The 56,585-nt window shown below is 64.8% G+C and carries 55 protein-coding genes and 1 pseudogene (1 of these 56 running past the window's edge); 12 read left to right on the top strand and 44 right to left on the bottom strand.

Going from position 1 to position 56,585, the window contains the following annotated elements; all coding sequences use genetic code 11:
• The 20 genes and pseudogenes from K309_RS37210 to K309_RS0123665 all read right to left on the bottom strand — a co-directional run.
• Positions 1–591: pseudogene (locus K309_RS37210) on the bottom strand (RBBP9/YdeN family alpha/beta hydrolase); it reaches 94 nt to the left of the window's first position.
• On the bottom strand, positions 588–1,451 hold the full coding sequence (locus K309_RS0123755) for an EAL domain-containing protein (RefSeq protein WP_029048734.1): 864 nt from the start codon (positions 1,449–1,451) through the stop codon (positions 588–590). The pseudogene K309_RS37210 and the gene K309_RS0123755 overlap by 4 nt, the downstream one beginning before the upstream one ends.
• A 105-nt stretch (positions 1,452–1,556) precedes the next feature.
• Entirely contained in the window at positions 1,557–2,498 is a 942-nt protein-coding gene (locus K309_RS37205) for an ATP-binding cassette domain-containing protein (RefSeq protein ID WP_084402512.1), read from the bottom strand.
• A gap of 36 nt (positions 2,499–2,534) precedes the next feature.
• Positions 2,535–3,338, bottom strand: coding sequence for an aliphatic sulfonate ABC transporter permease SsuC (ssuC, locus tag K309_RS0123745; RefSeq protein ID WP_029048733.1), 804 nt, complete (start codon positions 3,336–3,338; stop codon positions 2,535–2,537).
• 11 nt (positions 3,339–3,349) lie between these two features.
• Positions 3,350–4,516: an FMNH2-dependent alkanesulfonate monooxygenase gene (gene ssuD, locus K309_RS0123740; protein ID WP_029048732.1), complete on the bottom strand. Its 1,167-nt coding sequence runs from the start codon at positions 4,514–4,516 to the stop codon at positions 3,350–3,352.
• Between the two features lie 27 nt (positions 4,517–4,543).
• Positions 4,544–5,581, bottom strand: coding sequence for a sulfonate ABC transporter substrate-binding protein (locus K309_RS0123735; protein WP_029048731.1), 1,038 nt, complete (start codon positions 5,579–5,581; stop codon positions 4,544–4,546).
• Positions 5,582–5,748: 167 nt separating this feature from the next.
• Complete coding sequence (gene ssuE / locus K309_RS0123730) at positions 5,749–6,384, bottom strand: NADPH-dependent FMN reductase (protein WP_029048730.1); 636 nt, start codon at positions 6,382–6,384, stop codon at positions 5,749–5,751.
• Between the two features lie 88 nt (positions 6,385–6,472).
• Positions 6,473–7,477: a sulfate ABC transporter substrate-binding protein gene (locus tag K309_RS0123725; protein WP_029048729.1), complete on the bottom strand. Its 1,005-nt coding sequence runs from the start codon at positions 7,475–7,477 to the stop codon at positions 6,473–6,475.
• Between the two features lie 437 nt (positions 7,478–7,914).
• Positions 7,915–8,454: a ferritin-like domain-containing protein gene (locus K309_RS0123720; RefSeq protein ID WP_029048728.1), complete on the bottom strand. Its 540-nt coding sequence runs from the start codon at positions 8,452–8,454 to the stop codon at positions 7,915–7,917.
• Between the two features lie 253 nt (positions 8,455–8,707).
• Complete coding sequence (gene clpB, locus K309_RS0123715) at positions 8,708–11,296, bottom strand: ATP-dependent chaperone ClpB (protein WP_029048727.1); 2,589 nt, start codon at positions 11,294–11,296, stop codon at positions 8,708–8,710.
• A gap of 196 nt (positions 11,297–11,492) precedes the next feature.
• Positions 11,493–12,371, bottom strand: a complete 879-nt coding sequence (locus K309_RS0123710) for a MaoC/PaaZ C-terminal domain-containing protein (RefSeq protein ID WP_029048726.1) — start codon at positions 12,369–12,371, stop codon at positions 11,493–11,495.
• Positions 12,371–14,521, bottom strand: coding sequence for a D-(-)-3-hydroxybutyrate oligomer hydrolase (locus K309_RS0123705; RefSeq protein WP_029048725.1), 2,151 nt, complete (start codon positions 14,519–14,521; stop codon positions 12,371–12,373). Before K309_RS0123705 ends, K309_RS0123710 begins: the two co-directional genes overlap by 1 nt.
• A gap of 138 nt (positions 14,522–14,659) precedes the next feature.
• Positions 14,660–16,204, bottom strand: coding sequence for an acyl-CoA synthetase (locus K309_RS0123700; RefSeq protein WP_029048724.1), 1,545 nt, complete (start codon positions 16,202–16,204; stop codon positions 14,660–14,662).
• Between the two features lie 15 nt (positions 16,205–16,219).
• Positions 16,220–17,296: a branched-chain amino acid ABC transporter permease gene (locus tag K309_RS0123695; protein ID WP_029048723.1), complete on the bottom strand. Its 1,077-nt coding sequence runs from the start codon at positions 17,294–17,296 to the stop codon at positions 16,220–16,222.
• Positions 17,297–17,312: 16 nt separating this feature from the next.
• Complete coding sequence (locus K309_RS0123690; protein ID WP_029048722.1) at positions 17,313–18,338, bottom strand: branched-chain amino acid ABC transporter permease; 1,026 nt, start codon at positions 18,336–18,338, stop codon at positions 17,313–17,315.
• A gap of 100 nt (positions 18,339–18,438) precedes the next feature.
• Positions 18,439–19,179, bottom strand: a complete 741-nt coding sequence (locus tag K309_RS0123685; protein ID WP_029048721.1) for a branched-chain amino acid ABC transporter ATP-binding protein — start codon at positions 19,177–19,179, stop codon at positions 18,439–18,441.
• A complete protein-coding gene (locus K309_RS0123680) occupies positions 19,172–19,936 on the bottom strand; it encodes an ABC transporter ATP-binding protein (protein WP_029048720.1) in 765 nt (254 codons plus the stop codon). The genes K309_RS0123685 and K309_RS0123680 overlap by 8 nt, the downstream gene beginning before the upstream one ends.
• A gap of 116 nt (positions 19,937–20,052) precedes the next feature.
• Positions 20,053–21,240 (bottom strand): substrate-binding domain-containing protein, encoded by a 1,188-nt coding sequence (locus tag K309_RS0123675; RefSeq protein WP_029048719.1) that lies wholly within the window; start codon positions 21,238–21,240, stop codon positions 20,053–20,055.
• A 77-nt stretch (positions 21,241–21,317) separates the two neighbouring features.
• A complete protein-coding gene (locus tag K309_RS0123670) occupies positions 21,318–22,100 on the bottom strand; it encodes an enoyl-CoA hydratase/isomerase family protein (RefSeq protein WP_029048718.1) in 783 nt (260 codons plus the stop codon).
• The gene (locus K309_RS0123665; RefSeq protein ID WP_029048717.1) at positions 22,097–22,759 is read right to left on the bottom strand and encodes a TetR/AcrR family transcriptional regulator; all 663 of its coding nucleotides are present in this window, start codon (positions 22,757–22,759) and stop codon (positions 22,097–22,099) included. Before K309_RS0123665 ends, K309_RS0123670 begins: the two co-directional genes overlap by 4 nt.
• A 225-nt stretch (positions 22,760–22,984) precedes the next feature.
• Here K309_RS0123665 and K309_RS37200 point away from each other — a divergent pair, with 225 nt between their 5' ends.
• Positions 22,985–23,851: an alpha/beta fold hydrolase gene (locus K309_RS37200; RefSeq protein WP_156914435.1), complete on the top strand. Its 867-nt coding sequence runs from the start codon at positions 22,985–22,987 to the stop codon at positions 23,849–23,851.
• Here the strand turns inward: K309_RS37200 and crcB are convergent.
• The 7 genes from crcB to K309_RS0123625 form a co-directional block, all read right to left on the bottom strand.
• Positions 23,833–24,213 carry a fluoride efflux transporter CrcB gene (gene crcB, locus K309_RS0123655; protein ID WP_029048716.1) on the bottom strand — a complete coding sequence of 127 codons (381 nt, stop codon included), beginning with the start codon at positions 24,211–24,213 and terminating at the stop codon, positions 23,833–23,835. The two genes, K309_RS37200 and crcB, sit on opposite strands and share 19 nt — an antisense overlap.
• Positions 24,213–24,698, bottom strand: a complete 486-nt coding sequence (gene moaE, locus K309_RS0123650) for a molybdopterin synthase catalytic subunit MoaE (RefSeq protein ID WP_029048715.1) — start codon at positions 24,696–24,698, stop codon at positions 24,213–24,215. The genes crcB and moaE overlap by 1 nt, the downstream gene beginning before the upstream one ends.
• 1 nt (position 24,699) lies before the next feature.
• Positions 24,700–24,957, bottom strand: a complete 258-nt coding sequence (moaD, locus tag K309_RS0123645; RefSeq protein ID WP_029048714.1) for a molybdopterin converting factor subunit 1 — start codon at positions 24,955–24,957, stop codon at positions 24,700–24,702.
• A 36-nt stretch (positions 24,958–24,993) separates the two neighbouring features.
• Positions 24,994–26,235 (bottom strand): molybdopterin molybdotransferase MoeA, encoded by a 1,242-nt coding sequence (locus tag K309_RS0123640; RefSeq protein WP_035878247.1) that lies wholly within the window; start codon positions 26,233–26,235, stop codon positions 24,994–24,996.
• Between the two features lie 183 nt (positions 26,236–26,418).
• Positions 26,419–27,867 carry a threonine synthase gene (thrC, locus tag K309_RS0123635; RefSeq protein ID WP_029048712.1) on the bottom strand — a complete coding sequence of 483 codons (1,449 nt, stop codon included), beginning with the start codon at positions 27,865–27,867 and terminating at the stop codon, positions 26,419–26,421.
• 22 nt (positions 27,868–27,889) lie between these two features.
• Positions 27,890–29,200, bottom strand: coding sequence for a homoserine dehydrogenase (locus K309_RS0123630; RefSeq protein ID WP_029048711.1), 1,311 nt, complete (start codon positions 29,198–29,200; stop codon positions 27,890–27,892).
• Positions 29,201–29,249: 49 nt separating this feature from the next.
• The gene (locus K309_RS0123625; protein ID WP_029048710.1) at positions 29,250–30,485 is read right to left on the bottom strand and encodes a pyridoxal phosphate-dependent aminotransferase; all 1,236 of its coding nucleotides are present in this window, start codon (positions 30,483–30,485) and stop codon (positions 29,250–29,252) included.
• A 354-nt stretch (positions 30,486–30,839) separates the two neighbouring features.
• Here K309_RS0123625 and K309_RS0123620 point away from each other — a divergent pair, with 354 nt between their 5' ends.
• The 5 genes from K309_RS0123620 (at position 30,840) to K309_RS0123600 (ending at position 35,173) form a co-directional block, all read left to right on the top strand.
• Positions 30,840–31,229 carry an Mth938-like domain-containing protein gene (locus K309_RS0123620; RefSeq protein WP_029048709.1) on the top strand — a complete coding sequence of 130 codons (390 nt, stop codon included), beginning with the start codon at positions 30,840–30,842 and terminating at the stop codon, positions 31,227–31,229.
• A gap of 142 nt (positions 31,230–31,371) precedes the next feature.
• A complete protein-coding gene (locus K309_RS0123615) occupies positions 31,372–31,836 on the top strand; it encodes a peroxiredoxin (protein WP_029048708.1) in 465 nt (154 codons plus the stop codon).
• Between the two features lie 375 nt (positions 31,837–32,211).
• On the top strand, positions 32,212–33,915 hold the full coding sequence (locus K309_RS0123610) for a PhoH family protein (protein ID WP_029048707.1): 1,704 nt from the start codon (positions 32,212–32,214) through the stop codon (positions 33,913–33,915).
• 131 nt (positions 33,916–34,046) lie between these two features.
• Complete coding sequence (locus K309_RS0123605; RefSeq protein WP_035878244.1) at positions 34,047–34,454, top strand: hypothetical protein; 408 nt, start codon at positions 34,047–34,049, stop codon at positions 34,452–34,454.
• Between the two features lie 47 nt (positions 34,455–34,501).
• A complete protein-coding gene (locus K309_RS0123600; protein ID WP_029048705.1) occupies positions 34,502–35,173 on the top strand; it encodes a C40 family peptidase in 672 nt (223 codons plus the stop codon).
• A gap of 70 nt (positions 35,174–35,243) precedes the next feature.
• On the opposite strand, the gene K309_RS0123595 is transcribed toward K309_RS0123600, so the two are convergent.
• The 8 genes from K309_RS0123595 to K309_RS0123560 all read right to left on the bottom strand — a co-directional run bounded on the left by K309_RS0123595 (position 35,244) and on the right by K309_RS0123560 (position 41,271).
• Positions 35,244–36,251: an inorganic phosphate transporter gene (locus K309_RS0123595; RefSeq protein ID WP_029048704.1), complete on the bottom strand. Its 1,008-nt coding sequence runs from the start codon at positions 36,249–36,251 to the stop codon at positions 35,244–35,246.
• Positions 36,252–36,264: 13 nt separating this feature from the next.
• Positions 36,265–36,891: a DUF47 domain-containing protein gene (locus K309_RS0123590; protein ID WP_029048703.1), complete on the bottom strand. Its 627-nt coding sequence runs from the start codon at positions 36,889–36,891 to the stop codon at positions 36,265–36,267.
• Between the two features lie 192 nt (positions 36,892–37,083).
• Positions 37,084–38,475 (bottom strand): replicative DNA helicase, encoded by a 1,392-nt coding sequence (locus K309_RS0123585; RefSeq protein WP_029048702.1) that lies wholly within the window; start codon positions 38,473–38,475, stop codon positions 37,084–37,086.
• Between the two features lie 173 nt (positions 38,476–38,648).
• Positions 38,649–39,101 carry a 50S ribosomal protein L9 gene (rplI, locus tag K309_RS0123580; protein WP_029048701.1) on the bottom strand — a complete coding sequence of 151 codons (453 nt, stop codon included), beginning with the start codon at positions 39,099–39,101 and terminating at the stop codon, positions 38,649–38,651.
• A 31-nt stretch (positions 39,102–39,132) separates the two neighbouring features.
• Positions 39,133–39,411, bottom strand: coding sequence for a 30S ribosomal protein S18 (rpsR, locus tag K309_RS0123575; RefSeq protein WP_011298166.1), 279 nt, complete (start codon positions 39,409–39,411; stop codon positions 39,133–39,135).
• A 3-nt stretch (positions 39,412–39,414) separates the two neighbouring features.
• Complete coding sequence (gene priB / locus K309_RS0123570) at positions 39,415–39,714, bottom strand: primosomal replication protein N (protein ID WP_029048700.1); 300 nt, start codon at positions 39,712–39,714, stop codon at positions 39,415–39,417.
• Between the two features lie 77 nt (positions 39,715–39,791).
• Positions 39,792–40,166: a 30S ribosomal protein S6 gene (rpsF, locus tag K309_RS0123565; protein WP_029048699.1), complete on the bottom strand. Its 375-nt coding sequence runs from the start codon at positions 40,164–40,166 to the stop codon at positions 39,792–39,794.
• A gap of 112 nt (positions 40,167–40,278) precedes the next feature.
• Positions 40,279–41,271, bottom strand: coding sequence for an asparaginase (locus K309_RS0123560; protein ID WP_029048698.1), 993 nt, complete (start codon positions 41,269–41,271; stop codon positions 40,279–40,281).
• Between the two features lie 288 nt (positions 41,272–41,559).
• Here K309_RS0123560 and lexA point away from each other — a divergent pair, with 288 nt between their 5' ends.
• Positions 41,560–42,216 carry a transcriptional repressor LexA gene (gene lexA / locus K309_RS0123555; protein ID WP_029048697.1) on the top strand — a complete coding sequence of 219 codons (657 nt, stop codon included), beginning with the start codon at positions 41,560–41,562 and terminating at the stop codon, positions 42,214–42,216.
• A gap of 113 nt (positions 42,217–42,329) precedes the next feature.
• Entirely contained in the window at positions 42,330–42,500 is a 171-nt protein-coding gene (locus K309_RS42525) for a hypothetical protein (protein WP_198030846.1), read from the top strand.
• Positions 42,501–42,542: 42 nt separating this feature from the next.
• Here K309_RS42525 and K309_RS0123545 read toward each other — a convergent pair whose 3' ends face one another.
• The 3 genes from K309_RS0123545 to K309_RS0123530 form a co-directional block, all read right to left on the bottom strand.
• Entirely contained in the window at positions 42,543–42,887 is a 345-nt protein-coding gene (locus K309_RS0123545; protein WP_232232466.1) for a hypothetical protein, read from the bottom strand.
• A 475-nt stretch (positions 42,888–43,362) separates the two neighbouring features.
• The gene (locus tag K309_RS0123535) at positions 43,363–43,608 is read right to left on the bottom strand and encodes a hypothetical protein (protein WP_029048695.1); all 246 of its coding nucleotides are present in this window, start codon (positions 43,606–43,608) and stop codon (positions 43,363–43,365) included.
• Positions 43,609–43,668: 60 nt separating this feature from the next.
• Positions 43,669–44,112: a pilin gene (locus K309_RS0123530; RefSeq protein ID WP_035878252.1), complete on the bottom strand. Its 444-nt coding sequence runs from the start codon at positions 44,110–44,112 to the stop codon at positions 43,669–43,671.
• Between the two features lie 728 nt (positions 44,113–44,840).
• Here K309_RS0123530 and K309_RS37195 point away from each other — a divergent pair.
• Genes K309_RS37195 through K309_RS37190 form a run of 3 tightly spaced genes read left to right on the top strand, consistent with a single transcriptional unit; the run spans position 44,841 to position 45,797 of the window.
• Positions 44,841–45,095 carry a hypothetical protein gene (locus tag K309_RS37195; protein WP_035878243.1) on the top strand — a complete coding sequence of 85 codons (255 nt, stop codon included), beginning with the start codon at positions 44,841–44,843 and terminating at the stop codon, positions 45,093–45,095.
• A 20-nt stretch (positions 45,096–45,115) separates the two neighbouring features.
• Entirely contained in the window at positions 45,116–45,403 is a 288-nt protein-coding gene (locus tag K309_RS0123515; protein WP_029048693.1) for a hypothetical protein, read from the top strand.
• Positions 45,404–45,437: 34 nt separating this feature from the next.
• Complete coding sequence (locus K309_RS37190) at positions 45,438–45,797, top strand: SOS response-associated peptidase family protein (protein ID WP_051320574.1); 360 nt, start codon at positions 45,438–45,440, stop codon at positions 45,795–45,797.
• Between the two features lie 92 nt (positions 45,798–45,889).
• Here K309_RS37190 and K309_RS40225 read toward each other — a convergent pair whose 3' ends face one another.
• From K309_RS40225 to K309_RS0123490, 5 genes are all read right to left on the bottom strand, one after another.
• Entirely contained in the window at positions 45,890–46,330 is a 441-nt protein-coding gene (locus K309_RS40225) for a hypothetical protein (protein ID WP_084402511.1), read from the bottom strand.
• Complete coding sequence (locus tag K309_RS42520; RefSeq protein WP_029048692.1) at positions 46,311–48,359, bottom strand: hypothetical protein; 2,049 nt, start codon at positions 48,357–48,359, stop codon at positions 46,311–46,313. The genes K309_RS40225 and K309_RS42520 overlap by 20 nt, the downstream gene beginning before the upstream one ends.
• Positions 48,356–50,077: a site-specific integrase gene (locus K309_RS0123500; protein WP_029048691.1), complete on the bottom strand. Its 1,722-nt coding sequence runs from the start codon at positions 50,075–50,077 to the stop codon at positions 48,356–48,358. Before K309_RS0123500 ends, K309_RS42520 begins: the two co-directional genes overlap by 4 nt.
• Positions 50,070–51,362 (bottom strand): site-specific integrase, encoded by a 1,293-nt coding sequence (locus tag K309_RS0123495; protein WP_029048690.1) that lies wholly within the window; start codon positions 51,360–51,362, stop codon positions 50,070–50,072. Before K309_RS0123495 ends, K309_RS0123500 begins: the two co-directional genes overlap by 8 nt.
• Positions 51,363–51,855: 493 nt before the next feature.
• Positions 51,856–53,634 (bottom strand): hypothetical protein, encoded by a 1,779-nt coding sequence (locus tag K309_RS0123490; protein WP_035878242.1) that lies wholly within the window; start codon positions 53,632–53,634, stop codon positions 51,856–51,858.
• A 139-nt stretch (positions 53,635–53,773) separates the two neighbouring features.
• On the opposite strand from K309_RS0123490, the gene recD2 reads away from it, so the two are divergent.
• Positions 53,774–55,963 (top strand): SF1B family DNA helicase RecD2, encoded by a 2,190-nt coding sequence (recD2, locus tag K309_RS0123480; RefSeq protein ID WP_029048688.1) that lies wholly within the window; start codon positions 53,774–53,776, stop codon positions 55,961–55,963.
• A 335-nt stretch (positions 55,964–56,298) separates the two neighbouring features.
• Here the strand turns inward: recD2 and K309_RS37185 are convergent.
• Positions 56,299–56,585 (bottom strand): transposase domain-containing protein (locus K309_RS37185; protein ID WP_035878241.1); only part of this gene is annotated, 287 nt, incomplete at its 5' end.

Raw genomic sequence — 56,585 nt, 5'->3', positions numbered from 1 at the left:
CGCTGCACCAGCGTGCCCACCAGCTCCAGGCCCTCGGCCCAGTCGCCCAGATCCGAATCGGCGTTGATATGCCCCAGGTTGCCGGCATCGACCAGTTCACTGCCCCACAGCGTGCCCCAGCTGAAGGCGGTGCGCTGCGGCATCCACGGATCGTTGCGGCTGGCCACCAGGATGGTCGGGAACGGCAGGCGGTAGGTCGGCAGCAGGCTGGCGACGGCGAACTTGTCGGGATCGGCCGGCGCCACCAGCATCGCGCCGGCAATGCCCGCCGGGTCCAGCGACGCCTGCCGCAGCGTCGCCAGGCAGCCGAAGCTATGCGCCACCAGCACCGCGCCGCGCGTGGCCACGCGTTGCGCCCGCATCACGCCTTCCGAGACGCGCTCGGCCCACAGCGGCAGGCTCGGGCGCCCAGTCATGCTGCTCCACGCGCTGCCAGTCCGGGAAGCGCTTCTCCCAGCGGCTCTGCCAGTGCCCCGGGCCGCTGCCATGCAGGCCCGGCACGGTCAGCACCTGCAGGTGTCGCGGAATTTCCAGGCGGGTACCATGCGCCGCCGATGATGGCCCTGCCGATGCTCCGATCGCTCGCGTCATACCGGCTCCTTGCTGAGTTCGTGTGCCGCTGGCGCGCCCGTGGCCGCCACTTGTGCCCGCAGGCCGGCCGTGCTGACCAGCGCGCCGGCGAAAGCGCCCTGCCCCAGGCCGATGCCTGCCGCCTGCAGCCGCTCCACGCTTTCGGCGTTCTGCAGCCGCCGCCCGATCAGCGTAACGCCGGCGCTGACGGCGCTGGCGCGCAGCCCCGCCAGCTGGCGATCGGTCCAGGTGCGGCGCATGTCGAGCTTGAGCCAGTCCGGCAACGCATGCGCCATCAGCGCGCCCGCCTCGGCCGGATCCGACGCCTGCAGGCTGACCGCGAAGCCGTTGCGGCGATAGTTGCCGACCACATGCAGCAGCAGCGGCAGGTCGTCGTTGGCGCTGGCCGGCACCTGGATCACGAAGCGCTCCAGCGGCAACCCCAGCGACTGCAGTGCGCGCCGGAACGCGGCGCCGTGATCGTCGGCGACCGCGGCAAGCAGCCGGTTGTGCACGTTCAGCACCAGCTTGTGCGCACCGTCGGCGGCAAAGTAGTTGATCGCGTGCAGCAGCCGCGACAGGCGGTCCAGCGACACCAGCGTGGTGTCGTCGGCGGCCATCGCGAAAAGCTTCCACGCCGCCAGGCCCACGCCATCGTCGGCATAAGTATGGATCGAGCCTTCATGCGCGACCACCGCGCGGTCGGCCAGGGTCACCAGCGGCTCGAAGGCGCTGGTCAGCGAGCAATTGAAGAATTGTCCCTGCACCTGCCCGCGCGCGTCGCGCCACAGTTGCCGGTCGGCCAGCGGCCGGCGCGGCAGCGATTCCAGATAGCGTTGCAGCGGAGTGGCTGCGCTGGCGGGTTCATGCACGCCTGGCATGGCGATTTCCTTCGGTTGACCGGACCACGTCGGGTCCCATGGCCGGATTGGTGATGGCAACGGCGCTGCTGTCGCCGCGCGCGCCTGCCTGCTCATGATAGGAGTTCAGCGGGCGGCGGCGAATGAAGATTCCGGCCTGTCGATGTGCGCGCCCTTGTCGATGCGCTGCGCACGGCGCTTCATTGCCGCATCGAGGGGCGAAGAAGCCGCCGGCGCTTGCCGCATCACCCGCTGCAGCACCGCGGCTTCCAGGCGCGCGAAGCCGGCGTCGCCGCGCTGGCGCGGCCGCGCCAGCGCCACGCGCTCGTCCATGGCGATATGGCCATCCTCGATCAGCACGATACGGTCAGCCAGTGCCACGGCCTCGGAGACGTCGTGCGTCACCAGCAGCGCCGTGAAGCCAAGCCGCCGCCACAGGCCTTCGATCAGCCCCTGCATTTCGATGCGCGTGAGCGCATCCAGCGCGCCCAGCGGCTCATCGAGCAGCAGCAACTGCGGGTGATGCACCAGCGCGCGCGCCAGCGCCACGCGCTGCCGCTGCCCGCCGGACAGCCTTGCGGGCCACGCCTGCGCGCGCTCGGCCAGGCCCACCTGCGCCAGCACCTCGCCCGCTTCGCCGCGCCGCGCGCGCGGCAGGCCCAGCGCCACGTTGTCCAGCACGCGCTTCCACGGCAGCAGCCGCGCGTCCTGGAACATCACGCGCACGTCGGCGCCGCGCCCGCGGCGGCTTCTCACGTGGTCATGCGTGTCACCGTCGATCGCAATGGTGCCGCCGTCAGTCCCTTCCAGCCCCGCCACCAGCCGCAGCAGCGTGCTCTTGCCGCAGCCGCTGCGCCCGACGATGGCGACGAACTCGCCCGGCGCCACGTCGAGCGCCACATCGTGCAGCACTTCGCGGCCGTCATAGCGCTTGACCACCTGGCGCAAGCGCAGCGCGACGCCTCCATGGCGGCGCGGTGCCGCTGCCTCGTGCCTGACTGCCTCGCGGTGCGCGAGGCCCGCTTCCAGTTCGACCAGCGCGGCCTGTTCCACCGGATACATCTGCATGTCGATCTCCCTGCCGCGCGTGCGGCGTTGCGTGTTTCAGGCGGCTGCGTAGCCGGGGTGCCAGCGCAGCCAGTAGCGCTCCAGCCCGCGTGACAGCAAGTCGGCCAGCTTGCCCAGCAGCGCATAGAGCAGGATGCCCACCAGCACCACATCGGTCTGCAGGAATTCGCGCGCGTTCATGGTCATGTAGCCGATGCCGGATTGCGCGGAGATGGTCTCCGCGACGATCAGGATCACCCACATCAACCCGAGCGAAAAACGCACGCCCACCAGGATCCCCGGCAACGCCCCGGGCAGGATCACTTCACGGCAGAGCTGCCAGCCGGACAGCCCGTAGCTGCGCGCCATCTCCACCAGCCCGGTATCGACCGAGCGGATGCCGTGGCAGGTGTTCAGGTACACCGGGAAGAACACCCCCAGCGCCACCAGGAACAGCTTGGCGCTCTCGTCGATGCCGAACCACAGGATCACCAGCGGGATCAGCGCCAGCGGCGGGATATTGCGCACCATCTGCAGCGTGCTGTCGAGCAGCGTGGCCGCGCCGCGAAAGGTGCCGGTCAGCAGCCCCAGCAGCAGGCCCAGCCCGCCGCCAATGGCAAACCCGGCCAGCGCGCGCCAGGTGCTGACGCCAACGTGTTTCCACAACTCGCCCGAACGGGCCAGGTCCCATGCGGCCTGCAACACGGCCAGCGGGGCCGGCAGCACGCGGTTCGACAGCCAGCCGTTCTGCGAGGCCGCCTGCCACACCACGACCAGCAGCACCGGCACGATCCATGGCGCCACGGCGCGCGCCAGCGCGGCTGGATGTCGGCGTGGCAACGGAAGATGAGGAGCGCTCATGCTGTCCTCCTTCAGCTTTGCGCGGCGCGCGGCACGATGCCGGTCGCCATGACTTCGCCGAACGGGCCCGACAGCACCTTGCCCGGCAACTTCTCGCGCACCGAGCGCGGCAGCAGCGGAAACACCAGTTCGGCAAAGCGGTAGGCCTCTTCCAGGTGCGGATAACCGGACAGCACGAAGGTGTCGATGCCGAGTTCGGCGTACTCGCGCATGCGCCCGGCAACGGTGTGCGGATCGCCCACCAGCGCAGTGCCCGCGCCGCCGCGCACCAGGCCGACGCCCGCCCACAGGTTGGGGCTGATTTCCAGCGCCTCGCGCGTGCGGCGCGCACTGCCGCCCGCATGCAGCGCGGCCATGCGGCGCTGCCCTTCCGAATCCATCTTTGCGAACACTGCCTGCGCGCGCGCCACGGTCTCATCGTCGAGGCGGCTGATCAGGTCTTCGGCGGCGGCCCACGCGGCGGCATCGGTCTCGCGCACGATCACGTGCAGCCGGATGCCGAAGCGGACCGTGCGGCCATGCGTGGCCGCATGCCGGCGCACATCTTCCAGCTTCTGCGCCACGTCCGCCGGTGGTTCGCCCCAGGTCAGGTAGGTATCGACCTGCTCGCCCGCCAGCGCGTGCGCCGGCGCCGACGAGCCGCCGAAGTACACCGGCGGATGCGGCCGCTGCGGCGGCGGATAGAGGACGCGCGCGCCCTTCACGCTCAGATGCTTGCCCTGGTAGTCGATCTGGCCGCTGTCATGGCTGGCCGCCAGCACGTCGCGCCAGATGCGCAGGAACTCGGCCGAGGCCTCGTAGCGCGCGCCGTGGTCGAGGAACAGGCCATCGCCTTCCAGCTCGGCGGTGTCGCCGCCGGTGACGAGGTTGATCAGCAGCCGGCCATTGGAGAGGCGGTCGAACGTGGCCGCCATGCGCGCGGCCAGCGTCGGCGCCATCAGGCCCGGGCGCACGGCCACCAGGAACTTGAGGCGCTGCGTCACGGCTGACAGGGCCGCCGCCGCCACCCACGGGTCTTCGCAAGAACGACCGGTAGGGATCAGCACCCCTTCATAGCCGAGCGTATCGGCGGCCACCGCGACCTGCTTCATATAGTCGAAACTGACTTCGCGCGCGCCTTCGGAGGTGCCGAGGTAGCGGCTGTCGCCGTGGGTGGGGATAAACCAGAATACGTTCATGTCGTGCTCCTTGTTGTTGTGCGGCGCTTAGCGCTGCGCCTGCTGCTGCGGCCTCTGTTGCGGCACCTCCCAGCGCGCATCCGCCACCTTGACCGGCTTGGGGATCAGCTTGAGCGCGTGGAAGGCATCTGCGATGCGCTGCTGCTCGGCCAGCACGTCGGCGCTGACCGGGCGCGCGCCGTAAGCGAAGCGCGAGACCGCCAGTTCCAGCACGTCGGCAGGCAGGCCGACTTCGCCGGTCAGCACGGCGGTCGCGTCTTTGGGGTTCTTTTCCGCCCACGTGCCCAGCGTGGCGAGTTCATCGAGGATCAGGCGCACGATCTCGGGCCTGGCCTGTGCGTAGGGACGCGACGCCAGGTAGAACTGGTGGTTGCTGACCACGTTCTTGCCGTCGGCGCCACGGCCATCGGCCAGCACGCGTGCGCCCAGCTGCTTCTCGGCGGCGGCGAAGAACGGATCCCAGATCACCCAGGCATCGACCGAGCCGCGCTCGAAGGCCGCGCGCGCATCGGCGGGCGGCAGGTAGACCGGCTGGATATCGCTGTACTGCAGGCCGGCCTTCTCCAACTGGCGCACCAGCAGGTAATGCACGTTCGAGCCCTTGTTGAGGGCCACGCGCTTGCCGCGCAGGTCGGCCACCGAGCGCAGCGCCGATCCCTTGGGCACGACAATGGCCTCGGCGGCCGGCGCCGGCGGTTCGTTGCCGACATAGACCAGCTGCGCGCCGGCGGCCTGCGCGAAGATCGGCGGCGCCTCGCCCACGGTGCCGAAGTCGACGGCGCCGACATTGAGGCCTTCCAGCAACTGCGGGCCGGCCGGGAATTCCGTCCACTTGACGGTGATGCCTTGCGGCGCCAGCCGCTTTTCCAGCGTGCCGCGCGCCTTCAGCAGCGTCAGCGTGCCGTACTTCTGGTAGCCGATGCGCAGCACCCTGGCGTCGATGCTCTTGGATTGCGCTTCGGCGCGGCCGGGCAGCAGGCCGTAGGCCAGGCCAGTGGCGGCGACCAGCGCCGCGATATACAAACGGCGGCGCAGCGAGCCGGCCGGCTTGATGGTGGTGGTCATGCGATTTCCTTCTTGGCCGGCCAGGGAGCCGGCGTATGTTCTGAAGTTGGATTGCGTGGAAACGCGGGCAACATCCCGCCCTGCCTACCCGGATTGCCGGTGGCATGGCTGGCGGCGTTGCTGCCGCGGCGACGGGCTGGCCGGCGCCAATACATCAGGAATTCAGGTCAGGCGGTACATCGCTCCGCCACCACGGCGGCAGCGGCGGCGCGCTGCACGAAGGCGCCGGGCACAACGTCGAGTGCGTCGAGCGGGACCTCGATGCGGGCATGGGCCAGTGCGTCGCGCACGCGCAGCAGGCCTTCGTCCAGGCGGGCCGACAGCGCGGCGTCGAAGCGCGCCTGGCGCACGCCGCCCAAGTCGGAGATTTCGATCTGCTGGTCCACGGCAAAGATGCCGGGCAGGATCTGGCGCGAACCCAGCGCGGACAGCACCGGGCGCAGCGCGTAGTCGATCGCCAGCGCATGGGCGAGGCTGCCGCCGGTGGCGATCGGCAGCACGATCTTGTCGCGCAGGCCGGTCTGCGGCAGCAGGTCCAGGAAGGCCTTGAGCAGGCCGCTGTAGGCGGCCTTGTAGACCGGCGTGGCCAGCACCACCACCTGGGCCTCGGCCACCGCGCGGGCGGCGCCGGCAATGGCGTGGTCGTCCACGCGCGCCGCCAGCAGCGGACCCGCCGGCAGGTCGCGCAGGTCCAGGTGGCGGGTGCGTTCGCCAGCGGCCTCCAGCGCGGAGCGCAGGTGCGCCAGCACAAGGCCGGAGCGGGACTGGACCGACGGGCTGCCGGAGAGCGTCAGGATGGACATCGGGGCTTCCTTCTTCTTGTAGGCCGGCTCGGTGCCGGACCGCCCCACGCGGCCCGGCCCGCCGGCCTGATCGGTGTTATTCCCGGGGCTATTTCTTGCCGGGTTGATAAATCTGATCGAACGAGCCGCCATCGGCGAAGTGGGTCTTCTGGGCCTTCTGCCAGCCGCCGAACGCTTCATCGATGGTGAACAGCTTCACCTTGGGGAAGTTGGCCGCGTACTTGGCCGCCACCTTCTGCGAGATCGGACGGTAGTAGTTCTTCGCGGCGATCTCCTGGCCTTCGTCGGTGTACAGGAACTGCAGGTAGGCCTCGGCGGCCTTGCGCGTGCCCTTCTTGTCGACCACCTTGTCGACCACGGCCACCGGCGGTTCGGCCAGGATCGAGATCGACGGAGCGACGATCTCGAACTTGTCGGGACCCAGTTCCTTGATGGCCAGGATGGCTTCGTTTTCCCAGGCCAGCAGCACGTCACCCAGGCCGCGCTCGACGAACGTGGTGGTGGCGCCGCGCGCGCCGGAATCCAGCACCGGCACGTGCTTGAGCAGTTCGCCGACGAACTCGCGCGCCTTGGCTTCATTGCCGCCCGGCTGGCGCAGCGCATAGCCCCATGCGGCCAGGTAGTTCCAGCGCGCGCCGCCCGAGGTCTTGGGGTTCGGCGTGATCACCTGCACGCCCGGCTTGACCAGGTCGCCCCAGTCCTTGATGCCCTTGGGGTTGCCCTTGCGCACCAGGAACACGATGGTCGAGGTGTACGGCGAAGCGTTATGCGGCAGGCGCTTTTGCCAGTCGGTCCTGATCAGGCCCCTCTCGGCGATGGCGTCGACGTCGTAGCCCAGCGCCAGCGTCACCACGTCAGCGTCCAGCCCGTCGATCACCGAACGGGCCTGCTTGCCGGATCCGCCATGGGACTGGCGCACGGTCACGGCATCGCCGCCCTGGGCCTTCCAGGCCTTGGCGAAGGCGGCATTGACGTCGACGTACAGTTCGCGCGTCGGGTCATAGGAAACATTGAGCAGGCTGGTCGCCGAAGCGGTCTGCGCCGCGCCCAGGGCGCCCAGGACTGCCAGGCCGATGGCCAGTTTGCGGATCATTTGTGTTGCTCCCGTCTGTCATGAATGGGCGCCAGGCGCCTCTGGTTGCCTTCGCCCACCGTCTGGGGCGGGCTTGTGTCAGGAGCAAGACTACCGACGGGGCTTTCTCGACGGAACGAATGGTTTCGCCGATCCTTTACTGTTTTTTGCATAAGATCGGACGGAAATATCGGCATGCCGTCATATGGGGACGACGGGGCTCCAGGTAGCGCGGCATGGCACGGTGTGGCACGGTGTGGCGCAACCGGCACGCACAAAAGAAAACGCCCGCACCGGCAAACCGGTGCGGGCGAAGTTTCCATTCCGGAAACGGGTAGACAAGTCATGAAGAGCGCCCCCGCATCTCCATGACAAGTGAATGGTATCGGGTCGCCGCGGGGTCTGATTTGATCGCGGTCAAGTCCGGGACAACCCGCAGCGAATCTCCGCGCGGAGCCTCAGCCGCCCTGGCGCGCCAACAGGTCCGCCATCTCGTCGGCGTGTTCTTCTTCCACCGCCAGGATCTCTTCCATCATGCGGCGCGAGGTCGGGTCACGCTCGCCCAGGAACCTGATGATCTCGCGATAGCTGTCGATGGCGATGCGCTCGGCCACCAGGTCTTCCTTGATCATCTCGGTCAGGTTGTTGCCCGGGACATACTCGGCATGCGAACGGCTGGTCAGGCCGTCCGGCGCGAAGTCGGGCTCGCCGCCAAGCTGGACGATGCGCTCGGCGATCTGGTCGGCATGGCCCTGCTCTTCATTGGAGTGGGCCAGGAATTCTTCGGCGACACTCTTCGAGTTCGGGCCCTGGGCCATGAAGTAGTGGCGGCGATAGCGCAGCACGCAGACGATCTCGGTGGCCAGCGCATCGTTGAGCAACTTCAGCACCGCCTCGCGGTCCGCCGTATAGCCCGCGGTCACGGCCCCCTCGTCGATGTGCTTGCGGGCGCGCTCGCGCAGGGTCTTGACGTCTGTGAGGAAGGACTTGTCGGTCATGGATTGGCTCCTGTAGGGATGGCTGCATGGCGTCGCAGCGCGTCAGAAGGAAACTCAACCCTTTTGCAACGCGAAAAGTGTGCCACTCGGTGTTCGGCCGCATCGCACGGGCGCCAGCAAGCCGCCGATCCCTCGCGTATGCAAAATTTTCACGCGCCCGATCCGCGTTACACGCGCCAGCCGCTGTACAGACGAAAAAAACCCCCTGCGCGCAACACGCAGGGGGTTGTCGGCATCCGGGCTGCCTCAGATGTTAGTGGACGGCCCGCCCGAACGTGAACTCGCCATCCACATAGTCCACCGGCACCACATCCTTCGCCGCGAACTTGCCTTCCAGGATGGCGCGCGCCACCGGGTTCTCGATCTGCTGCTGGATCGCCCGCTTGAGCGGCCGCGCCCCGAACACCGGGTCGTAGCCCGCGCTGGCGATCTTCTCCAGCGCGTGGTCGCTGACCTCCAGCGTCATGTCCATGCGGGCCAGGCGAACCTGCAGGCGCTGCAGCTGGATGCGCGCGATCGACTCGATGTTCTTCTGGTCGAGCGCGTGGAACACCACGACTTCATCGATCCGGTTCAGGAATTCCGGCCGGAAATGCGTGCGCACTTCCTGCCAGACCGCGCCCTTGATCGCTTCCTGCGGCTCGCCGGCCATCGACTGGATGATCTGCGAACCCAGGTTGGACGTCATCACGATCACCGTGTTCTTGAAGTCCACCGTGCGGCCCTGGCCATCGGTCAGGCGGCCGTCGTCCAGCACCTGCAGCAGCACGTTGAAGACGTCCGGGTGGGCCTTCTCGACTTCGTCGAGCAGCACCACGCTATACGGCTTGCGGCGCACGGCCTCGGTCAGGTAGCCGCCTTCCTCATAGCCCACGTATCCCGGCGGCGCGCCGATCAGTCGGCTGACGCTGTGCTTCTCCATGAATTCGCTCATGTCGATGCGGATCAGGTGCTCTTCGGAATCGAACATGAACTCGGCCAGCGCCTTGCACAGCTCGGTCTTGCCGACACCGGTCGGACCCAGGAACAGGAACGAGCCATAGGGCTTGTTCTCGTCCGCCAGCCCGGCACGCGAACGGCGGATGGCGTCGGACACCAGCCGCACGGCCTCGTCCTGGCCCACCACGCGCGCATGCAGGCGCTCTTCCATCTTCAGCAGCTTCTCGCGCTCGCCCTGCATCATCTTCGACACCGGGATGCCGGTCGCGCGGCTCACCACTTCCGCGATTTCCTCGGCACCCACTTGCGTGCGCAGCAGCTTGTTGGGCTGCTTCTGCTCGCTGGCCTCGGCGTCGGTCGCGGCCTTGAGCTTGCCTTCCAGGCCCGGCAGCTTGCCGTACTGCAGTTCGGCCACCTTGTCGAGCTTGCCTTCGCGCTGCAGCTTCGCGATCTCCAGCTTGACCTTCTCGATCTCTTCCTTCAGCGCGGCCGTGCCCTGCGCGGCGCCCTTCTCGGCCTTCCAGATCTCGTCCAGGTCGGCGTACTCTTTCTCCAGGCGCGCGATTTCCTGCTCGATCAGGTCGAGGCGCTTGAGCGAGGCTTCGTCGGTCTCCTTCTTGACCGCTTCGCGCTCGATCTTGAGCTGGATGGTGCGGCGCTCGAGCTTGTCCATCGCCTCCGGCTTGGAGTCGATTTCCATCTTGATGCGCGCGGCCGCCTCGTCGATCAGGTCGATGGCCTTGTCGGGCAGGAAGCGGTCAGTGATATAGCGGTGCGACAGCTCCGCCGCGGCGACGATGGCCGGGTCGGTGATCTCGACGCCGTGGTGCAGCTCATACTTCTCCTGCAGGCCGCGCAGGATGGCGATGGTGGCTTCCACCGTGGGCTCGTCGACCAGCACCTTCTGGAAGCGGCGCTCGAGCGCGGCGTCCTTCTCGATGTACTTGCGGTATTCGTCCAGCGTGGTCGCGCCGATGCAGTGCAGCTCGCCGCGCGCCAGCGCCGGCTTGAGCATGTTGCCCGCGTCGATCGCGCCCTCGGCCTTGCCCGCGCCGACCATGGTGTGGATCTCGTCGATGAAGACGATGGTCTGGCCCTCGTCCTTGGCGACGTCGTTCAGCACGGCCTTCAGGCGTTCCTCGAACTCGCCGCGGTACTTGGCGCCGGCCAGCAGGCCGGCCATGTCGAGCACCAGCACGCGCTTGTTCTTCAGGCTTTCCGGCACTTCGCCGTTGACGATGCGCTGCGCCAGCCCTTCCACGATCGCGGTCTTGCCCACGCCGGGTTCGCCGATCAGCACCGGGTTGTTCTTGGTGCGGCGCTGCAGGATCTGGATCGCGCGGCGGATCTCGTCGTCGCGGCCGATGACGGGATCGAGCTTGCCGATGCGGGCACGCTCGGTCAGGTCGATGGTGTATTTCTTCAGCGCCTCGCGCTGGCCCTCGGCTTCGGCGCTGTTGACCGATTCGCCGCCGCGCACGGCCTGGATGGCCGATTCCAGCGACTTGCGGTTCAGGCCGTTCTCGCGCGCGATGCGCCCGGCGTCACCTTTGTCGTCGGACACGGCAAGCAGGAACAGCTCGCTGGCGATGAACTGGTCGCCGCGCTTGAGCGCTTCTTTCTCGGTGGCATTGAGCAGGTTGACCAGGTCGCGGCCGATCTGGACCTCGTTGGTGCCCTGCACCTGCGGCAGGCGCTTGATGGCGGCGTCCAGCGCCGTCTGCAGGCCCTGCACGTTGACGCCGGCGCGTGCGAGCAGCGCGCGGGCAGCGCCGTCGTCCTGCGACAGCAGCGCGCGCAGCACATGCTGCGGGTCGATATATTGGTTGTCGTTGGCCAGGGCCAGGCTTTGCGCTTCAGCCAGCGCTTCCTGGAACCGGGTGGTCAGCTTGTCAAGACGCATAGGATTCCCTCTCTCGGATAGGTCGTGTCCTGATGCGGGGGGCGCTGGCTCCGGGCTTCACCCGCCGGGTTGCCTGGATGCCCTGCCGGACACTGGATATCCGAAAGATAAGGCTTTGTCGCGACATTTCAAGGACCGCCGCCGCACGTTATCGAGTGAAGCAAACGATACGCGGCGGACCTTGTGACGCGCCTCGCTATGCCGCCCGGCTCTCGCTTCCCTTGTCCGCCAGGTTACGCACCAGCACCAGCGACTCGCCCTGCACGACCACGCGGCCATCCTCGCCGGTGACCACGCTCGCCAGGTTGACCAGGTCCTTGCCGGCGCGCAGCCGGACGATGCGCACCTGCGCCGTCAGCGCCTCATCCAGCCGCGCCGCCGAGGCCAGACGCAGCGATTGCTTCATCCAGCCGGTGCCGCGCCCCGGCAAGCGGGTGCCGAGCAGGTCCGAGAACATGCCGGCCAGCAGCGGCAACGGCACCACCGCCTCGCCGAACCCGCGCGCGCGGGCGAAGGCGGCGTCGGCGTGGTACGGGTTGGAATCGCCGGTCAGGGCGACGTACTCGCCGATATCGGCCGCTGTGAAGGCGCGCATGGCGCTAGCCGACTGCCCGGGGCGCAGGCCGTACAGCGCCGGATCGCCCCCGGGCTCCGGCTGCTCGCCCGGCCACGATGGCAGCCGGCCCGGTGCCGCGTCGGCCAGCCACGACGATTCGCCTGTGGCCGCGACGCGCGGCGCCGCACCGGGAAGGCCAGCGCTGACGGTGGTGCCGAAAGCCGCCAGCCCCGCCTGTGGCTGTGGCTGCGGGACCAGGGCAAACGCCACCGCGTCGCCGGCGAAGGCCGGCGTCGGGAACATCAGCGTCTGCGCCACCGGCAGCGCGGGCGCGGCAAGCTCCCGCCAGGTATGGGCGCACAGCAGCGAAAACAGGAACATGCCGTGCGCCACCGTGGCACCGAAGTGCGTGCCGCGGGCAAAGGCCGGATCGCAGTGGATCGGGTTGTCGTCGCGCGACAGCGCGGCGAAGCGGTCGAAGTCGCGTTGCGTCAGCACGCGCGGCATGGCGTCGGTCATCAGTTGGGCACCTCTACGGTCGAAGCGTTGACGGAAATCGCATTGCCCGGTGCGGGCGTGGCGGCGATCGGCGGGACATTGGACGGCAGCAGCGTGGGCGCCGGCGTGTTGAAGGTGCCGCCGCGCGGCGTGGTGCGCACCACCTGCGATGGCGGCAGCGCCTTGCCGGTGGTCAGGTTGTCGTAGACGGCGTCGAGCGCGCGGTTCAGGTAGACATGGAGCGGCACGTAGCGGTTGCTGTAGCCCGGCACCAGCCCGATGAAGGCATCGAAATGCTGGGCATTCTCCACTTCGATGTACGACAGCTTGCTGGTCACGCCCTCCTTCTGCCGGTTCAGCCCCAGGTACGGGCGCGAGGTATGGTTCACCGGCAGCAAACCGTCGCTGCGGCCATGCACGATCACCGCCGGCTTGCCGCGCAGGTTGCCGTTGCGCAGCGTCAGCGCCTGGCCCGCCTGCAGTGCGCGCGCCGCGGCGTCGCTGCCGGCCAGCAGCTTGCGCAGGCAATCGGCGCCATCGTAGTTGAGGTCGGTGCGGCCGTTCGATGCCGACACCGAAACCAGGTTCAGGTACGGTCCGTGCGTCGGGTCGAGGTCGTTGATCAGCTGCACCGACGGCGGCTGCGGCGGGATGCCGTTGCCCGTGGCGAACATCGATGCCAGCGCCGCGGGGGCAATCGCGGCCGGCTTCAGATCGGTCAGCGTATTGGCGAAGCTGTAGCCGCAAAGCTTGTCGGTCACGCTCGCCTGCGCGTAGGCGTTGGCATAGGTCACGGTAATCGCGGCAGCCGTGTCGAATGCGGCCAGCGACGGGTGCAGGTCATCGGATTCGGACTCCCAGCCCGCTTCATGCAGGACCTGCAGCGCGCTGGCGCTCTGCTCGCTGGTGTTGGCGCCGGTGACCAGCCCCTTTTCCGCGAGCGTGGTGCATCGCGCGGCGAAGAATGGCGCCATGGTCGGGTTGTCGTAGAAGGGGGACTGCGTCAGCGCGGTGGTGCGCGCGGCGCAGTGCTGGAGCAGGTTGGCCGTGCTGGTGTAGTCATACAGCGTGCGGCCCGAGGACAGGACCTGCACGCCGCCGCGCCGCACCACGACGCCCGTGTCCGGCGGCATGTTGAGGTTGGGCTCGCCCACGGCGACGCCGTCGATCAACCCATCGGCATCCTGCTCGGCCGCGGCCACCGCGGCGCCGCCGCCGTTTGACACGCTCGACGCAATCACCAGGATCTTGTCCTTGTCCATGCTGCGCTGGCGCGTGCCATTGGCGGACACGGCGCCGAAGCGGTCGTTGATCGCCCAGATCGCGAACTCGACCGCCTGCAGCGTGAACTTGCCCCAGTCCTTCTCCGGATTGCGCTGCGAATGCGCGTGCTTGAACGCGAGCCGGTGCGGGCTGGCGGCGGTGAAGTCCGCCAGCGACGTGGCGCCGGCGGGCGCGGCGAACTGCGCATTCTTGCCGGCGGCGGCGCGCGTGGCGCGGGTGCCGTCTATCAGCGGCACGGTATCGGTATCCAGGTCGTGCGGCGCGGCACCAGTGCCCTTGTCGGTATAGGCGACCGCGCAGCCGCGCTTCAGCCCCCATTCGCCGGTGGCAATGGCGCCGTACACGCCGCGCGAGCCCGAAGACGTCGCGGTGATCAAGCACGGCCTGGCGGTGTCGAAGCCGGCCGGGATCTGCACCAGCATGGTCACGTTCTGCTGGCCTGTGCCGTCGTCCGAGAACGCCAGGTATTCCACGCCGGCGATCTTGCCTTCAGAGCCGGTGACATTGCCCTGAGCGTCCACGTTGGGGCCATACAGCGAGCCATAGCCGCCAGCCGCGGTCGTATCCACGATGGCGCGGTAGTTGGCGTAGATCGCATAGCGGCGCAGTTCCGCCGCGGTCGGCGCGGTGGCATTGGTCGGCACGGGCGCGGTGGCGCTGGCGAGTCCGTCCTTGCCCAGCCCCGCGGTCAGCAGGTCGTCGCTGCTGCCGTTGTAGCTGTTGATGGTGACCGTGCCGATATATGCAGGCTTGGTGTTGGGGTTGCTGCCGCTGCCATTGTTGTCATCGCCCGAGCCGCAGGCGGCGGCCAGCATCGCGGCTGCGATGGCGAACGCCGTGCGGCGCAGGCGGCTTTCTTGCTGCGGCGGAAACTGCCTGGAATGCATGTCACCCTCCTTCTGTCGCCCGTGTCGGGGCGGTAGCGACGAACGTCAATGGAGAACAGCGGAGACTGCGGACTGCGGACTGCGGACTGCGGAACTGCGGGGGAACTGCGGGAAATGCTTATGGCAAAACGTGGCGCCTCAGCCGGCAAACCTGGCGCGCAGCCTGTGCTTTTCCACCTTGCCCGATGGCGTGCGCGGCAAGGCGTCGACAAAGCGCACGTGGCGCGGCACCTTGTAGCCGGCGAGCTGCGCCTTGCAATGGGCGATGACCTGCTCTGCATCGAGCGTGGCGCCAGCGCGCAGCACCAACAGCGCCATGCCGGTCTCGCCCCAGCGTTCGTCCGGCGTGCCGATCACGGCGGCCTCAGCCACGCCCGGCAGCTGGAACAACACGTTCTCGACCTCGGCGGGATAGACGTTCTCGCCGCCGGAGATATACATGTCCTTGGCGCGGTCGACGATGTAGTAGTCGCCCTCATCGTCGCGCCAGGCGATGTCGCCGGAATGCAGCCAGCCGTCGCGGATCGCGTTGGCGGTCGCTTCCGGCAGGTTCCAGTAGCCGGGTGTGACACCCGGTCCCTTGATCAGCAGTTCGCCGCGCTCGCCGGGTGCGACGTCATGGCCCCGCGGGTCGACGATGCGCGTCAGCATCGACCCCACCGGCTTGCCGATGGTGCCGATCTTGCGGCGCGCGGTGTCTTCGTCGCAGACAAAGACCGTAGGACCGGTTTCGGTCATGCCGAAGCCGAAGCAGATGGTGACGCCCTTGGCCAGGTAGGCTTCCAGCAGCGGCCGCGGCACCGGCGAGCCGCCCGCCGACATGTTGCGCACGCCGCAGAAGTCCGCCTGCGCGAAGCCCGCGTGCTGGCTCAGGAACAGGTAGACCGCCGGCACCGCGAAAAACATGGTGATGCCCTCGCCCGATTTGCTGTCGAGCCGGTCCAGCACGACCTGCGGCTCGAACTGCCGCATGATGTGCACCGTGCCGCCGGCGTGCAGCACCGGGTTGGCATACAGGTTCAGGCCGCCGGTATGGAAGAACGGCAGCACGTTCAGGAATACGTCGTCGCGCGTGATCTTGTTGGCCAGCATGGCGTTGACGGCGTTGAAGAACACCATGCCATAGGTCTGGATCACGCCCTTGGGCTTGCCGGTGGTGCCGGAGGTGTACAGCAGGTGCCAGACCTCGGACTCGTCGCGGCACGGCATCTCGATGATGCGGCCCGAAGCGGCATCGAGCACCGCTTCGTATTCGGTCCAGCCACCTGGCACATCGGCCGCCTCGTCGTCGGCAAGATGCAGGACCGCGCGCAGCGGCACGGTGCGCGCCAGTTCGGCGGCCACGGCCAGGAAGCCGTCGCCGGCTACCAGCACCTCGGGCGTGCAGTCCTGCAGGATCGGCAACAGCTCCGCAGCGGGCAGGCGCCAGTTCAGACACACCATCACCATGCCGGCCTTGGCGCAGCCGTACAGCATCTCGAAATAGTCGGAGCTGTTGTGCGCCAGCACGGCGATGCGCGTGCCTGGTGCCAGTTGCAGGCCTTCCGCCAGGTATTCGGCGAAGCGGCTGGCGCGTTCGTCGAACTGGCGATAGGTCACCCGGCGCCCGCTTTCCACGTCTACCAGCGCGACCTTGTCGGGAGTGTGCTGTGCGTTCTTGTGCAGCCAGTCGATCACGTACATTGCGCGGGCCTCCGTTCAGGTTGCCACGTCCTGCACGGCACGATTGCCGCGCAGCCGCCCCACCACGCCCTGCGGGAAATAGTAGACGCTGAGGATGAACAGCAGCCCCAGCCACAGCAGCCAGCGGTCCGGATGCAGCAGCGACGACAGCAGCGGCAGCGCCGCGGTGGCGTCGCTGGCCAGTTTCATCACGTCCTGCAGGTAGGTCTGCGCCACCAGGAACAGCACCGTGCCGATCACCGCGCCGTAGAGGGTGCCCATGCCGCCGATCACCACGATCAGCAGGATGTCGACCATGATTTCGAACGACAGCGACGTATCAGGACCGTTATAGCGCAGCCACACCGCCATCAGCACCCCGGCCAGCGTGGCGAACATCGCAGACAATACCGTCGACACTGTGCGGTAAACCACAGTGCGGTAGCCAATGGCCTCGGCACGGAAGTCGTTCTCGCGGATCGCCTGCAGCACGCGGCCGAAGGGTGAGTTGACGATGCGCAGCAGCGCCAGGAACAACACCAGCGCGCCGGCGAACACCACGTAATAGCTCAGCAGCTTGCCGGTCAGGGGCACGCCCAGCAGTTCGGCCTCGCCGATCGAGAAGCTCGGGCGCAGCACCTCGGGCACCTTGAAGGTCAGCCCGTCCTCGCCGCCGGTCCATTCCGACAACTGCGAAACCAGCGTGGCGAAGGCAGTCGCCACCGCCAGCGTGATCATCGCGAAGAAGATCGCGCGCACGCGCAGCGAGAACAGGCCGATCAGGAAAGCCAGCAGCGCCGAGACCGCCAGCGCGCCCACGGCGCCCACGGCGAGCGCGCCCCAGCCCGGCTCCATCCGCGACATGGCAATGGCCACGCCATAGCCGCCGATGCCAAAGAACATCGTATGCGCGAACGAGACGATGCCGGTGTAGCCGAGCAGCAGGTCATAGCTGGCTACCAGCACCACGAAGATGCAGATCTTGGCCGCCATGTTCAGCGCCCGCGCGCCGGGGAAGGCGAACGGCGCGCAGGCCAGCGCCAACAGGATCAGCAGCAGGATTACGGTCAGCACGCGGCTGCGTGGCAGGTCGCCGGAGAGAAGTCGGATCATGGTCGTGTCGCTCCGATCAGCGCCGTGCCACCGGGAACAGCCCTTGCGGGCGCCACAGCAGGATCAGCATCATCAGCAGGATGTTGGAGAACAGCGCAACCTTCGGGAACAGGAAGCCGGTGTAGTTCGCCATCAGGCCGACCAGCAACGCGCCGACGAAGCAGCCCGTGGTCGAGCCCAGCCCGCCGATGATGATGACGATAAAGATCAGCACATTGACCTGCGCCCCGATCGCCGCGGTGATGTTCTGCTGGTACAGGCCCCACAGCACGCCGCCCAGCCCGGCCAGGCCGGCGCCAGCCACGAACACGCCGATGAACAGCCGGCGGATGCGGTAGCCGAGCGCCTCGACCATCTCGCGGTTCTCCACGCCGGCGCGGATCAGCAGGCCGATGCGGGTGCGGTTGAGCAGCAGCAGCATCGCGATGAAGATCACCAGCCCGAGCACCATCGCGATCAGCCGGTACTTCTCGATCGCGGCATCCCCAAGCAGCACCGCGCCGCGGAAGGTGGTGGGCACCTGCAGCGCGATGGTTTCCGGGCCCCAGATCGCCTTGATCAGCTGCTCGGCGACGATCATGCCGCCCATTGTGATCAGGATCTGCTTCAGGTGCTGGCCGTAGACCGGGCGCACCACCACGCGCTCGAAGAAGAGGCCTACCGCGCCGGCCGCGACCATGGCGGCGGCGATCGCCAGCGCGAAGACCGCCAGGTTCTGCGCGAGGCTGTCCGCCTCCACCCAGCCGGCCATCGGCAGCAGCACCGATGCCGCCACGTAGGCTCCCAGCGCGATGAAGGCGCCGTGGCCGAAGTTGAGCACGTCCATCAGGCCGAAGACCAGCGTCAGGCCGGAGGACACCACGAAGATGATCATCCCCATCGCCAGCCCGGCGATGGTCAGCGTGAGCCAGGTGGAAGGACTGCCGACCAGCGGGAAGGCCAGCAGCATCAGCAGCGGCGCCAGGGCCAGCGGGGTCCAGTCGAGCCGGACCCTGGGCAGGGCCGCCGGCGGTGCGGTGGGTAAGGTCGTTGAAGTTGTCATGGGTCTCCGTCCTGCCGCGGCTGACTCTCCGCGTTCGGTGTGCTCCCTCTCCCGCTTGCGGGAGAGGGAGCAAACAATCGGTCTCGTCGAAGCGTCCTGGCTACTGGTGCGCCGCCAGCGACAGCCCCAGCAATTGCTGCTGCAGCCCCTCATCGCCCGCCAGCGCCGCCATCGTCCCCGCATGCACGGTGCGTCCATCATCCATCACCGCCACCGTATCTCCCACCGACTTCGCCATGTTGAAGTTCTGCTCCACCAGCAGGATCGATACTTCGGTCTGCTTCAGCTCGCGGAATACGTGGATCATGTTCTGGATGATCGCGGGTGCCAGCCCCTTGGTGGGCTCGTCGACGATCAGCAGCTTGCGCGGCTCGATGATCGCGCGCGCCACCGACAGCATCTGTTTCTGCCCGCCCGACAGCACGCCGGCACGCTGGTGCCAGAAGGTCTTCAGCGCCGGGAACATGCGAAACACCCAGTCCAGCCGCCGCTCGTCGATGGCCCCGCTGCGCGCGGCCAGGCGCATGTTCTCGGCCACGGTGAGGTCCGAGAACACGCTCATGTTCTCCGGCACGTAGGCGATGCCGGCCTGCGCGATCGACGGCGTGCTGTGGCGCGTGATGTCCGTGCCGTCGAAGGTCACCATGCCCGCGCTCGCCTGCCACAAGCCCATGATGGTGCGCAGCGTGGTGGTCTTCCCGGCACCGTTGCGTCCCAGCAGCATGGTCACGCCGCCGCGCGGCACGTCGAAGCTGACGCCGTGCAGGATGTGATACGGGCCGATATGGGTCTGCACGCCCTGCAGCCGCAGGATCGGCGTGGCGAGTTGCGCGTCAGCCATGGTTGCCCCCCTCCTCCTCTGCCATGCCGAGGTATGCCTGTTGCACCACGGGCGACGCAATCACCTCGGCCGGATCGCCGTCGGCCACGAGCGTGCCGTTGTGCAGCACGATGATCCGGTCGGCCAGCGAGCGCACCACGTCCATCTTGTGCTCGACCAGCAGCACGGTCTTGCTGCGGTCCTGGCGGATCTCGCGGATCAGGTCCAGGATCACCGGCACCTCGTCCACGCTCATGCCCGCGGTCGGTTCGTCGAACATGAACACGCGCGGCTGCAGCGCCAGCAGGATGCCGACCTCCAGCTTGCGCTGGTCGCCATGCGGCAGCGACGCCACCGTCAGGTGCTGCTTGCCCGCCAGCGCAACGCGCTCCAGGATTGCCAGCGCCTGCGCGCGCACGTCGCGGTGGCTGGTCCACATCGAGAACAGGTCGATGCCGCGCTGCTGCCGCGCCTGCACTGCCAGCCGCACGTTCTCCAGCACGCTGAGTTGCGGGAACAGGCTGGTCAGCTGGAAGGCCCGGCCAATGCCGCGCCGGGTCCTCTGCGACACCGGCAGGCGGGTCACGTCCTCGCCGTCGAGCAGGATCTGCCCGGCAGTGGACGGCAACTGCCCCGAGACCAGGTTGAAGTACGTGGTCTTGCCAGCGCCGTTCGGGCCGACGATGCAGGTCAGCTCGCCCGGCCGGAACGCGCACGACACCGCATTGACCGCGACATGGCCGCCGAAGCGGATGGTCAGCTCGCGCGTCTCGAGCAGTGGCCGGGCGCCGGCCGCCGCTGCCTTGCCGCGCTGCGCAGCGGACGATTGCGACGCCGGCAGGCCGGCAGAGCGGGCGGAGGGGGCGGAGGGGGCGGAAGAGGCTGGCGCGCTCATCAGCGTTGGTTGCGCACGGGCACGTTCATTTCTTCGGGCTTGATCTCGCGCACGAGTTCAGGCACGCCCCAGGCAAAGGCCGGGTCCACCTTGATCTTGAAGTGATACATCGACTGCATCGCCTGGTGGTCTTCCTTGCGGAAGGTCATCTTGCCCTTGGGCGTCTCGAACGACATCCCTTCCATCGCCATGATCAGCTTGTCGGTGCCGGTGTCGCCGTTGGTCTTCTTCAGCGCCTCGACCAGCGCGATGCCCGCGGTCATGCCGCCGGCGGTGAAGAAATCGGGCGGCGCCTTGAACTTGCTGTAGTGGTTCGACACCAGCCACTCGTTGGCCTTGTTCTTGGGAATGCCGAAGTAGTAGTACGTGGCCCCCTCCATGCCGGGGAAGTTCTTGTAGCTGGCCATCGCCGGCAGGATGTTGCCGCCGGTGGCGATCTCGATGCCGTAGCGCCTGGGATCGAGATCGGCGATCTTGAACGGGTTGCCGGCACCGGCCCAGATGATGAAGATCACCTTGCGGCCGGGCTTGTCCTTGAGCGAATCGAACAAGCGCTGCGCACCGGCGGTGAAGTCCGTGGTGTTGGTGGGCAGGTATTCCTCATGGACGATCTTCGCGTTCTTGAGCGCGCCCTTGAACGCCTTCACGCCATCACGGCCGAAGGCGTAGTCCTGCGCCAGCGTGGCGATGGTCACGCCCGGCTTGTCCAGCGCCACGGCGTTGGAGATCGCGTCCTGCGACGAATTGCGGCCGGTACGGAAGATATAGCGGTTCCACTTGTCCCCGGTGATCGAATCGGCGACGGCGGGCTCGACCAGCAGCACCTTTTTGTATTCCTCGGCCACGGACAGCATCGCCAGCGCGGTACCGGACGAGGTCGGGCCGACAGCGATATCGGCGCGGTCGTCGCTGTAGGCGGCAGCAAGCTGTGCCTTGGCCACGTCGGGCTTGCCCTGCGTATCCTTTTCGATCACCACCAGCTTGTTGCCGTTGACGGTCATGGTGCCGTTGGTGGCGTATTCCAGGCCCATCAGCAGACCGGTCTGGGTCTGCTTGGCATACGCTTCCAGCGCGCCGGTCTTGTCGTAGACGTGGGCGATGCGGATGTCCTTGGCCAGCGCGGCGCCGGTGGCAAGAAGGCCGGCGGCCATGACCAGGGCGCGTACGGCGAGGGGGTTGCTTTGCATGGCTGTCTCCTGTGTTCGCTCTCTTTGTGTTGGTAGGGCTGGAACCTGCTGCAACTGCGGGAATGTCTGCTGCCCGGCTACTCTCGCGTTCGCCCGGCAAGGAAGCGGCGCATGCCGTCGGCGGTCTCCGCCCTGGCAATCTGCGCGACGAAGGCGGCGCGCTCGCGTTCAAGGCCTGCTGCCAGCACCTCGGCGTCCCAGCGCAGCAGCGCGCGGGTGCTCGCCACGCTGCCAGGCACCTTGTCCGCCAGGCCGCGCGCCAGCGCGATTGCATCGGCCTCTGCCGCACCGGGTGCCGACAGCGCGCAGGCCAGGCCATGCGCGACGGCATCCGGCGCCGCGACGACCGTGTTGTTCAATTGCCAGGCGCGCGAGCGTGCCGGACCGACCAGCTGCGGCAGCATCGCCGTCCAGCCACCGTCCGGGCTGAAACCCACCACCGTATAGAACGGTGCGATGCGCGCATCCTGCGCCAGCACGGCCATGTCGCACGCCAGCACCAGTCCAAGCGAGCCACCGGTCAGCCAGCCCTCGACGGCCGCCACCACCGGACAGCGCAGCGCCGCGAGGCGCAGGATCGAACGGTTCAGCAGCGCGAGCAGCTCGCTGGCGTAAGCGGCTATGCCATCGCCTTGCGCCGCGAAGGCCGCGACGTCGCCGCCGGTCGAAAAATTGCGCCCGGCATGCGTAAGAACCACGGCGCGGATCGACGTGTCGGCATCGATCTCGTCCAGCGCGGCCAGCAAGGCTTCCAGCAGCGCCGGCACGAGGCTGTTGTGCCGCTGCGGCCGGTTCAGGCGCAGCAGCGCCACGCCGTCCCTGCGTTCGAGCAAGACCAGCGAACCTGCGGCCATGGTCATCGCGGCTGCAGGCCGTGGGCGATCAGGTCGAAGGCAGTATCGACCACCTTCTCCATGGAGGCCGGACGCTTCCAGCGTGCGTAGCGCATGCCCAGGAAGTTGCTGATGCCGATCAGGCACCAGGCGCGCACCTCGGCATCGCCGGGGACGATCTCGCCCTGCTCTTCGGCGCGCTCCAGCCGCCGGCTGTAGAGTTCGGCAAAGACCTGGAAGTAGCTGCTGTAGATGGTCTCGTCCACCGAATACGAGTCCAGCACGATGCGATACAGGTTCTTGTGGCGCGAAACGAAAGAGAGAAAGGCCTTCAGGCCCAGCCGCTCGGCTTCCATCTGGCTGGCGGCATTGGCCACGTGCTTGCGCAGGTGGGCGCGCACCAGTTCCAGCATATGGCTGACCAGCGCGCGGAAAATATCTTCCTTGTCCTTGAAGTAGAGGTAGAAGGTGCCCATGGCGACCTTGGCTTCCTGCGTGATCTCGGAGATCGACGCGGCGTAGTAACCCTTCTCGCCGAACACTTTTTCCGCGGCGCGCAGCAGCGCCGCGCGGGTCTTCTGCCCGCGCGCGGTCTTGGGCGGGCATATGCCGCCGGCGTGGGCCATGTCGGGTGCTTCGCGGGCTTCGCCGACTTCGCCGACTTCGCCAGTCTCGGTCTGGGACATCTTGTCTCCGGTGGCGCTGCGCGCCTTGTCATTGGAATGCCGGCCGCCTCGGGTCACGCCGCAGGCACCTCCTCGCGCCTGCCGCCATCCCGGGAACCGATATGCAGGCAAAACCTGATATCTGATTCATGTTTCATCGTATAAATTGACTGGCGTGGATGTCAATAGAGGGGCACCCTGCCCCCGTTGCACCAATTCCTACCCACCGCCTGGAGAGACACGTCCTTGGACGCTCCCGATTCGGCATGTGACACCGCCCCCGCCCCGCCCTTTGCTACCCATCCGGCGCATGGCCTCTTGCCGGGCTGGCGCGAAGCCGGCGACGGCCAGCCGCTGCTGCTGTTGCACGGCTGGTCCGTCAACGGCGAAGCCTTCGACGGCCAGCGCGCGCTGGCGCGGGCGGGATTCCGGGTGATTGCGCCCGACCATGCCGGCCATGGGCTGTCGCGGCACGCCACCGGCACCACCATCGCGGCGCTGGCGCGCGATGCCGCGGCGCTGGCCGGCCATCTCGGACTGTCCGATGTGGTGGTGGTCGGCTGGTCGATGGGCGCGATGGTGGCATGGAGCCTGCTGCGTGACCATCCGGGTTGTCCACTGGCAGCGGTCGGCAGCATCGACATGACGCCCCGGCTGGTCACCGACCCGCAATGGCCGCACGGCCTCCACGGCCATTACGACATGGCCCAGGCCATGCAGATGGCGGCGCGCATCCGCGCGGACTGGCCGCGGCTGGCGCCTTCGGTGGCATTGGGACTGTGGGCGGCAGGACGGCGCCCCGATGGCGCGGCGATGCAGCACATTGCGCGGATGGCGGAGAGCTGCGAGGCCGGCACGCTGGCCGCGCTATGGGAGGACATGGCGAGGCAGGATTTCCGCGACACGCTGCGCGCGGCGCGCGTGCCGTTGTTCCACCTTTATGGCGAGGCCAGCCGGCTTTATGCGCCGGCGGTAGGCATCGCCACGCACGCATTGCAGCCCGATGCGGGCCTGGGCGTAATCGCCGGCGCTGGCCACAGTCCGCACATGGAGCAGCCGCAGGCATTCAATGCCGTGCTGCGCTCGCTCATGGATCAGGCCAGCACGCGGTAAGTCCAGAGCCCCACCGCGGTCAGCAGCAGCGAGCCGCCCAGGTGCAGCAGCAGGTGCATCGCTGCCCAGCCGTAGTCGCCGGCAAGCAGGTTGGCAAGCACCTCGCTGGAAAAGGTCGAGAATGTGGTCAGGCCGCCAAGGAAACCGGTGATGGCCAGCAGGCGCCATTCCGGCGGCAGGCCGGCGTGTGTATCGAAAAAACCGACGGCCAGCCCGATCAGGTAGCCGCCCAGCAGGTTGGCGGCCAGCGTGCCGTACGGCAGCGCGGGGTTGAGCGCATTCCACAGCACCGAGAAACCCCAGCGCAGCCATGCCCCCGCCGCGGCGCCGACACCGACGGCAACAAACCCCAACGGCCCCATCAGGGCTTGTCCTCGCCGCTGGCGTTGATCGACGTAATACCCCAGCGCTTCAGCGCGTCTTCATCGGTCACGCGCGCGTCGACCCAGCGCGCCCCCTCCGGCGTTTCTTCCTTTTTCCAGAATGGCGCTTCGGACTTGAGGTAGTCCATGATGAATTCGCAAGCCGCGAAGGCATTGCCGCGATGTTTCGATGCGACCGCGACGAGCACGATCTGGTCCAGCGGCAGCAGCGGGCCGACGCGGTGGATGATGGTGACGCCCAGCAGTTCCCAGCGCGCGCACGCCGCCGCTTCGATCTGCGCCAGCGCCTTCTCGGTCATGCCCGGGTAGTGCTCCAGCTCCATCGCGCTGACGGCGCTGCCTTCGCTGACATCGCGCACGGTGCCGATAAAGCTGGCCACGGCGCCGACCTGCGGGTTGTCGGCGCGCAGTGCCGCGACCTCGGCGCCCAGGTCGAAATCCTCGCGCTGCACCCTGACGCTCATCTCAGCCTCCGGTAACTGGCGGAAAGAATGCCACTTCACAGCCATCGGTGATCGCCGTATCGGGGCGCGCCACCGCGTGGTCGACCGCCATACGCAGCGCGCGGCCTTCGGCCAGGGTCTCGGCCCAGGCGCCGCCGCGCTGGCGCAGCCACTGGCGCAGCTCGCCCACGGTGCGCACCTCGGCCGGCACCTCGGCGCGCTCCTCGGCCACGCCGAGCTGTTCGCGCACGCTGGCGAAGAATCGTAGTTCGATGGTCATGACTGCCTCTGTGTACTTGCTGGTAATGCGGGCCGGCTATGCAAGCAGGCCGTCAAACGGGATGAACTGCACGGTATCGCCGCGCGCGATGGCCTGGTGGGGCGGGTTGTCGATCAGCCCGTCGCCCCATACCGTGGACGTGAGCACGCCGGAGCTCTGGTTGGAGAACAGGTCCAGTCCGCCTTCGCGGTTGATGCGCGCGCGCAGGAACTCGTTGCGGCGGTCGCCCTTCTTCAGCTCGAAATCGGCGCGCAGCGGCAGGCGGCGCGGCGCCACGTCGGCCACGCCCTGCAGGCGCAGGATGAAAGGACGCACGAACAGCAGGAAGGTGACGAAGCTCGACACCGGGTTGCCCGGCAATCCCAGGAAGAACGCCGGGTTGGCGCCCGCGCCGGTGACCTGGCCGAACGCCAGCGGCTTGCCCGGCTTGATCGCGATCTGCCACATGTCTAGGCGCCCTTCGGCTTCGACCGCGGGCTTGATATGGTCTTCCTCGCCGACCGACACCCCGCCCGAAGTGATGATCAGGTCGTGCCCCTGCGCCGCACGGCGCAGCGTCTCCCGCGTGGCGGCCAGCGTATCGGGCACGATGCCTAAGTCGCTGACCTCGCAGCCCAGGTTTTCCAGCAAGCCGCGCAGCGTGAAGCGATTCGAGTTGTAGATCGCGCCCGGCTTGAGCGGCTCGCCCGGCATCGCCAGTTCATCGCCGGTGAAGAACACCGCGACGCGCACGCGGCGCACCACGTCCAGCTTCGCCTGGCCGACCGACGCGGCCAGGCCCAGCGCCTGCGGCGTCAGTCGCGTGCCCGCGGGCAGGATCACGCTGCCGGCCTCGATGTCCTCACCCGCGCGCCGGATCCATTCACCGGATTGCGGCACATGGTTGACGATCACGTCCTCGCCTTCCGCCGTGCATTGTTCCTGCATCACGACCGCGTCGGCACCCGGCGGGATCAGGCCGCCGGTGAAGATGCGCGCGGCGGTGCCGGGCTGCAGTTCGGAACCGACATGCCCCGCCGGAATCCGCTGCGACACGCGCAGCCGCGTACCCCCTGCCGGGATGTCGGCGGCGCGCATGGCGTAGCCATCCATCGAAGTGTTGTCCGCCGGCGGCACGCGCAGCGTGCTGGTCACGGGCGCGGCCAGCACGCGGCCGTTGGCGTCAAGCGTGTCGACCTGCTCCGCCTGCGCCAGCGGGCGCGCGGCCGACAGCAGCGCATCGAGCGCCTGGGCCATGGTCAGCATCGGGGGACGGGAAGGTGCTGCGGCTTGGGTCATGGTGCGATGTGCACAGTGTGCGAAGAGGGTTGGCTGCCCATGAAAAACGGCCCGCGTATTGCCTCCACCCATGAGGGGGAAAGCAATACGGGGGCCGAGCATCGGGCCCGCAGCCAGATTGTAGCGAGTTGGCGCGGACACGGCACGCCGCGGTGCCGCAGCGTGCCCATGGCGCCGACGCGCTTACAGGCCGGTGCGGCCGGCGATATAGGCCTTGACCTTGGCGGCGTCGGCCGGCATCACTTCAAAGCGCTGCGGCAGGCTCTCGATGCCTTCGAACCTGGCCGGACGCTCCGGCTCGTGCCCAAGCGCCTCGCGGATGGTGTCGGCGAACTTGGCCGGCAGCGCGGTTTCCAGCACCACCATCGGCACGCCGGCACTGAGATGCTCTCGCGCCACCTTGACGCCATCGGCGGTGTGGGTATCGATGGTGATGCCATAGCGCGACGACATGTCGCGGATGGTCGCCACCCGGTCCTCGTGCGTGCTGCGGCCCGAGACAAAGCCGAACTCGCCGCGGATGCGGTCGAATTCCGGCGTGCCCGACAGGTCGAAGCCGCCCTTCTCGTCCACGTCGCGGAACAGCGCGGCCAGCTTGCCGGCGTCCTGGCCCAGCAGGTCGAACACGAAGCGCTCGAAGTTCGAGGCCTTGGAGATGTCCATGCTCGGGCTGGAGGTGTGGTAGGTCTCGGACGACTTGCGCACGCGGTAGGCGCCGGTGCGGAAGAACTCGTCGAGCACATCGTTCTCATTGGTGGCGACCACCAGCTTGTCGATGGGCAGGCCCATCATGCGCGCGATATGGCCGGCGCAGACATTGCCGAAGTTGCCCGACGGCACACAGAACGACACCTTCTGGCCGGGGCCATCGGTCGCGAGCAGCCAGCCCTTGAAGTAGTACACCACCTGGGCCACCACGCGCGCCCAGTTGATGGAGTTGACCGTGCCGATCTTCTGGCGCGCCTTGAAATCGTGGTCGTTGGAGACGGCCTTGACGATGTCCTGGGCGTCATCGAACACGCCTTCGATGGCGATGTTGAAGATGTTGGGGTCCTGCAGGCTGAACATCTGCGCGGTCTGGAACGCGCTCATCTTGCGGTGCGGGCTCAGCATGAACACGCGGATGCCGCGCTTGCCGCGCATCGCGTATTCGGCGGCGCTGCCGGTGTCGCCGGAGGTGGCGCCGAGGATGTTCAGCTCCTGGCCGGCGCGGGCGAGCGCGTACTCGAACAGGTTGCCGAGCAGCTGCATCGCCATGTCCTTGAAGGCCAGCGTCGGGCCGTTGGACAGGCCCAGCAGTTGCAGCTTCGTGCCGCCCTCTTCGCCCAGCGTGCGCAGCGGCGTGATGTCGGCGGTGTTGTCGCCCTCGCGCGCGTTGCAGTACACCTCGGCGGTGTAGGTCTTGCGCGTCAGCGCGCGCAGGTCCTCGGCGGGAATGTCGTCGCAGAACTTGCGCAGGATTTCATAAGCCAGGTCGGCATATGGCAGCTTGCGCCAGGCCTCCAGCTCGTCGGCCGTGACTTGCGGATACTGTTTCGGCAGGTACAGGCCGCCATCCGGGGCCAGGCCGCCGAGCAGGATCTCGGAGAACGATTGCGGCATGTCATGGCCGCGGGTCGACTGGTATTTCATGTGTGCGGTACGGTAGCTGCGCTTAGTTCAGTTCTTCCATGCGCAGGCGCGTCACGGCGGACAGCACGGTCGGCAGCGCCTCGATCTTGGCGATGGCGGCGTTGACGTGCTTCTCGCGCGTGATGTGCGTGAGGATGATGATGTCGGTCTGCGGCTCGCCTTCGCGCGATTCCTTCTGCAGCATGGCGTCGATCGAGATGCCGCCCTCGGCCAGGATGCGGGTGATCTCGGCCAGCACGCCGGTCTCGTCGGCCACGCGCATGCGCAGGTAGTACGAGCTGTTGATCTCTTCGATCGGCAGCACCGGCACGCTCGACAGCTCGTCCGGCTGGAACGCCAGGTGCGGCACGCGGTGGTTCGGGTCGGCGGTGTGCAGGCGGGTCACGTCGACCAGGTCGGCGATCACGGCCGAGGCGGTCGGCTCGGCGCCGGCGCCCTTGCCGTAGTACAGCGTCGCGCCCACGGCGTCGCCCTGCACCAGCACGGCGTTCATCGCGCCTTCCACGTTGGCGATCAGGCGCGAGGCCGGCACCAGCGTCGGATGCACGCGCAGCTCCACGCCGTCTTCACGGCGGCGCGTGATGCCCAGCAGCTTGATGCGGTAGCCCAGTTCCTCGGCGTACTTGATGTCGGTGGCGGACAGCTTGGTGATGCCTTCCACGTGGGCCTTGTCGAACTGCACCGGCATGCCGAACGCGATCGCGCTCATCAGCGTGACCTTGTGCGCGGCATCGACGCCCTCGATGTCGAACGTGGGATCGGCCTCGGCATAGCCCAGCTGCTGCGCTTCCTTCAGGACCACGTCGAAATCCAGGCCCTTGTCGCGCATCTCGGACAGGATGAAGTTGGTGGTGCCGTTGATGATGCCGGCGATCCACTGGATGCGGTTGGCGGTCAGGCCCTCGCGCAGCGCCTTGATGATGGGGATGCCGCCGGCGACCGCGGCCTCGAAGGCCACGATCACGCCCTTCTTGCGCGCGGCTTCGAAGATCTCGTTGCCATGCACGGCCAGCAGCGCCTTGTTGGCGGTGACCACGTGCTTGCCGTTCTCGATGGCCTTGAGCACCAGTTCGCGCGCCACGCCGTAGCCGCCGATCAGTTCGATGACGATGTCGATGTCGGGGCGGTTGACGACCTCGTTGGCGTCGCTGACGATCTCCACTTCCCCGTTGGTCAGTTCGCGCGCGCGTTCGGTGTTGAGATCGGCCACCACGGCAATCTCGATGCCGCGGCCGGCGCGGCGACGAATTTCTTCCTGGTTGCGCTTGAGCACGTTGAACGTGCCGCTACCGACGGTACCGATGCCGAGCAGGCCAACTTTGATGGGGTTCATGGACAATCTTCTGAGTTGCTAAGGATGGGTTGCGGCGCGGCCCGCGAAATCAGGCCGCTGCCTTGCCGTGGCGTTTTCGGTACGCCTCGAGGAAGCGCGCGATGCGGTTGATGGCCTCGCGCAGGTCTTCCTCGTGCGGCAGGAACACGATGCGGAAATGGTCGGGCTTGGCCCAGTTGAAGCCGGAGCCTTGCACCAGCAGCACCTTGGACTCCTGCAGCAGTTCATAGATGAACTCCTGGTCGTCCTGCACCGGGTACATCGACAGGTCCAGCTTCGGGAACAGGTACAGCGCTGCCTTGGGCTTGACGCAGGTCACGCCCGGGATCGCGGTGATCAATTCATAGGCCAGGTCGCGCTGGCGGCGCAGGCGCCCGCCTTCCGCAACCAGGTCGTTGATGCTCTGGTAGCCGCCCAGCGCGGTCTGGATCGCCCACTGGCCCGGCACGTTGGCGCACAGGCGCATCGACGACAGCATGTTCAGGCCTTCGATGTAGTCGATGGCCGGGCGCTTGTCGCCCGACACCACCATCCAGCCTGCGCGGTAGCCGCACGAGCGGTAGTTCTTGGACAGGCCGTTGAAGGTCACCGTCAGCACGTCGGTCGACAGCGAGGCGATCGAGGTGTGGGTGACGCCGTCGTACAGGACCTTGTCGTAGATCTCGTCGGCGAAGATGATCAGGCCGTGCTCGCGCGCGATGGAAACGATCTCGAGCAGGAGCTCATCCGAATACAGCGCCCCGGTGGGGTTGTTCGGGTTGATGATGACGATGGCCTTGGTATGCGGCGTGATGCGGGCGCGGATATCGGCCGGATCGGGCATCCACTCGTTGGCCTCGTCGCAGATATAGTGCACCGGCGTGCCGCCCGACAGGCTGACCGCGGCCGTCCACAGCGGGTAGTCGGGCGCCGGCACCAGCACTTCGTCGCCGGTGTTGAGCAGCGCGTTGACCGCCATCACGATCAGTTCGGAGGCGCCGTTGCCGACATAAATATCGTCCAGGCCAACGCCTTCGATATTTTTTTGCTGGGTATAGTGCATGATCGCCTTACGTGCAGCGAAAATGCCCTTGGAATCGGAATAACCTGCCGAATTCGGCAGGTTTCGCATCATGTCCTGCTGAATCTCTTCCGGCGCGTCAAAACCGAATACGGCCAGGTTGCCGATATTCAGCTTGATGATCTTGTGCCCTTCTTCCTCCATCTGCTTGGCCTTTTCCAGCACCGGACCGCGGATGTCGTAGCAAACGTTATTGAGTTTGTTGGATTTCTGGATGGGTTTCACGGCAATGTCGGGGCAGGCTGTCGGGCAGGGATAGTGTGCCGCGTCGGCGGCACCGGGCAGAATATCTGGCTAAATCTGAACGAACGCGGAGGCACCGTCCGCTGCAATGCAACGCGGACGTGGCCCGGGCGTGGCAAACAGGGAGGCAAAAGCTATAATTTATCGGATTATGACAGACTTCGGCAGGGATTCTTGCATTGCAGCGTACGCCAGCGGCGCGTACGGCAAGCGACTGCGGGCCAGTGCCCGCCCCTGCGCCTGTCCTGCCCGTCACACCACGTCCGCCCGCGCTGTCGGCCATCCGCCCCACGGGCCGGCCAGGCAACCGGCGGCGGTCGCCGCAGAGGCCCCCAAGTGAAACTCCACGCCGACCAGACCCCGTCGCTGAATACCGTCACGGCCTATGGGCCTGACTACATCGAGATCAACCTCGTCCGCCACACCACCTCGATCCTGGTCATGCCGGAAGGCGAGATCCGGCCCTGGCCGGTGAGCCGCTTCGAAGACCTGGAGCCGGTTCATTTCGAGCAACTGGCCGAACTCGGGCCCGAAGTCGTGCTGCTCGGCACAGGCTCCCGCCTGCGCTTCCCGCATCCGCGCCTGACCGCGTCGCTGTCGCGCCGCCATGTGGGCGTCGACGCGATGGACATGCAGGCCGCCTGCCGCACCTACAACATCCTGATGGCCGAGGGCCGCAAGGTGGCTGCGGTGCTGCTGCTCGAACCGGCTGCCGACGCTGCCTGACGCCGAAGCAGGATCGCCCGGCGCCCACGCAAGTTGAGCCCACGGCACGCTTGAAGTCCGGGGGCGCGCCCCAATCTGCTCCCGCTAAGGTGGCAGCCCCCCCTTCCCGAATCACCCTGCCCCTTGCCCAGGAGCCACAAGAATGACGATCAGTCTCAACAAGGCCGTACCCGACTTCAGCGCGCCGATGACCGGCGACGCTACCTTCCGCCTTGCCGACTTCCGCGGCAAGACGGTGGTGCTGTACTTCTACCCGAAGGACAACACGCCGGGTTGCACCACGGAGGCCATGAACTTCCGCGACCAGTATGACGATTTCACCAAGGCTGGCGTGCAGGTCTTCGGCATCTCGCGCGACAGCATCCGCTCGCACGAGAACTTCAAGGCCAAGCTCGAGCTGCCGTTCGAACTGATCTCCGATGCCGACGAAGCGGTGTGCTCGCTGTTCGATGTCATCAAGATGAAAAAGCTTTATGGCAAGGAGTACCGCGGCATCGAGCGCAGCACCTTTGTCATCGACGGCAAGGGCATCCTGCGGCACGAGCTGCGCGGCATCAAGGTGCCGAACCATGTCGACGAAATCCTGGAACTGGTGCGCGCCATCTGAGGTCTTGCGCGTTTTTGCGTGCCTGCGACACAGCGTACAGCCGGCGCCGCAAAGGGTTGGCAAACCCAATTGCCAAACCCGGGGCCTTCGGATACATTGGCCCGTAATGAGTTCAGATTCCGGATGCCACGCTGATTCGACTTCCCGGCCCAGGCGGTTCGCGCCACAGGCCGGTCGCGGACCTGCCGTGCCGCCGGTCCGCAAAGAAGCCGCCAACCCTGTTATGCAGGCATGGCGGCTTTTTTGTTTGCGCTCATGCCTGTCCGCGCCGGGTGCCTCGCGCATGCATGCCCCGGTCCCTGACCACGACGCAGTTGCGCGTCGCGGCACGGACGCCTTAGCCCCTCTCTCGTCCCCCTGAAAGGAAAGCCAAGCATGCCGCTGCCTACCATGCCCGCCAAGCCTGCCCAATTGCTGGACCCGAGCGAATTCGCTCCGGTCTCCGCGGTGCCCAAGGCCAAGTCCGCCACACAGTCGAAGAAACCTGTGCCGGCACTCGAGCGCGTGGCATTGCTGGAAACCGGCGAGGCCAAGGCGCCTGCCGTGAAGGCACGCGCCGCCGGTGGTACCCGCGCCCGCAGCACCGAAACCCCGGCCGGGCCCGCGCCCACGGCCAGCGCCCCGCCGGTCAGCCTGGTCAAGCCCGTGGCCGGCACCTCCCGCCGCGCGCGCAAGGCCGAAGGCCCGAGCAAGCTGTTCGTGCTCGACACCAACGTGCTGATGCACGACCCGACCTCGCTCTTCCGCTTCGAGGAACACGACATCTATCTGCCGATGATGACGCTCGAAGAACTGGACAACCACAAGAAGGGCATGAGCGAAGTCGCGCGCAACGCGCGCATGGTCAGCCGCACGCTCGATTCGCTGGTGGGCGGCACCGACGGCGTACTCGACGAAGGCTTGCCGCTGGAAAAGCTTGGCAACCGCGACGCGCAGGGCAAGCTGTTCTTCCAGACGCGGCTGAACGATATCAAGCTGCCCGAGGGCCTGCCGCAGGGCAAGGCCGACAACCAGATCCTGGGCGTGGTCAGCGCGTTGCAGCAGCAATACCCCGAGCGCCAGGTCGTGCTGGTGTCCAAAGACATCAACATGCGCATCAAGGCGCGCGCACTCGGCCTGCCGGCGGAGGACTACTACAACGACCAGGTCCTGGAAGACAAGGACCTGCTCTACGCCGGCGTGATGCAGTTGCCCGGCGAGTTCTGGGCCAGGCACGGCAAGGGCGTGGAAAGCTGGCAGGATCCCAAGTCCGGCGCAATGTTCTACCGCCTGACCGGCCCGCTGGTGCCCTCTTTCCTGGTCAACCAGTTTGTCTACCTGGAACCGGTCGACGGCAGCCTGCCTCTGTATGCGCAGGTCAAGGAAATCAACGGCAAGACCGCGCTGCTGCAGACGCTCAAGGACTACACGCACCACAAGAACAATGTGTGGAGCGTGACCGCGCGCAACCGCGAGCAGAACTTCGCGCTCAACCTGCTGATGAATCCGGATATCGACTTCGTCACGCTGCTGGGCCAGGCCGGTACCGGCAAGACGCTGCTGGCACTGGCGGCTGGGCTGGAGCAGGTGCTCGACCAGAAGCTCTACAACGAGATCATCGTCACCCGCGCCACCGTGCCGGTCGGCGAGGACATCGGCTTTCTGCCCGGGACCGAGGAAGAGAAGATGCAGCCGTGGATGGGCGCATTCGACGACAACCTCGAAGTGCTGCAGAAGAGCGATGACAGCGCCGGCGACTGGGGCCGCGCCGCCACGCAGGAGCTGATCCGCTCGCGCATCAAGGTCAAGAGCATGAACTTCATGCGCGGCCGCACCTTCGTCAACAAGTTCGTCATCATCGACGAGGCGCAGAACCTGACGCCAAAGCAGATGAAGACGCTGGTGACGCGCGCGGGCCCCGGTACCAAGATCATCTGCCTGGGCAATATCGCGCAGATCGACACGCCGTACCTGACCGAAGGTTCGTCCGGCCTGACCTACGTGGTGGACCGCTTCAAGGGCTGGAGCCACAGCGGGCATATCACACTCGCGCGCGGCGAGCGCTCGCGCCTGGCCGACCACGCCGGCGACGTACTCTGACGCGGGCGGCAGCCCGGGCGCCCTGCCTTGCAGGCGGGCGCCCGGACCCGCTGTCGTGAGCGGCAAGCGCAATGCGGCTATGATGTCCGCACGTCCGCTTGTTGTCCCGCATCCCCACTGGAGGCGTGTCGATGAACCAACAGCATCTCCGCCTGGCCGCGCTGATTGGCGCTGCCATGGCCCTGGCCTGCCCGCTCCAGGCGCGCGCCGCGGCTGACGACCTGGTGATCCGCACCATGGGCCCGGTCAGCTATGTCTGTGGCGGAGTCGCCGAAGACGAGCGCCAGGCGCTTGCCGCGCGCGAGAAGGATTTCAATATCGGTATCCTGTTCACGCAGGGCGCCGCGGGCGAGTTCCTGTCCGACGTCGCGGTCAAGCTGGTACGCGACGAACAGGAGGTCGCAACCTTTCGCGCCGCCGGCCCCCGCTGCCTGATACGTGCGCCAGAAGGCAGCTACAATATCGAAGCCAGTTACAAGGGCCAGCCCAAGTCGATCAAGGTCAGCACCGGCACGCGCAACGCCCAGCTACGCTGGTAGCGGCAAGGTTTCCGGTGCGCCGGCAGGCCGGCGACCGGAATCCAGCGATGCCATTGCGCCGTACCCATAGTTCTTCCAGTCCTCCCGCCCCGCCGGGGCCGCTCGCCAGGGCAGGCCTGCCGCTGCTCTGTGCCACCGCACTGCTGCTCGCGGCGTGCGCCAGTTCCCCACCCTCTCGCCATGGCAGCTTGCCGCGCACGCCCGGCAAGCCCATGGTCGATCCCAGCGCCGGGCTGGAGGAGATCTCGATCCAGGCGATGTCGCTGGTCGGCACGCCGTACCGCTACGGCGGCAACACGCCGGATGCCGGCTTCGATTGCAGCGGGTTGGTGCGCTATGTGGTATCCCGTGCCGCCAACGTCAACCTGCCGCGCACTACCGAAGCCATGGGCACCCGTGGAAGCGCGCTCGACCGCAGCGAAGTCGCTTCGGGCGACCTGGTGTTCTTCAACACCACCGGACGTACCAACTCGCATGTCGGCATCTACGTCGGCCAGAACCGCTTTGTCCATGCACCATCGTCCGGCGGCACCGTACGGCTGGAGGACATGGGCAAGCCCTATTGGGCCTCGCGCTACAACGGCGCACGGCGGGTGGTCTCCGGCGCGATCAACCTGCCTGCGCCAGCCACACCGGTCCCTGCGCCGGCGCCACTGGTACCGGAACCGGCCCCGCTGCCCGACGACGACGATCCCATCGCCGCCTTCGCCAACCGCTGAGCGCCCGGCACGCGGGCAAACAAAAAGCCAGGCAGCTGCCTGGCTTTTTGCATGAGTGGCCAATCCCGCGTTACAGGATATGACGCCCGATCCACCATGCGATCGCTGCCATGAAGGCCGATGCCGGAATCGTCAGCACCCAGGCCCACACGATGTTGCCGGCCACGCCCCAGCGCACCGCGGACATCTTCTGCGCCGAGCCGACGCCGACGATAGCTCCCGTGATCGTATGCGTGGTCGATACCGGCACACCCAGCGCCGAGGCAAAGAACAGCGTCAGCGCCCCGCCGGTCTCGGCACAGAAGCCGCCCACCGGTTTGAGCTTGGTGATCTTCTGTCCCATGGTGCGCACGATGCGCCAGCCGCCGAACAGCGTGCCCATGCCGATGGCCACATAGCAGCTCACGATCACCCACGTCGGCGGCTGGCCGCCGGCCATCACGTGGCCACTGGCGATCAGCAGCATCCAGATGATGCCGATGGTCTTCTGCGCGTCATTGCCGCCATGGCCCAGGCTGTACAGCGAGGCCGACACCAGCTGCAGCCGGCGGAACCAGCGGTCCACCCGCGACGGCGGCGTGCGGAAGAAGGTCCAGCCCACCATCACCATCATGATCGAGCCGAGCAGGAAACCCAGGAACGGCGAGATCAGGATAAAGGCCACGGTCTTCAGCAGACCGCTGCCGACCAGCGCACCGGTGCCGGCCTTGGCCACCGCCGCGCCCACCAGCCCGCCGATCAGTGCGTGCGATGACGACGACGGGATGCCGTAGTACCAGGTAATGACGTTCCAGGCGATCGCGCCCACCAGGGCGCCGAAGATGACGTAGTGGTCGACGATCCCGACATCGATGGTGCCGGTGCCCACGGTAGCCGCCACCTTCAGGTGAAAGACGAAGATTGCGACGACGTTGCACATCGCCGCCATCGCCACCGCATGGTGCGGCTTGAGCACGCCGGTGGACACCACCGTAGCGATCGAGTTGGCCGCGTCATGGAAGCCGTTCATGAAGTCGAACAGCAGCGCGAGCGCCACCAGCAGGGCAATCACCCACAGGCTCATTTGAATGGTCTGCATGCCGATTGCCGCCTCAGGCGTTTTCCAGGACGATGCCTTCGATGATGTTGGCGACGTCCTCGCACTTGTCGGTGATCGTCTCGAGCTGTTCGTAGATGGCCTTCAGCTTGATCAGGCGCTTCACGTCGGTCTCGTCGCGGAACAGCTTCGACATCGCCGAGCGCATCACGCGGTCGGCCTCGGACTCGAGCTGGTCGATCTGCTGGGCGGTCTTCAGGATGGTGCTGGCGTTCCCCATGTCCTCGAGCAGGCCCACCGCGATCTTGACCTGGTCGCAGCACTGCACGCAGATCGCGGCCAGGCGCAACGCCTCTTCGGTCAGGTTGGTCACGTCGTACAGCGAGATGGTCTCGGCCACGTCTTCCATCAGGTCCAGGATATCGTCCATGGTCGTGATGAGCTTGTGGATCTCGTCGCGGTCCAGCGGCGTGATGAAAGTCTTGTGCAGCAGGTCGATGGTGTCGTGCGTGATCCGGTCGGCCTTCTTCTCGGTGGCCTGGACGCGGCGGGCATGCGCCTCGGCGTTGGGCAGGTCGTTGACCAGGGCCTGGAGCTCGTGGGCGGCGGTCACCGCGCAGTCGGCGTGCTGGTTGAAATATTCGAAGAACTTGCCCTCGGTGGGCATGAATCGGCCGAACATGGAATGTTCCTTAAGGCGGCGCGAGTAGCGCTGCTGATGTGTTGCAGATGGATTGAACGCGAAGCACGACAGCCGCCGGGTGGGCGGCTGTCATCAAAGCGCAATATTTTACAGGGTTACGCGGACATTGCCCGCCGATTCGGCACAAACGATACGGCCTGCGGCGCGATCTCGCGGGCGGGCTTGACTTCGTCAGGTGTCGTTGTCGAAGAACGCCGGGCCGCCGGTGAAGTTGTCGAACTTGGTGAACTGGCCCAGGAAGGTCAGCCGCACCGTGCCGATCGGGCCGTTACGCTGCTTGCCGATAATGATTTCGGAGGTGCCCTTGTCCTGCGAATCGGGGTTGTAGACCTCGTCGCGGTAGATGAACAGGATCACGTCGGCATCCTGTTCGATAGCGCCGGATTCGCGCAGGTCGGACATCACCGGACGCTTGTTGGGGCGCTGTTCCAGGCTTCGGTTCAGCTGCGACAGCGCGATCACCGGGCAGTTGAGTTCCTTGGCCAGCCCCTTCAGCGAACGGGAAATTTCTGAAATTTCCGTCGCGCGGTTCTCACCGCCGCCGGAGCCCGACATCAGCTGCAGGTAGTCGATGATGATCAGGCCGAGCTGCCCGCACTGGCGCGCCAGGCGGCGCGAGCGTGCCCGTAGTTCCATCGGATTCAGCGCCGGGGTCTCATCGATGAACAGCTGTGCATCGTTCATGCGCTGGATGGCATGCGTCAGGCGTGGCCAGTCTTCATCCAGCAGGCGGCCGGTACGCAGCCGGTGCTGGTCCAGCCGGCCGACCGAGCCCAGCATACGCATGGCCAGCTGCGTGCCGGCCATTTCCATCGAGAACACCGCCACCGGCAGGCCCTGCTCCACCGCCACATGCTCGCCGATGTTCAGCGAGAACGCGGTCTTACCCATCGAGGGGCGGCCCGCCACGATGATCAGGTCGCCGCCCTGCATGCCGCTGGTCATCCGGTCCAGGTCCACGAAGCCCGTGGGCACGCCGGTCACGTCGCTGGTGCTGTCGCGATGGTAAAGCTCGTCGATGCGCTCCACCACCTGCGTCAGCAGCGGCTGGATTTCCTGGAAGCCTGCCTGGCCGCGCGCGCCCTCTTCGGCAATCGCAAACACCTTGGATTCGGCTTCGTCCAGCAGCTCGCGGACTTCCCGCCCCTTGGGCGCGAAGGCGGCCGAGGCGATGTCGTCGGCCACGGTGACCAGCTTGCGCAGCACCGCACGCTCGCGCACGATCTCCGCATAGCGACGGATATTGGCCGCGCTGGGCGTGTTCTGTGCCAGCGAATTCAGGTACGCCAGCCCGCCAACTTCCTCGGCCTTGCCCGCAACCTGCAGCATTTCATAGACCGTGATCACGTCGGCCGGCTTGGTGGCCGAGATCAACCGGGCGATGCTCTGGAAGATCATCCGGTGGTCGAAGCGGTAGAAATCCGCCTCCGAAAGGAAGTCCGCAATGCGGTCCCAGGCGGCATTGTCCAGCAGCAGGCCACCGAGCACCGACTGCTCGGCTTCAATGGAATGCGGCGGGACCTTGAGGTTATCGAGTTGGGGGTCGGCGACGGGCGCGTTCATGGGGAGGGATTATAAGGCGTGACGCGGCTGGAGGACGCACTACACCGGACATTTGCACGACACCCGCCAGCCAGCGCAAGCGGGCAACAAAAAAAGGCAGGAGCCAGGGCTCCTGCCTTTTCTGCTTGCAGTGCTTCGGGGCGGCGCCGCAGCGCGGCGTCGCTGCGCCGGTCTTAGACCTGCTCGCCCAGCACCGACACGGTCACGTCGACCACGACGTCGGTGTGCAGCGCGACGCTGATCGGGTGGTCGCCCACCATCTTCAGCGGGCCGTTCGGCAGGCGAACCTGAGCCTTCTCGACCTTGAAGCCTTGGCCTTCCAGGGCCACGGCGATGTCGGCGTTGGTGACCGAGCCGAACAGACGGCCGTCAACACCCGACTTCTGGCTGATCTGGACGGTCAGGCCGTTCAGCTTCTCGCCTTCGGCTTGCGCGGCGGCCAGCTTCTCGGCAGCGGCCTTTTCCAGCTCGGCGCGCTTGACTTCGAATTCGCCGATCGCGGTTTGCGTGGCGCGGCGCGCCTTCTTCGACGGGATCAGGAAGTTACGGGCGTAACCGTCCTTCACCTTGACGATGTCACCCAGGTTGCCCAGGTTGATGACTTTTTCCAGCAGAATGACTTGCATCGTGTTCTCTCCGTTACGGACCTAGGGCCTATCAGTTCTTGTGCAGGTCGGTGTACGGCATCAGCGCGAGGAAACGCGCGCGCTTGATGGCCGTATCCAGCTGACGCTGATAGTGAGCCTTGGTACCGGTCAGGCGGGCCGGCGTGATCTTGCCGTTGTCGCCGATGAAGTCCTTCAGGGTGTCCAGATCCTTGTAGTCGATCTGTTCCACGCCAGCCACGGTGAAGCGGCAGAAGCGCTTGCGCTTGAACAGCGGGTTCTGTTGCTGGAAGCGCTTCTTGTTCTTGTTGTCACGTTTGATGAATGCCATGATTCAATCCTTTGCGAATGCTTTACATCCGGTGATGTGAAAGACGAGAGCCTTGCTGTTGCGGTGCCTGCGGGCGAGGAATCCTTCGCAGTCGAGCAGCGTGCCGAGCGGCAATCGCTCAAGCCGCTGGCCAACCGGCCCGATCCCCATCGCTGCAATGGCAAACTCGACCTGGCGCGGCGTTTCCGCCTCGACTGCCTCGCCGCTGTACTGCAAGATGCAGTTCACGACGGGCACCCCGGCCGGGGTATAGCGCAGGGCATCGCGTTCCGCCAGGGTGGCGGCAAGCCGAAGCTGGTTCAACGCGGGGCCTCTTGCTGTTTGCCATTCGTGCTGCCGCGGCCGACGCTGTCAGCCAGGGCTCGCACCGCAGTCCGCACTCAGGCGGCCTGGCCTTCGGTGGTCGTTTGCGCGGCCTTGCGGGCTTCTTCGCGCTGCACTTCCTTCATCATCGGCGAAGGAGCGGTTTCAGCCTTCTTGGTCTGCACGATCAGGTGGCGCAGCACGGCATCGTTGAACTTGAACGCGTGTTCCAGTTCAGCCAGCGTGTCCTTGCCGCATTCGATGTTCAGGCAAACGTAGTGAGCCTTGGCCAGCTTCTGGATCATGTAGGCCATCTGGCGACGGCCCCAGTCTTCCACGCGGTGAACGTTGCCGTTCTGCGAGGTCACGAGCTGCTTGTAGCGCTCGATCATGGCCGGCACTTGTTCGCTCTGGTCCGGGTGGACGATGAAGACGATTTCGTAATGACGCATTGACGCTCCTTTTGGGATTAGCCACCCGGGCGTCACGAGTCCGGTGTGGCAAGGTTGAATAGCCTTAAATTATAGCCCGGTGCCAGCCGGCCGCGCAAGCGGCAAGGCTGCCTCAGGCCTTGGCAAAGGATGCCTGCAGGCGCACGGGATCCTGCGCCAGCGCGGGATCGGCCGCAAGCGCCAGTGTCAGCAACACCCTCGCCTTGTAAGGATTCAGATCTGCGGCAGAGACGAAAACGCCATCGGACGGGCTCGGGTGCGCCGGAATCGCCACATGGCCGGCGCCGGTGCGCGAACTGCGCACCACCGCCACGCCAGCCGCGGCCGCATCCACCAGGGCCTCCGCCAGCGCTTCATGGATGGAACCATTGCCGGCGGCGGCCACCACCAGGCCCGCCACGCCAGCCTGCACCAGCGCATCGACGGCGATCCGGCCCGGCTGTGCGTAGCTCGCCACGATCTCGACCACCGGCCATGCGCGCGGCATCGGCCCGATCGCCCATGCCTGCCGCGGCGTGCGCCCAAAGCGCACGTAGTCGTCCTGCACCATCCCGAGCGGCCCGCATTGGGACACGAAGGCGTCCACCGCCGAGGTATGCGCCTTGGCAACATCGCGCGCCGCGTGGATCTGCTGGTTCAGCACCACCAGGACGCCCTTGCCGCGCGCATCCGGATGCGCCGCCACCCGTACCGCGTCAAGCAGGTTGAGCGGCCCGTCGGCGGACAGCGAGGTGGAGGGCCGCATCGCCGCCGTCATCACCACCGGGACCGGGCACGCCTGGGTCAGGTGCAGCGCCATCGCCGTTTCTTCCAGCGTATCGGTGCCGTGCGTGATCACGATGCCCGCCACATCCGCCTGCGCCGACCAGTGCTCGACGCGAGCCGCCAGCGCGGCCCACAGCGCGAAGGTCATGTCCTTGCTGTCAACCTGCGCCACCTGCTCGGCTTCGATCCGCGCCACCGACTTCAGCGCCGGCACCGCCGCCAGCAACGACGACACGGGCACCGTGGCCGCCTGGTAGTGCGCGCTGCTGGCGGGGTTGCCGGAAGCGCCGGCAATGGTGCCGCCGGTAGCCAGTACAACGATGCGAGGCAATTGGGTCATGGGTGCTGGGGCTCAGGAAACAGAAAGAGGAAGGGAACGCATGCGCCGGGCAATCGATCGCGATTGTAATGGCGGACTTCCGCCAGCATGGCGCGCGCCGATGCCGATCGGTTCACGCGCGCCACCAAAAATTCTGCTTGCGCTGAAGCCGATACTGTATAAAATCACAGCATACTGTTTAAACATACAGTGCCCGGCCCGCCGGATGCAGGATTTCGGGGACAGCCCAGCCCGTTGGGAAGCCCATCCATCCCCTGCTCCAGCGCGCCTGCACGGAACGGCGATCCCATGGCGACCCTGACACCCCGGCAGCAGCAGATTTTCGATCTGATCCGCAATACGATCCGCCGCACCGGCTTCCCGCCCACGCGCGCCGAGATTGCTGCCGAGTTCGGCTTTTCCTCGCCAAATGCCGCGGAAGAACACCTGCGCGCGCTGGCCCGCAAAGGCGTGATCGAGTTGACTCCGGGCGCCTCGCGCGGCATCCGCCTGAAGGTGTCGCGCAGCGATTCGGAAATGCCGGACCAGTTCTCGCTGCCCATTCCCGGCGTGTTGCAACTGACGTTGCCGTTGGTTGGCCGCGTTGCCGCCGGCAGCCCCATCCTTGCCGCCGAGCATATCGACCGCCAGTACCAGGTCGACGCCTCGGTCTTCGATGAACGCCCCGACTACCTGCTGCGCGTGCGCGGCCTGAGCATGCGCGACGCCGGTATTCTCGACGGCGACCTGCTCGCCGTGCGCCGCGCCAGCGAAGCGCCCAACGGCAAGATCGTGGTGGCACGACTCGGCGACGATGTCACGGTCAAGCGCCTGCAGCGGCGCGGCGGCCATATCGAGCTGATCGCGGAAAACCCGGACTTCGCCAACATCATCGTTGAACCCGGGCGTGAAGAGTTTTCGCTGGAAGGCATCGCGGTCGGCCTGATCCGATCCTCCGGCTTCTAGCCGGGCACGGCAGGCCTTGCGCCTGCACGGACCCACCCGCTTCCATTGCTTTGCAGACGCCGCCCGGCTTGCCGGGTGTTGACCCCGCTTTTGCCCAAGAAAGAGGTGCAACCATGCCGCAAACCCACCACGTCGCCACCCGCCGCCCGGTCAAGCCGGTACCGTTCCGCCAGTGCAAGGGCGTACGCGTCTATCAGGGCGCGCAGCGCCGGACCATGGTAGGCAGCATGGCCGCTATCTGCAGGATGCTTGAACTGGAAACCACGAACAAGCTGGCCATTTGAAGCTGGAGTAGCCTCACTCGCTGGCCTGCGCCCCGCCCTGAATCAGCTACGCGCGCACGCCTTGGTTTCCGTTTCCAATTCTTCCGGCGTCATCTGCGGAAACCACGTATTGGTCTTGCGCAGCTCGACGGCCGTGCCATCCGGCCTGGCCGTCAGCGAGATCAGGTAAGCATATGCAAACTCGCCGCTGCCGTTTGGCTGCCCGATCCGGATTTCCGTCTGGTTCTTTGCCGGCAGGTTGACGACCGTGGCCTCATCGCCGAGATTGTTGCGCAGGCATTTGGCAACGTCAGCCATTCTTGCCGGCGTGAACAAGCGCATCGGCGGACGCGCGCGAATGTCTTTTTCCGACGTGCCAGTGGCACACCCCGCCATCATCGCGGCCATTGCCACGCCAACGCCCATTACCGCTGCTCGAAGGAACATACGAACCCTTTGGAATTCGACCCACAAAGTAAAACAGCGCCTTCACAGGCGCTGTTTTACTTGGCAACTTGGGGTGGCTGATGGGACTCGAACCCACGACGACAGGAATCACAATCCTGAGCCAATCCCCAAAATAATCAACAGCTTACGCAAATTCTTTGGAATTTGGGCCAAGCGCTATCCCGCGTCGGCGCAGGCACATTTTCGCAATCTTCCAAAGATTTGGCAACGGGCACGGGTGCCCGCTACTCTGTTCCACCCGCATGGCGCTCTCCGACGAGAGATGGAAGCGCGTGCAGATGCGCAATTTAGGCGGATGTTGATCTTGACGAAGATCCTGGAGGCACGGAATAATTGGCGCGCCGATTCGTCGGCGGCTCGCCTAACTACATGACCCCTCGAAGAGTGATGTAGTGCACTGGCGGGCCTTTTGCATTTATGCGCCCTTCCACTGCTTGCGCGCCTCAATTAGCGCAAGCGCCATCGCCTCCCCGAGATCCGGGGGCACCCGATAGATTGCAGCCAAGCTGCGCATGCGCTGAACCTCTCGCGCCACGTCATCGTGCGTCTCCACGGGGGGCAGTTCGGCCGCCATCTTGAGGCGTTCGTAGAGAAGGTCAATCAGTTCCTCGTCCAGTGAGGCGACCAATTCGGCAGCGCTGGGTAGGTTTGGCAATGTCACGGGATACTCCAAAAGCTAAAAGGCGCCCGGAGGCGCCTTCTTAAATCTGACCTCGCTTACTTAGGACGCCTTGAAATACTGCAGCACGAGCGCGTCGGTGGCAGTAGTGGTCGGAACCCAGTTCACGGCAGTGCTATTAATAGTGGGCGTCAGCGTGAGCGTCAAACCGTCGATAACGGTGGCCTTGATGCCCGTCATCGTAATCACGACAGCACCCGTGGCGGCAGTGACCGAGTACCCCGAGCATACGCTGGTTGCGGTGGGAGCTGCCTTCAGGCCCAAGCCGGTCCAATCATCAGCCGTTGTAGGGAACGAACCATTTTGTTGAGCGTAAAGCGCAACAGCGAGCTTAATAGGCTCCGCGCACGCAGCCACTTTCGACAGCTTCGACTTGACCGTGTAATCCTGGTACTGCGGAATTGCAATCGCAGCCAAGATACCGATGATCGCCACTACGATCATCAGTTCGATCAGCGTGAAGCCTTTTTGTACCCGTTTTCCCATCCGCGCTTTGTTCAGCATGAGTTGACCCCCAAAATTTTTAAGTTACGCAGCGAATTGCTGCTGGAGGAACATAGAGCATGAGGCGTGCCAGATACCTCAAATGAGTAAAAACGGCGGAAAAGTGACAATTTTTGTCAGACCTTGCCCGCAGCCGGTGGGGTGAGTGACAATTTTTGTCACCGTGCGTCAGCCGGAGCGTGACAATTTTTGTCACCCCGTCGGTGCGCCAGGTGACAATTTTTGTCACATCCACATGTTCGATCCGAGCGCTTCCGCACTTACCAGGCTGCTATGCAGACAGCGCAACTGACTTGGGATCAGAGGGTCGCATGTTCGAATCATGTCACCCAGACCATAAAAACCCAATGGAAACAATGGGTTGGATCGAAAGATCCAGGCCGCTTCTCTTTTCTTCCAACGGACTTGAGTCAGGTAAGCCGCTCCCAATATCCAGTCCTTCTGTATTTTTCTGTTCATACAGTCCTGCAGTCCACATGGGCCGTCCAAAGGCCCGAACCGTCAATCTATTTCCCTTTGGACGGCGGGTTGTTCCCTCTCCCTTGCCGGATTCTTCCTCTGTACGACTCGGCCAGGATTGGGGGCCGGCTGCTGGCAGCCCATAGAGCACATGATCGTCTCCTGAGGTGGTCAGTATTTCCCCGAGGATCCGTGCCTACTGCGAGCGAATACTGTATATTTATACAGTATTAATTGAGCCCGAACGCACTATGCCCGCCCCCACCACCATCTTTCTGGAAGCCCATTACTTCGGCGAGGACAGCGAGGAGTTGCGCTTGCCGTGCGAAGCGGTTGCGGCCACTGCCGGCGGCCTCGTCGTGACCGGGTTGGAAGCGAGGCAGCTGCGTGCACTGAAGTGGCGGCCCGATTTCCTGTCCTACTGGAAAGACGGTCAGCTGATCCGCCTTGCCGTAGGCCCATGGGCTGCAGCGGATGCGGCCACGGTCCGCTTCACCCTGCGCTGAAACGCTCGGAGATCTGAACCATGGGCAACAGCAAACTGGCGGCCGGCTGCCACCTTCGGCCCACAGCCTGCGACCCGATTCCCGCAATCGGCGCCAACGGCATTCTCGCCCAGGTCCAGGGCAATCACATCGCCGCAGCGCTACAAACACTCGGTCCGGCCACGCGCGAGGCGCCAAGCCACCATGAGGTGCTTGTGGAGGCGGGGCATCTCGGGACCGTGCGTCTGTTTATCGAGAAGAAGCAAGCCCGCCACGGACGGCATTCGCATTACTTCTGGTCGGCGTACCGCGCAGAACCCGTGGTGTAGGATCGATCCCCTACCGCCGATTCGGGAGACTCTCATGTGCGTCAACTATGCCCCGATCCAGCGCCAGGTGCTGCACGACATCTTCGGCATCGAGCCGCCGCAGGCTGAGTGGAAGCCAGAGATTTGGCAGGACTATGCCGCGCCGATCGTTCGCGCAGCAGACGGCGCGGAGCGCGAGTGTTTGCTCGGGTCGTTCGGCATGACGCCGCGCAGCCAGCTGCGTGAGGGCCAGAAGATGCGCGCCACGATGAACGCGCGTAGCGAGACCATCGGCCAGCTGGTTTCGTTCGCGCGCCACTGGAGGGCCGGCCAGCTCTGTCTGATCCCGGCCTACCGATTAGTTGCCACGGTATGGACATCCAAAATTTTCAGTCCTGGAGCGGCCTTGAGCTGAATTGACAATGTCCATAGCGCTCAGGTGGATTCATCAGGAGAACCTTTGAGGCCTTGCTTTTGGCTGTTGCGGCGAAGAGCAGCCGGCCGACATTATGGCGGACTACAGATTGGCGTTACATTGGTAGCTGACTTGGCTTCCAATTCAGCGACGCGGTCCGTTAGCTCGAGAATCTTTGCATTGGCCTCATTGAGCAGACAGGTAACCACATCCCGTTGTTTCGTGAGATCCTCGATTCGATCTCGTAGGTTCCGATTGCGCTTGCGCTGCGCTTGCAGTGTTTGACGTGGGGATGGTGGGCGATCGTCGGCATATGTCTCCAGGTAATGCTGAATGTCCGCGATTAGGGTCGGGAACCGTGACTTCTTCAATGCACTAGGATCGCAGCCGGCTTCCTTGGCGACGTTATTCTGGCTCACCGGCGTTCCTTCAGGCAGCCGCTCGGGCTGCCCTCGTTTTAGACGCTCGAACGCTTGACGATACGCTGCTTCAGCCGACGGCCGCGAGTTGGGATCAATCTGATTTGATGACATCGAAGAAGCTCCTCACGCTGCGTTTCTGTGCTTCAAGCGATGCCCGTAATGGACCGCTAGGCGGCGCATCTGCGAGCTGTTCGTTGAGATGCCGTTCCAAGGCCTTAACTTGCCCAACCCTTTCCTTGTCATACAAGACTTCAGGACAGGGCTTCCCCTCGTGGCCACCACCGCAATGCGCGATGGACTCGATGCCGCCATAGGTGCACGGCTGGCGGTTCGTGCATAGGCCAAGCAGGATCTCGCGGCAGGCCACGCGATCCTCCTTTGCGAGCTTCGTCAACTTCTTTGCGTCTTTCGGATCGATGAGCCGTACGATCTCTGCCTTACGCTTCTCCCCGTGCGGGCTAACATAACGGTCTGTCGTCATGCGAGCGAGTTCCTTACCGAGGGTCTCATACAGAGTTCGTACGTAGAGCGTTTGGGCGTTTTCTTCGAGCCGAACACGAGCATAACCGCGGCCATAGTACAAACTCATTGCGCGTGAGACGTGCTTGAGCTGGTACTGAAGCGAAGCGTCCGACACGAGGCCGGAAGCCTGCATATTGACCGCCCCGGTTCGCCTCAACTGGTGCCACGCTAGTGGCCATATATTGCCCACTGCAAACCGCGGAGAATCTAGTGTTGGCGTGACAAGCCGTGCCAAGTCAAGGTCCGGTTGGGTGATGCGCAGTTCGTCCGGATCAAATAACTTCGGGTACAAAGTCAGCACGGCAGCGTAAGTGGGATTACTATGCCGGAGGTGATAGGCCGGTGTGCGACCCACGTTCCACGGCTCATAGACATGGGTCTGCAGAAGAGGATTGCGCCTGTCATCCGGTGTAAGCGGTACGGCTGGATTAGCCTGGGCACACGCGATCCGTAGCCGCGCGACGGCGTTCATGGCTTCCACCGCCGCCTTCGCCGACGGTGACGCAATCCAAATCGCCTCATGGTCGCGCATCGTCTTGGTCGTCACGCCGTGCAAAGTATGGATGGGACCAAAGACAGGATCCTCTTCGACACAAAGACAGTCTGCCCGGAGGTTCCATCCTTCCTCGATCCGCATCAACGAGAAATTCAGCAAATAGGCAAGCCCGACCCGGCTGATCAGGGTTAAGTATCCGGAGAACGAATCCACTCCGATCGATGCCTTGCCATATTGGCGACCACGAGGCCCCACCCAGCACGCCAGCAGCTCGTCAATACCGAACTTTTCAGCCGTCAGCGCAAAGGGACCGAAAAACTGCTTGCCGCTTCTCGCTCCGGTAACGCCGCGTGGCCACTGGAAGGGATTGGACGCCGAGGAGGCGGGTCCCGCAAAAGCTGCTGTAAGAGATCCATAGTTCCAGGCATAGGCATCAACGCAAAATCGAAAGCAGTCCTCGACTCGCTCTCGGTGTGCGAGGAAATCGTCGAGGCATGTGCGAAGCCGTTCTAACTGGTATCGCCAAATGCGCGGCGGGATGTAAGGTGTCTGCAGCGTCTCGTGGGCGGGCAGTGCTGCCTCTAAGCGGGTCATCCCTTCCCGGTCCAGCAAGGTGAAGCCGAGATTGTCGCGATGCTCATAAATGGCATGCAGAATTCGCATGACGTCGTTCCCGCTCGATGGCGAAATCACCTCGCAAAGCCGGTCTGCGACTCGCGGGAAGCGCATCAAATCTGACGCCAGAATGCCCTCCCGTGAACACAAGGCAAACAGCGGTCGGATCAGGTCGAATTTTGTTTCCAACGTTCTTGCCGACCGCGCGCCGTGGGGTCCCCACAACCACCAGCCGGCGATCCTTCTCAGTAGATCCGCGTTGGCCCGATCAATCGGCGGTGAATTGGTCAAACGGCCATCACCGAAATTGAGCGGAATGGCCTTGCCTGCCCACGGGTCCAAACGCCAGATCGAATCGCCCCAACGGCTCACCACGTTGCCTGCAGCGTCAATGACCGCCGGCCAGTCTTGTGCCGGGGGCCACGTCGGCGGACGGTAGTTAGGCGCAGTGGGGACAACCAGAGGGGACTCAATCGCGAGTCCAAGCCGCAAGGGATCGACGCTCATGAGCGAACCTCGGCGAGTTGGATAAAGCCCTGCCAGGTGGGGTGATAGTCGCCTTCTTCAATGCGCAGGAGCGCTTCGCGTACCCACAATCCCCGCACCTTGCTACTGCCTTCATAGAACTTCAGCTTGGCGGTCAGCCGGTCGATGGCGAGTGCAGCGGGATGCGGGACCGCCGATGTCTTGGCTCCAGACGACGGACGGTCGCGTGCCAGTTCGAGTGACTTCAGGTAGCGAAAGCTTGCCAGGGACCAAACGTGGTTCTCGCTATCGACGTCGCGATGGTGAACGCAAAACAAGCAGCCAGCCGGGCTAACGCAGTCGGGACGAGTCGCTTGTGGCGGGATACCCGGTAAGGCTGCAGGCGTTGGCGATACGCATCGTCCCGGACCAGGAGGCGCGATGTTCGGATCGGCGCGGCTGTGAAAGCGCGAAATCTCCAGCATTGCGACCTGTGGATTAGGCTCGACGTAGTCGCGTAGCAAGGTCTCGCGCGCGTGCTGTGCCATCTCAGCCGCCACCGCTGGATCCTGTAACTCACGCAGTAACCAGTTGACCCTGACCTTGCGCAGAGCCCGAGGCGGCACGAAGGCTATGCCAAGCTTGCTGCATACCGTCCGGACCCTGGTGAACGATGGAGGAGTGTCTTCCGCGCGACTGCGCCTCACAAACGGAAATAGCAAACCGCACGGATCATCCGGAAACATGGTTGAGCGCCAGATGAGGTAACGCTCGAATAGGGCACGATATTCGCGATAGATCTCGAACTCAACCTCGCCTTGCCGGCGATGCTTGTATCGCCGCACCTGATAGCCGTCCAAGTGACTCGTATAGTGGAAATGGGCGACTCTGGCCGTGAGCGCCTGGGCCCGGTTCAGTCCCGTCTGGGCGATGAACAGCAGTAGCTCGGCTTCGATCCTCAAATTGACCAGGGGATATCGAGTGCGAAGCGAAGTATCGGCCATCCACGCCCCACGCGCCTGATCGGAAATCGGAGCACGTCGCCGTCGTGATGCATCTCCTTCAATCGGCTTGTCGACTTCGGGGCGCGGCAGGAACGACCACTCTTCGATGACCTTCCCGGTGCGCAATGGAATTCGCACTGGCAGTGGACCGCGTATAGCTTCCACAGTCAACGCGTCGCAGATATCAGCCAGCGCGTGCCCGAACGCAAACGACTTTTCCAGGTTATGCTTGCTTGCCTTTGTGTTGTGAACCACCCAATCATCGCGGGGCTTGCGAATTCGCGTATCGACCAGAATGCTGATGCGCCTTTCCAAAACCATGTCCAGGACAGCGGCGACCGACTTGGCAAGCTGGTACACCCCTCGCTCCCTCAAATCACCGTTGATGCGTTGCCGCTGCAAGAGATAGTCGGTCCAGTGAATAAATGCATAGACCACGGTGTCGAGGGACAACACAGGTCCGGCATCATCCGCCCATGCGAAAAACCGCCGCAGGCAATAGATCTTGGTCCTTGCGGTCTCTTTGCCACCACCGCCGACAAGGCCGCTCGCAATCTCTGCGTGCATCCTCTGAACGAGTTGAATCCGCTTCAGGACAGGTGTTCCCAAGTCGCCACCTGCTATAAGACCAGCAACCTTATTCACTTTTGCCGCGGCACCGCCACGATAAAGTAGGCAGCGCAAATCCCAACGCGTCTCCTTGGCGCCGAGCCGCACCATTGGAAACGTCAGGTCTGGAAGATCGACCTCAAGCATCTCGACTCCTCATGGTGTCTGCCCGATTGACGATCCCAGTAAAAGCGGCCATGAACGCGTTGGCAGCCGCCTCCTTGGCGGAGGCCTTCTGGAGGAACTTGATGTATCGGAACGTTGTTGCTTCGTCCCGGTGCAGCAAGGCGTCCTTCACGATGGAAACGGCGTTGACGACGCCACCGGCCGCAATGACCAGGCGCGCCAACTCGGTGGCAAACGTGCAGCGGGTCTGATGAAAATGGAAATGCCTCAGTACGCCAAGGCCGGCCGCCACCCCAGCCCGCCGCAAGGAGAACATCTCGACGTTGACTGCCGTCGACTGATCCGAGCCGCGCCGGCCGTAGCCATTGCCGAACCGCGTCAGAAAGAGAAAATGCCGGTCCTGATGGGATGCCTTGGCTTCCCGCATCAAGCGCCGAGGGCTGCCGGAGTACTCCATCAAGTCTTCCAACAACGGCTGTGGAATCCACACCTGCCCAGTGACGCCGAACTTGGTGTGAACCGGTGGCGAAGCGCCGGGGCCCACGGCGAGGCGGTACAACCCTGGCGCCAAAGGATCCGGGACGGCGCGCTCAAGCGTCTTGACCTTCAAATCGCAGATCGTGCCTAAACGCATCCCGGCAAAGAAACCGAGCGATAGTATGCGAAACAACTCCGGGCTGGCGTGTTCGTGTGCAAAAGCGAGAATCCCATCGCGGTCTGCTGTGGACACTGGCAGCAGACCGTCCTCGAGCCGTTCACCCGGGCGAATGCGATTGGGAATCGCAAGGTCAGTCGTCAGCCTCGCAAGGGTTCGCTCAAAGCCAACCGAGTCGAAGTATTTGATATAGACGATTTTTTCACGCCAGAGCGGCGATGTAGGCGAAAACAGACAGCGTGCCTGAGCCCAACGATAGAAATGAACGACATGGCGCATCCGCATGCTCGCGGTCGAAGGGCTAATCAGGCCTTTATTCCGGGCGTTGATGAGGGCGCCCCGATACTGTACGAGGCAGCGCTCCTCCTTGCGGATCGGAAAGGCGAACCACTTCAAGTTCCGAGATTCCAGGAACGAGGCGTAGTCGGCAAGGCCACGGAGATTCGCTTCCACGGTCTCAACGACGACCATCTCGCGGCCGACACGGTCGACGGCCCAGAGGTTTGCCTCCCTCCATGGGGAGTGATCAGCCCAGAATATCTGCGGTAAGGCAGGTATCGCACGACCGTTGCGCTGCAGCGCATAATCCACTTTTCCATCGACAATCTCACATCGGTGGGGGACAAAATGGATATGTTCAAGAGTAGCCATGGGCACCTCCTGTCGTCGGTGTCCATACTGTCGACGATATGGGCTACACGTCCATTACGTGCTGTTCCCTGTTCCTGCTTACCGGTAAGTAGCCGTGTATGGGGTACCCGTGTCAGGATAGCTGGACCGCAGTGTCCAGATTTCAATGTGCCCAGGGAGCAACGGCTTTAAGCTGCTTTCCGAGCCAGCGTGTCTATGCTGCCACTCCGAGAGCCTCCAACAGCGTTGACCCGTTGGGCAGAAGCCGGCCATCTGCGGCCATTGGCGTGCGCTATCGCACGGACATTCGAATGTCGGCTCCGCCCAGTCAACGGACCTTCGCGCGCCGACCGTGCTCGTCCCTCCTCGGTCTTTCCGGCTCGTCGCGGATCAGAGACAAGGGCAGATAAGTACCGTGACGGGGACCCGCTTTCGAAAAAAGAGACATTCGCGGATTTCGCTGAGCGCCCTTTAGCGAACATCTGCCGCATGTGATCCGCCTCAAGGTCCGACTTCAGGTAATCATGCCAAAACCCAGAATGCGAATTTGAGTCCGGAATTTTTCTTCGATTTCAAGCCTGACCACCAATTGTCGATCACCGGCGCGTAGACACAGACTGGCTGTTTCCTTATGCGTGGCGATCATGGCGGCGATTTCCGCATTCTCACAATCGATCAGCAATGTGGTACCCGAGATTTTCAGCGCCTTGCCCTGTTTCTCGGTGGTCTTGATGAAGGACTCCACCGTTTCTGGGAGGGGCTGGTCTTCCCGGGTCTGCAGAAACGCTCGAAGTTCGGCAATGTCGCGCCCTTTTTCAATCGCTCCGACAGCCTTTTGGCGGTCCAGTCGCCAACTCTTGTCCGTTGCCTCTACGGCCCAGGTATCCAGCGTCAGCGATTCTTCCGTCGACAGGCTTCCGCCGACGACATTTACGTGCAGACTGGGCAAGACAGACAGCTTGACGCTCGGCTGGATCGGGACGGGCGTGTAATCCTCAACCGATCCGAGACACCAGGCACCCAGCGGCGTCACGCGGAAGTAGATCAGGCCATCGTAGCGGCTGAGGAATTCCAGATCGTCAGTCCCCCACAGGTCGCCAAAGTCGTTGCGCGCGCCGGTCGCTTCGATGTAGGCGACATCAATGATGCCAAGGGCGGCGGCGTACTCGAGCAGGAAGCAGAGGAGGTAGCGGAACTGCAGAATCTCCCAACTATGATGAAAGCCGTTATTGCCGAGGCTGCCATATTGCGGGTCGCCGATGTAAAGCTTCCACGGGTTGTGCGTCACGTCAAACGTTTGGCCTGTCGCCTGCATGAACCGGGAAATGTCATCGACATCGATCCACGCTCCAACCGGACAGAGCCGCAGTATGTCATTGATAGCGGCACGACGCGGCGCCACCGCGGTCATGACGCGACCTTTCGATTTCTGCCCCTTGATGACGTCAATGCGGCTGAACTCGTCATAGAGATTCGACTTAAGCCATTTGCTCCAGATCGTACCCAATACACTGGCTGGGGAAGACGTCAAAGCTTTCCGCCCCGTCGTGCTCAATGCCAGTTTGCTACCGTTCCGTTGCACCAGTCCGGCAGCCTGAAGCAGCAGGGGCCACGAGAACGCCTTGATCGGGCCGATTTCCTGATCCCATTGATCTTGCTTTGGTTTGTGGGCATAGAAATCGCCGCCGGCGAGGCTTTCCGTCAACAGGCGCAGCGTGGCTGAGCCGGGCAGCGATGTCTTGTCGCTGACCTGGAGCTTGCCCTGATCAGTCAGACGCAGCAGAACCGACAGATCCACCATGGCATCGCGCTCGGTGTGTCGCACCGTCAGCCGGTTTTCGCCGATCTCCTCCGGAAGCGTTTCGATTGTGCTCAGCCTGACGGCCTCGGGTTCGGGCACGAAGGTCCTCAGTCGCTCGCGCATATCATCGGGCAGGCTGTAACACCCATCCTGGTGATACAAAAAAAGGCCCAACGCCGTCGGCGGTCCATAATACGAATGGCGGCGGCCATTCTCCTTGATGGTGAAATCGGGCAACTGCCCGTATTTCGCCCGAAACCGGTTTCCATCAAAGGAACCATCCAGGGCGTACGCAGTTTCCGCCACCGCCATCCGCTGGATGTCATCCAGACGATCCCAGAGTGCGCGCAGCCCGTCCCCGGCAAGACTTCGCAGGATCGCCCCGACCAGTAGATCTTTCCTGCCGGTGGGGGAGGCATCAGGAAGCCAGCGCATCAGCGATTTCAGCTGGTCGATGGTGAGGCGGGCGAGCACTTCGTTCAACGTGTTCATTGGCAAAATTGGATGTGCTTCTCAGGGACGACGATGATCTGCATTATCTTCGACATCTCCGGCTCGCTCGTAGTCTTACACGGTAGGATGCGGGTCCTGTCAGCGTTTCAGTAGCGATCCAACAAGCCGCGCTTCATCCATGTCAGCAAGCCCCCCCAACGTCGCCCCCAGGCCCGATCCGGAACGCCTCGCGGGACTGGTCGAGCGTGTCACGTTCCACAACGCCGATAGTGGCTTCTGCGTCCTGCGTCTGAAGGTCAAAGGCGAGCGTGAACTCGTCACCCTGATCGGACACACCCCGACCGTGGCGCCAGGAGAGTACGCCTCGGCGTCGGGTACATGGGTTACGGATCGCGAGCACGGGAGACAGTTCAAGGCGGTCTTCGTCAAGATTTCGCCACCGAACACGCTGACCGGCATTGAGCGCTACCTCGGCTCCGGGATGGTCAAGGGTATCGGTCCTGTATACGCCGGCCGGCTGATCAAAGCCTTCGGTGCTGCCGTGTTCGACATCATCGAGCAGACACCTGAGCGGCTTCGGGAGGTCGAGGGGATTGGCGTGATACGTGCCAGAAAGATCACCTCGGGCTGGGCCGATCAGAAGATCATTCGCGAGATCATGGTCTTCCTGCATGGCAATGGCGTTTCGACGTCCCGCGCCGTGCGGATTTTCAAGACCTATGGCCAGGACGCCATCGCTATCGTCACGGAAAATCCTTACCGGTTGGCCCGGGACATTCGCGGCATCGGGTTCCTGTCGGCCGATACCATCGCCCAGAAGATCGGTATCGCACATGATTCCCCGCTGCGTGCACGGGCTGGCGTCTCCTACGCGTTGTCAGAAGCAGCCGGAGAAGGCCACTGTGGCTTCCCCCGGAGCCAACTCGTGTCGCTTGCCGTGAAGCTGCTCGAAATCCCGCAAGCCATCATCGAGGATGCGATCGACCAGGAACTGGCAGAGGAAGTCGTAATCGCCGATACCGTTGACGGCGTTCCAAGCGTTTTCCTCGCGCCGTTGTACAACGCCGAGCTTTCGATCGTCTCGCAAATGAAGCGCCTGAAGTCTGGATCGCCGCCATGGACCGCATTTGACGCCGACAAGGCAATTCCCTGGGTTGAGAAAAAGCTCGCGATCCAGCTTGCCGATAGCCAGAAGCAGGCGATTCGTCTGGCTCTTTCGTCAAAGCTGCTGGTCATCACCGGCGGCCCTGGCGTCGGGAAGACGACACTGGTCAATTCGATACTGACGATCCTGCGTGCAAAACAGGTGAAGGCGTTGTTGTGCGCACCAACCGGACGGGCGGCCAAGCGATTGTCGGAATCGACCGGGCTTGAGGCGAAGACGATCCACCGGCTGCTTGAAGTCAATCCGGCCAATGGGCAATTCAAGCGCAACGAGGAGTCGCCGCTCGAATGTGATCTGCTGGTGGCTGACGAGTGCTCGATGGTCGACGTGCCGCTGGCGAACCAGTTACTGAAGGCGGTAGCGAGCGCCACCGCGGTGATCTTCGTCGGCGACGTGGATCAGCTCCCCTCGGTTGGCCCGGGACAGGTTCTCTCTGACTTGATCGAATCGGGCGCGGTGCCTGTCGTACGCCTGACTGAGGTGTTCCGGCAGGCCGCCACGTCGCGCATCGTCCGGAGCGCCCACCAGATCAATCAGGGGCTGTTCCCGACCCTCCCGGAAAAAGGCGAAGAGTCCGATTTTTATTTCGTGCCGGCGGAAGAACCCGAGGCGGTTGCCCGGACCGTCGTCGACCTGGTCAAGACCCGGCTACCCCGAAAATTCCAGTTGGACCCCGTGCGCGACATTCAGGTGCTGTGCCCGATGAACCGCAGTCTCACCGGCGCTCGCGGCATCAACCAGATGTTGCAGGAGGCGCTGAACCCGCCGGGCGAACACAGTATCGAGAAGTTTGGCTATCGCTTCAGCGTCGCCGACAAGGTCATGCAGATCGAGAACAACTACGACAAGGACGTCTATAACGGCGACATTGGATTCGTGACCCACATCGACGCTGAAGAGCAGGAGCTCACAGCGACCTTTGATGAGCACATCGTCACCTACGCATTTGGAGAACTGGATGAGCTGGTGCTGTGTTACGCGACGACCATCCACAAATCTCAGGGATCGGAATATCCGGTTGTGGTGATCCCCGTCTCGACGCAGCACTACATGATGCTCAAGCGGAACCTGATCTACACCGGCATCACGCGCGGCAAGCGCCTCGTTGTACTGGTCGGTCAAAAGCGTGCACTGGCGATTGCGGTCAAGGGCAAGCAAACGGAACGTCGCTGGTCGAAGCTCGCAGAATGGTTATCTCCCTGATCCGCGCGTGTTAATGCTGCTGCCTCCAGGCCGTCTTCGGCCAACTGTGGCGGCACACCCGCTTCCTCCTCCAGGCGACGGGTGATTCGCGTCGCCTGCACTGTCACACCACTCGCAGATCCATTTAGAACGGCCTTTCATCTCCGTTCTGCGACGCCCCCCCGAAGCCATCGACGTTTGACGGTATCCATCGCACAGCACAAGACGAAATCAACCGCGAAATACGAATAAACGTCCGCCGTCCGGCCGAATTGACGACCGAATGTCCATTCGGTCGGTCCGATCAACGTAAGCGGTCGACTAACAACGCCTCTTGCGGCCGGATACGAGGTCGGCTAAACAGCGGATGTCTTGAGATTCCAAGGCAGCAAGGCCTCGTAGTCGTCAGCGGTCTTCGCGAGCGGCAGCGCCTTGAACAAGGCGACGAGATAGCGGTACGTATCGACGCCATTGGCCTTGCAGGTCTCAATGATCGAGTACAGATTCGCGCTTGCGTTCGCGCCAGCCACGGTGTCACAGAAGAGCCAGTTCCGGCGCCCTACGGTGAACGGCCTGATCGAATTCTCAATCACATTGTTCGATATCGGCCAGGCGCCGTTCTCGACGTAACGGACGAGCTTGG

It is taken from the genome of Cupriavidus phytohabitans (assembly GCF_000426345.1).
GTDB lineage: Bacteria > Pseudomonadota > Gammaproteobacteria > Burkholderiales > Burkholderiaceae > Cupriavidus.
Note: the sequence above shows the minus strand (reverse complement) of the source record. Positions and strands in the feature narration are given on the sequence as shown.

Coding starts and splice junctions, on each gene's coding strand:
- K309_RS0123690 (WP_029048722.1), bottom strand. CDS start 18,338: ATGACAACTTCAACGACCTTACCCACCGCACCGCCGGCGGCCCTGCCC.
- K309_RS0123590 (WP_029048703.1), bottom strand. CDS start 36,891: ATGTTCGGCCGATTCATGCCCACCGAGGGCAAGTTCTTCGAATATTTC.
- K309_RS0123725 (WP_029048729.1), bottom strand. CDS start 7,477: ATGATCCGCAAACTGGCCATCGGCCTGGCAGTCCTGGGCGCCCTGGGC.
- K309_RS0123720 (WP_029048728.1), bottom strand. CDS start 8,454: ATGACCGACAAGTCCTTCCTCACAGACGTCAAGACCCTGCGCGAGCGC.
- recD2 (WP_029048688.1), top strand. CDS start 53,774: ATGTCAGCAAGCCCCCCCAACGTCGCCCCCAGGCCCGATCCGGAACGC.
- K309_RS0123630 (WP_029048711.1), bottom strand. CDS start 29,200: ATGAACCCCATCAAAGTTGGCCTGCTCGGCATCGGTACCGTCGGTAGC.
- rpsR (WP_011298166.1), bottom strand. CDS start 39,411: ATGGCATTCATCAAACGTGACAACAAGAACAAGAAGCGCTTCCAGCAA.
- K309_RS0123515 (WP_029048693.1), top strand. CDS start 45,116: ATGGGCAACAGCAAACTGGCGGCCGGCTGCCACCTTCGGCCCACAGCC.
- K309_RS0123670 (WP_029048718.1), bottom strand. CDS start 22,100: ATGACCATGGCCGCAGGTTCGCTGGTCTTGCTCGAACGCAGGGACGGC.
- K309_RS37195 (WP_035878243.1), top strand. CDS start 44,841: ATGCCCGCCCCCACCACCATCTTTCTGGAAGCCCATTACTTCGGCGAG.
- K309_RS0123530 (WP_035878252.1), bottom strand. CDS start 44,112: ATGGGAAAACGGGTACAAAAAGGCTTCACGCTGATCGAACTGATGATC.
- K309_RS0123585 (WP_029048702.1), bottom strand. CDS start 38,475: ATGAACGCGCCCGTCGCCGACCCCCAACTCGATAACCTCAAGGTCCCG.
- K309_RS42525 (WP_198030846.1), top strand. CDS start 42,330: ATGCCGCAAACCCACCACGTCGCCACCCGCCGCCCGGTCAAGCCGGTA.
- K309_RS0123595 (WP_029048704.1), bottom strand. CDS start 36,251: ATGCAGACCATTCAAATGAGCCTGTGGGTGATTGCCCTGCTGGTGGCG.
- K309_RS0123615 (WP_029048708.1), top strand. CDS start 31,372: ATGACGATCAGTCTCAACAAGGCCGTACCCGACTTCAGCGCGCCGATG.
- K309_RS0123685 (WP_029048721.1), bottom strand. CDS start 19,179: ATGGCTGACGCGCAACTCGCCACGCCGATCCTGCGGCTGCAGGGCGTG.
- crcB (WP_029048716.1), bottom strand. CDS start 24,213: ATGGGGCCGTTGGGGTTTGTTGCCGTCGGTGTCGGCGCCGCGGCGGGG.
- K309_RS0123735 (WP_029048731.1), bottom strand. CDS start 5,581: ATGACCACCACCATCAAGCCGGCCGGCTCGCTGCGCCGCCGTTTGTAT.
- K309_RS0123495 (WP_029048690.1), bottom strand. CDS start 51,362: ATGGCTACTCTTGAACATATCCATTTTGTCCCCCACCGATGTGAGATT.
- rplI (WP_029048701.1), bottom strand. CDS start 39,101: ATGCAAGTCATTCTGCTGGAAAAAGTCATCAACCTGGGCAACCTGGGT.
- K309_RS0123700 (WP_029048724.1), bottom strand. CDS start 16,204: ATGTACGTGATCGACTGGCTGCACAAGAACGCACAGCACACTCCCGAC.
- K309_RS0123665 (WP_029048717.1), bottom strand. CDS start 22,759: ATGTCCCAGACCGAGACTGGCGAAGTCGGCGAAGTCGGCGAAGCCCGC.
- K309_RS0123490 (WP_035878242.1), bottom strand. CDS start 53,634: ATGAACACGTTGAACGAAGTGCTCGCCCGCCTCACCATCGACCAGCTG.
- rpsF (WP_029048699.1), bottom strand. CDS start 40,166: ATGCGTCATTACGAAATCGTCTTCATCGTCCACCCGGACCAGAGCGAA.
- K309_RS0123710 (WP_029048726.1), bottom strand. CDS start 12,371: ATGACCGACGCCATGCCGCGCGTGCTGACGCAACGCGACTTCGACCGC.
- K309_RS0123560 (WP_029048698.1), bottom strand. CDS start 41,271: ATGACCCAATTGCCTCGCATCGTTGTACTGGCTACCGGCGGCACCATT.
- K309_RS0123500 (WP_029048691.1), bottom strand. CDS start 50,077: ATGCTTGAGGTCGATCTTCCAGACCTGACGTTTCCAATGGTGCGGCTC.
- K309_RS40225 (WP_084402511.1), bottom strand. CDS start 46,330: ATGTCATCAAATCAGATTGATCCCAACTCGCGGCCGTCGGCTGAAGCA.
- K309_RS0123695 (WP_029048723.1), bottom strand. CDS start 17,296: ATGATCCGACTTCTCTCCGGCGACCTGCCACGCAGCCGCGTGCTGACC.
- K309_RS42520 (WP_029048692.1), bottom strand. CDS start 48,359: ATGAGCGTCGATCCCTTGCGGCTTGGACTCGCGATTGAGTCCCCTCTG.
- ssuD (WP_029048732.1), bottom strand. CDS start 4,516: ATGAACGTATTCTGGTTTATCCCCACCCACGGCGACAGCCGCTACCTC.
- K309_RS37190 (WP_051320574.1), top strand. CDS start 45,438: ATGTGCGTCAACTATGCCCCGATCCAGCGCCAGGTGCTGCACGACATC.
- K309_RS0123675 (WP_029048719.1), bottom strand. CDS start 21,240: ATGCAAAGCAACCCCCTCGCCGTACGCGCCCTGGTCATGGCCGCCGGC.
- clpB (WP_029048727.1), bottom strand. CDS start 11,296: ATGCGTCTTGACAAGCTGACCACCCGGTTCCAGGAAGCGCTGGCTGAA.
- moaE (WP_029048715.1), bottom strand. CDS start 24,698: ATGAGCGTCAGGGTGCAGCGCGAGGATTTCGACCTGGGCGCCGAGGTC.
- ssuE (WP_029048730.1), bottom strand. CDS start 6,384: ATGTCCATCCTGACGCTCTCCGGCAGCCCGTCGGTCCAGTCCCGCTCC.
- K309_RS0123640 (WP_035878247.1), bottom strand. CDS start 26,235: ATGACCCAAGCCGCAGCACCTTCCCGTCCCCCGATGCTGACCATGGCC.
- thrC (WP_029048712.1), bottom strand. CDS start 27,867: ATGAAATACCAGTCGACCCGCGGCCATGACATGCCGCAATCGTTCTCC.
- K309_RS0123545 (WP_232232466.1), bottom strand. CDS start 42,887: ATGGCCGCGATGATGGCGGGGTGTGCCACTGGCACGTCGGAAAAAGAC.
- K309_RS0123605 (WP_035878244.1), top strand. CDS start 34,047: ATGAACCAACAGCATCTCCGCCTGGCCGCGCTGATTGGCGCTGCCATG.
- ssuC (WP_029048733.1), bottom strand. CDS start 3,338: ATGAGCGCTCCTCATCTTCCGTTGCCACGCCGACATCCAGCCGCGCTG.
- lexA (WP_029048697.1), top strand. CDS start 41,560: ATGGCGACCCTGACACCCCGGCAGCAGCAGATTTTCGATCTGATCCGC.
- K309_RS37205 (WP_084402512.1), bottom strand. CDS start 2,498: ATGCAGATGTATCCGGTGGAACAGGCCGCGCTGGTCGAACTGGAAGCG.
- K309_RS0123610 (WP_029048707.1), top strand. CDS start 32,212: ATGCCGCTGCCTACCATGCCCGCCAAGCCTGCCCAATTGCTGGACCCG.
- K309_RS0123705 (WP_029048725.1), bottom strand. CDS start 14,521: ATGCATTCCAGGCAGTTTCCGCCGCAGCAAGAAAGCCGCCTGCGCCGC.
- K309_RS0123755 (WP_029048734.1), bottom strand. CDS start 1,451: ATGCCAGGCGTGCATGAACCCGCCAGCGCAGCCACTCCGCTGCAACGC.
- K309_RS0123600 (WP_029048705.1), top strand. CDS start 34,502: ATGCCATTGCGCCGTACCCATAGTTCTTCCAGTCCTCCCGCCCCGCCG.
- moaD (WP_029048714.1), bottom strand. CDS start 24,957: ATGACCATCGAACTACGATTCTTCGCCAGCGTGCGCGAACAGCTCGGC.